Here is a 57671-nt window from a genome sequence, read left to right as displayed (position 1 = left end):
TTTTATGGTACTACAGCCTATCAAGTTAGGGTGTCAAATTATCAAGGTTGGATATTAAGTGTATTAGGTCGTTAATAACTTTTTAGCTTGCTAGTGAGGGGGGCACTCGTTTTTTAGGAAATCCTGTAACGGTGTCTGCCTCGTCCCCTGAATGTCCCAATTCTCTTTAAAAACATGTTATAACATGGGAAGAAAGATGAGTGATGGAGGTTATAAGCCTGATATTAAAGGATATGGATAACAATTCATAAGTATAAAGGATTATCAATGCTCTTAATAAATAGCATATATTTAACCGCAGTTAGGTATGTATCTAAGATGAGCTCTGCTGGGATCAAGTTAACAAAAAACAAGGATGAATTAACAATGCAATTGAACAGAACAAATTTAAACGGACCCACCCCTGCTTACATATTTGCGACTTGGGGGGCACTCATTATTGGTGTTTTTGGTTATCTCATCGGGCTTTGGAATGCTGTGCTTGAGCTTAATGAAAAAGGCTATTACTTCGCTGTTTTTCTATTAGCTATGTTTTCTGCTGTGACTCTACAGAAGACAATTCGTGATAAAGCTGAGGGGATCCCGGTTACTAATGTGTTTGTTGGCATGTGCTGGGTGGCATTTTCATCTTCTATCGCATTACTGGTTGTTGGATTAGTGAATGCAACGATGGCTTTGAGTGAGAAAGGTTTCTACGGTATGTCTTTTATTTTGGCTCTTTTTGCCATCATTACCGTGCAGAAAAATATAAGGGATTTAACTGATGAGCAAGGTGTCACAGACCCATCTGCTTTTCCAAAAACCTCCCAGGGTCTAGATGTTGCTATGGATGCCTCTGAACTTATTGATTAAGTCTTTGGTGTCGTTTATGAGTGCCAGTGAATGCGTTGTTTTAATATGCTTATTCGCTGCTCATTTTTCTTTTGCAGGTGTTGACCTTGTGAAAGTTGATGAGTCTGAAAGTAAAATGTATTTACTTGGATGGCGGACAAATGGATTTATGGAGGAGCTCGATATCTATTGATTAACAATGGCTAGCTATTATTGATTCTAATCGATATTAGAGTGAAATCGCATAAGTAAACCAATACAAATAATAAAGCCCCGTACTGTTTCGAGTACAGGGCTTTAACAAATTCAATATTAGCCTACTTGACCGCTGCTTCTGCACTATTCTCAGTGCTTGTTTCAGGGTAGAGTTTGTTCCACCATTGTGGTTCATCTTTTAGGTGTAAGTCGAACCATGCAAGGGTAGCATCCCACCAATCAAACCGAGCTTGGCGACCATTAATGTGATGATCTTGGCCGTTAAACTCTATTAGCTCCACAGGCTTACCTAACATTTTCAATGCACTATACATGTAATGACTTTCACCTACAGGGACATTGGTGTCGGCATTACCATGGAGTAATAGCATCGGCGTGTTGATTTTGTCTGCATTGTATAGCGGGCTGTGTTCAACATATAAGTCGCGATTATTCCATGGGAAGCTGCCTTTACTCGCTACGCCTGAATAGCCATATCCCCACCAACCGTGTCCCCAGTAAGCAGATAAATTACTGATCCCAGCATGTGCCATAGATGCAGCAAAGATATCGGTTTTAGTGGCTAAATACATGGTCATGAAACCACCGTAAGAGGCGCCCATGTTACCCACGCGTTTAGGATCGACAAACTTGTGTTCTTTTAAGAAGGCTTGTGTGCCTTCGATAATATCGTCAGCGCTGTAATCGCCCCATGCGTTTACATGACGGCCACTGAATGCTTGGCCGTAACCTGTAGCACCATTAGGTTGTAGTACATAAACCACATAACCTTTAGCTGCCCATAAGTTAAATGGCCAACGACCGGTAAAGTTACGGGTCACTGGTGCGGTTCCACCATAGTAATACACCAGTGCTGGGTATTGTTTATTTGCATCAAAATCGACAGGGAAGTAAACCCGGCCATCAATGTTATGACCGTGGGTGTTGGTAAAATCAAAGTCTTGAATATCACCAATACGAGTGTCTGCATAACTTGCCGCTTGGCTATCAAACAGTAATGCCTTTTTACCAGACTTTATAAGGTAAGCTTTTTGCGGCACAGTGGCTGACGTGCCGGCATAAGCGATAACGGGTTTTGATAAATCGCTGGCAACACTGAAGTGGTTAACCATGTCCATGCCGGTATTGATCTTTTTAAAGCTTTTACGGCTTAAATCGAACAGGTAGAGCTGACTGCGATCACCTTCGCCTACACGAAGAATTAAATCATCATTACTAAGTTTACCTGCACCGCCTATTGCGGGATCAAAATCTTTGCTTAACGGAATAACTTTGCCGTTGTCGTCGCGCCAGTACAATTGGCCATCGTAATTATTCACGACCACAGACGAGTCTTGAACGCCTAGGCCCTTCATAAAGTCTGGGCCCGCCATGATATACATGCCGTCATCAGTGTAGGTTGCTGAATCGAAAGTACGATATTCCCCAATCAGGGTTTCAGTTAATGTATTAACATCAAGTTCGACCAGCTGAGTGAGCCCATGTGCAGGTTCTTTATAATCGACTGGGAAGCGAGTCAGCAGTAACTTATCGTCATCAGGATGGCTATCAAGTAGGTTGCTGCTGAGTTTGCCATCAGTCAATTGACGGATAAAACCTGAAGCAATATCAAGTTGGTATATTTGGCTGTTGTTGCGCCAATAGCTCCATCTATCTTCTAATGCTTGAAAACGTTTATTGGTCGCTTTCTCATCGGCTTTGAAGGGGTTTTCCCAGTGGAATAAAAGGCTATCTCCATACCACTTAAGTGCTGAAACATTTTCCATTTGAGTCGCTGCAACATCAATGCTGATATTAGATACGGTAAGCAACTGAATCTGCTTATCTGCGACAAATGCGAGCTGCTTACTGTTATCGGACCAAGTGGCACTTGAAGGTGCACTATCTTGCCAACGATATATCACTTCTTTATCAGAGACATTTAGTAACTCAGTAACAGCAACAGGCTTGTTATCGTTATTCGCTGGGTAATGACGTTTGGTTTGCAGTAAATATCTACCATTTGGTGATAAGCTGAGGCTAGTGATCACTTCTGAGTCAAAAAGTTGTGCGGGAGAGACTCTATGGGTTTTTGTCGTCGTAAAGCTGGGGTTATCAATGTCAGATTTACCTTGCCAATCTAAGCTAAACGGCACCTCTTCATCGATACCATCGGCAAGTACCATTAATTGGTAATCACCACTTTGCAATGCCAATTCAACTTTGGAATCGGCTTTGAGCAGCACGCGATTAAGATAGACTTGGGGTTGATTCACACCATTAATGGTCAATGTGCCTTGAGTGAATCGCTCTGCGCTAAGCTGCACTTTATAGGCAATCCAGCCTTTATCATTACTCTTCTTGACTGTTTCCCAGCTGTAACTTTTACCTAAGATATCTAATTCATCATGAAGTGACAAAGACTGAGCCAAGTTAGCCCTTAGTGTATCGCTGTGACTACTTGTTGATAAGGCTTGCGCTGTGACTGAAGTAACGGGGCCGAATTGTTGAATATTGGTTTTGTCTATTTCGGCACTGACGCTTAATCCCGAAAATGCCAATGTGATACTGGCACAAACCAGAGACATAACTTTCATGGGGTATCCTTGTTGTTATTTATTCTTTATTCTTTGATTGAATTTAAACCCAATTTGAGCGCTACAGTGTGTCAAATCTTGTAAAGGAATGCACCTGATTTTGTTAATGCTCATATACCCAAACAACTTCAAGGTGCAGGATTCAGCATGTCGAGAAGTGACAGAGTTCAAGGCATGAAATAGTAGGACTAGTTATTCTCGGCTCTGGTATCCTGCTTCGCCCTACCTTCTGCATCCATGCAGTCGTAATTCAATATTTCATAACACAGAAAAATGTTGCTTCTCGCCGTGCCCTACGGGAGTTCCCGTAGAATTGCTGCACTGCTTTAGTGATTTCAACAAGGGAATAACCATTATCCTCAATCACTGCCTTGTTCAGCTATCCTACGGGGGCTCTGAAACGAGCACCTTGAGGTAGCTTGGGTATAAACTTGTTCTATAAAGAATTGAGTTATATATCTTGAGGAAAAAGAACGGTTGATAATGGTTTTAAAAGAGTAGGGGCTTTATGCACGCTGACATCAATAGGTAGTTATGGGTTAGGGTTTATCTCGTCTATCCCCTATCACTTTTGCTGGATTACCGGCTACAATCGCAAAATCTGCCACATCTTTAGTGACGATACTGCCCATACCTATAACGGCGTGGTCGCCTATGCTCACGCCATCGACGATTCCTGCTTGCGCTCCTATCCAAACATCTTTGCCTATAGTGACGCCTTTAGAATTTGAGGCTTGCTGATAGATAGGTGTGTCGGGAGCCATCCCATGATTAAAGGCATAGATAGTGACGTTATTCGCGATGCGGGTCTGCGCCCCTATCTTAATGCCATTTCGACCACCATCGAGTGAGCAACCATGGTTAATTGCGACCTCATCACCTAGGCTGATAGGGCCGTGAAGGAAGCTGTCTGCCGCTATCATGCAGTGGGAGCCTATGGTGATATCTCGCCCAGGTTCGGCGAATAGTTTCACTTCAGGCGCTATAAAACAGTTATCTCCAAACGTGACTGTTTCTAGCGCTATAAACTCTGCTTGCACCTGCTTTTGCCAAGGCTCAGCCCAGCTAAGCAGCTTAGGCTTGAGGCTGAAATAGAGCCATGGCATATAGGAGAGGCGCTTTTTGTGTTGTGTTTGATAATCGGGAGCTGTCACAGAATCTTCCTTTACCCTTGAGCACCTGCACGTAGCTCTGTTACAACGATGGCGTCATCTTGCATATGCCAGAGTATGTCTAAGTCATAAAGGGCAACCTGGTACTCTTTAGGATCTGCTTTGGACTTCTTATAGGCTGGGCGAGGATCTTGTGCCAGAACGCCAATGATCAGCTCTTCAAATCTAGGGTATTGCTCAAGTTTTTCATAGGCCTTCACCTGTTGATGAGCCTGCTCAGTAAACTTCACTTCAGCCAAAACTGGCGCTTCATGTGCGATGCCGCCTTGAGCTGTTTCAATGGCATCGGAGAAGGGGATATAGGGCTTTATATCGATAACCGGAGTACCATCGAGTAGATCCATGCCAGAGATCTCCAGTGAGACAATGCCGTTTTTATGGTGGATCTTATGGAGTTTTACGACGGATTGTCCGATACCATTAGGCCTGAAAGTGGAACGGGTAGCGAAGACGCCCAGTTTTTCATTACCGCCAAGACGGGGAGGTCTAACGGTGGTTTTCCAACCCTGTGACAGATTCTCATGGAAGCTAAACAGTAGCCAAAGATGTGAGTATTGCTCCAGTCCTCTCACTGCGTCTATATGGTTGAAAGGAGGCTGTAACTCTACAAACCCTCGTGCAGCACCGACGAGTCCCGGTTGTCTTGGGATCCCAAACTTTTGCTTATAGGGGGTACGGCACAGGGCAACAGCCTGAATTTGACTGGTAAATGTCATCTAGTTTTACTTCTTCAATCTGATTATTGAGCTTGGGTGTCGGCTATTTTAATGGCTTGTCCGATGCAGATTGCACTGCTGACACATTGCTGTGTCTGCTCTGGAGAGACAAAACAGGTTTTGATAAGAAGCCCATTTGCGCCTTTATCCGCAGCTTTACGTCTGGCCATTGTGCGTGCTTCAACTATGCTAGCAGGGGCATCATTTTCGCCTATCTGGCAAGACTCTCCCTCGACTAAACCTATCGGCTCAAATTGACCTTTAGGGAGACCATTCTCATACACAGCGACATCGGATGCCTTGAAGTAATCATCAATCGCTTCATCATTAAGGTTACTGTTAAAGGTGTATTCGCCTGCACATCCGCTTAGGAGTATAACCAGAGCGGGAAATAAAATTTTTTTCATGATTGAGGCCTGTGTTTGTACATATTTAGGTACAGAGTATTATACCGATTGGTATTAGACATTGATAATCAGTTACTAAGGGATATTATTTGCACCGCAAAATACGGCATTTTGTGGTGCAACTCAATGAGTGGATTCTATCGCTTTAGGTACTTTTGATAAAGCTGTTGTTGCCGATTATTTAGATCCACCTCTCTTCCGTCTATATAGACCTTTTCAATCTTGGTCATCATAGGATCCAATATATCACCGCCCGATATCACTAAGTTTGCAGCGTAGCCCGGTGCTAAGGCTCCCATAGACTCGGCGCCGAGTATCTTGGCAGCATCGAGTGTGATGCTTTGTAGAGCATCCTCTTTACTTAAGCCATAGGCAACGGTTTGTCCTGCTGCAAGCGGTAGGTTTCGGCTGTTCCAGTCTGAAGTAAAGCCCAGAGCGAAGGGGATATTAGCCTGTTTGAGCAGCGCAGGGATCTTAAAGCTCATCTCTAGTGGCTCATCTTTTCTCATTGGAAGGCTTAAGGTTTTTGTATAGATAACCTTAGCTTCTATCTCATTGAGTAACTCACCGAGGCGCCATGCATCATACCCACCGACGATCACCAACTTAAAACCATACTGTTTGGCTAAAGAGACCGCTTCCTCAATCTGTTTTTGCCTGTTGGCATGGACAAATAGCTGAGCATCGCCTCTGTATAGTGGTAGCATCGACTGCCAGCGAATATCTTGTTTTGACAGCTTTTTAGCCTTGCTGGCAAGGGAGTAACGATAGCCCTCCTCAAAGATGGTAGCCAGTTGCTTAAGGTCTTTGCGATGCTGTTTAAGTTGTTTTTCACGCTTCTTTTCATCTTGAGGAAGCGCTCCCTGTTTAGGCCAGTAGAGATGAAATCCCATTGTCGATGGCACGAGGGCATCTTCTATTGTCCAGCTGTCCATAGACACCAGTGCCGATTGGCCTGCTAATCGCTCTCCTTGAGGAACCACCTGAGCATGGGTAATGCCATTGACCCTAACGGTTGGTATTATCTCTGAGTCTGGATTAAAGGCCGTGATAGCCTCCAGTTGAGGGTTGCTTAAGCCGATGTCGTAACTGTCATTACTGGGACGCATCATCTCCACTTCAACTAAGCCCATGCTAGTGTCTAATGCGATTAGGCCGGGATAGATATGTTTGTTGCTGGCGTCGAATATCTGTGCTTCTGGTGCGCTGATTTCGGGGCCTATCGCTTTAATGACCCCATCTTGGATAAGTAGGTTAGTATTGTGCTTAACGCCATCAATGACCGTATGTACAGTGGCGTTTTTAAATATAATACTGCTACTTTGCGCCGTGGCGGGCACCATATCGTGTGCAAAAGCAGTGCTGGAGAGAGCTGAGCAAACTAGAACCGACAGAGTTAGAGTGCTAGATGAAACTTGGTTAAGAACAGTTATCTTTTTCATTATATAGCTCCTCCCTGACGCCATACATCATAATGGGTATCACAGTGCCACTCAGGCTCATCAATCTCATCAATCACTTCACCGGGAGGAAGTGACTTATCACTGTTTTGCTCCGCGAGTATTTTTTGAATTAATGCGGCTCTCTCAACACTGACTTTCTGCTGCATCTCTCTATCGGTTTTACGGTCAAAATAGCGTTTACCTTCAATCCAGGCCGCCTGGACTTGAGCATAAACAGAGAGGGGAGAGTGATCCCATAACACTATGTCAGCCTGCTTTCCTTCAGTGATTGAACCTAAGTATTCATCGACTCCCAGTTGGATGGCGGGATTTATTGTGATCATGTTCCAAGCGTCTTCTGGCGACATGTCGCAATACATGATGGACTTTGCCGCTTCTTGATTTAGGCGTCTTTGCATCTCAAAGTCATCTGAGTTGATGCTAGTTAATACCCCTTTATTTTGCATCAAACAGGTGTTTTGCGGGATGGCATCATAGACCTCGAACTTGTAAGCCCACCAGTCTGAAAAGGTTGAAGCTGATGCACCGTGAGCGGCCATCTCATCGGCGACTTTATAGCCTTCAAGAATATGAGTGAAAGTGCCAACCTTAAATTGGTATGCTTCAGCGAGGCGTAAAAACATCAAGATCTCAGATTGAACGTATGAGTGAATATGTACATCTCGCTCTTGTGCTAATACTTCGGCTATCGCCTCTAAGCGGTAATTAGGTTGCGGGGCGACTCGGCGACGCTTTTCACTTCCTCTAAGGTCTTGGTAGTTGTCCAGTGCACTTTGGTAAGCCTGAGCTTCATTAAAGGCCTCATTAAAGAGAGATTTAACGCCCATTCTGCTTTGCGGGAAACGCCTAGTAAATTTATCGCCCCAATTACTCTGTTTGACGTTTTCACCGAGAGCAAACTTGATGCTGGGTTTAGCTTGTTGATACTTAAGCGATGATGCGCTTTCTCCCCATTTCATCTGAATAACTTGAGCTTGTCCGCCAATTGGGTTGGCGCTGCCATGAAGGATCTGGGCGGTTGTGACACCACCAGAAAGGGCGCGGTAGATACCAATATCGTCCGGATTAATGATGTCACCCACTCTGACCTCTGAGGTGATCGCGTCGGTGCCCTCATTGATGCCGCCATTGATTGCGATATGAGAGTGCTCATCGACGATACCCGCTGTAAGGTGTTTACCTGTGGCATCAATAAAGGTGTAGCCCGAAGGCGTTGAAAGATTTTGTCCAATACGCTTAATCTCTCCTCGTGAGACGATAAGATCGCTATTGCTTAGGACTCCCTGTTTATCCGATGTCCATATGGTGGCATTACTGATATGCAGATTTTCTGCTTGGGCAGCTATCTCTTTGCCATAAGCGACATTAGGGGAGGTAAGTGTCGAGATATAGTTTGGGGCTTGCTCAGTTGTTGCTTGGTCTGCTGATGAGAGGTTATCGGTGGTGATACCCGCCAGTGAGGTGACTGCGCCCTGTTTATCTAGCATGCGACCGTGCACTCCCTGTTTATCAAACCATAAGGTAAAGCGATTAATTCCATCAAAACCAGCAGGCGTCATATCGGCACTGAAGGTTAATCTGCGATCTTGATAGTCTAGGTTTGAAAGCGGCAGTTGCTGTTCACCACTTGAGAGAGCGCCGCTTAAGTTCTCTTGACTCGTATTGTCGAGTTCAAGGTCTAAGGTTAATGCGCCAATTTGCAGTTGAATGTTTTGATTTAACAGCGAGGTGTTGCGGTTAATCAGCTGGGTCTCTTCGCCCTGTAACCAGACACTGTGGATCTCCCCATCTTGGAATATGTTACCTTTAGCGATGACAAGATCGGCCATAAAACCTGGTTTAAGCCGGCCACTTATCTCATCTATTCCTGCTATTGCAGCGGCATCAGTGGTGAGTGCTGCTAAGGCTGCTTCTTCAGTGAGACCATAATTTATCGCTTGCCTTAATCTAGGCCAAAACCTCTCAGGTTTGATGCCGTGTTGAGTCAGGGCAAATGGGATCTCTGCATCTGATACGACTTTGAGATTCCCAGGAGCTCGTTCCCAGTGACGCATTGTGGCTAAACTGACCTCTCTTTCATTGTCACTATCACCGACTTTCGGTGCTTCGGGAAAATTTAATGGCAGAATTAATTCAAATGGGAAGGTTTTTAATTCATCTATGCGAGCATATTCTTTGCCATTTCCAAGTAAACTGGCATCTAATTTATGTTCTTTGATTAATTTTGCAGCCCTGAGTTGGTTATTCAAGTTGCGAGTATCAAATAGAAGTGGGTCGTTTTCAATTGTTCCTAAACCAGCTAATGCAGCATTAAATTCAACTAAAGTGTTTTGAGTTTTAGCGAAAGATTTATGTTTATTCTCTTTATACCATTTTGCATCGGAGAGAGTTTGTCGGATAAGGGCGATGCTTCCCATTAATGAGGAGGGGTAATCTTGAGGTGAACTGCCTTTATCGAATGCTACAAAATGGTTTGCTCTAGCATGATATATAATATCGTTAGCGCGTTTATCAGCCAATGACAAAGTGACTCCACGGCCCCTAAATATCCCATCTAGGTTACTTGACTGAACACTGGTAAAGCCATTATTTACCCAATCAAGGGCTTTCTCATTGTTGGGATAAACAAAGTTAAACCACTCTTTTTCTGAATGAATAGCACCATTTTCAGCATTTCCTCCAATACGTTTTATTTCATAAATTGGGGGAGATGTCTCAATTTTAGGATATTTAAAATCGATGGCGTAGTTGGTAAATGGATCGATAAAGCCTGGATAAATAGTGTAACCACTCAAATCGATAACAAAGGCATGTTGAGGAACTTTATTATCTTTTATAATCTCAATGATTTTATTATTCTTGATTACCAGAGTGGCATTTTCAAGCACCTCTCCAGGCTCAATCATTAAATTAGCATGAGTTAAAGCTGTTAGTTTTGGAGTATTATCAGTAAGTTGGTCATTTGCACTGCTGTTTTTTATGTAAGAAAAAGTCAATGCAGTAATTATTGTTATGCTTGTTATTTTGTTATGCATTTATAGGGAGACAATATACTGTTCAGGTCGTAAATAGAGGTTATCTTAAAGTTAATGTGAACATCAAATGGAAAATGTTTCATTTGATTACTATTTAGATATCTTTCAGCTACAAAAAAACCGGCCTTAGCCGGTTTTTAATTAGCATATAAAGCTAATACTAGTTAGATTAGGAAGTCGTCCATGCTGCGACCTTTATCTAACTCGTTTTTAAATACTGTTGGCATACGTCCCTGGCCAGTCCATGTGATGGTTTCACCATTCACATCAACAATAGTATATTTAGGCGGACGTGGAGCACGCTTTTTAGGTGCAGCCTTTACTGCTGTAGCACCTAGATCATCAACAGATAAGCCAACTGCTTCCATCTGCTTACGGATCTCATCAATTTTAGCATTACGCTCAGCCATCGCTGCTGTTTCAGCTTCAGCTTGAGAAATTCTTTCAGAGATAATCTTTTCAAGCTTACCAGCTAATTCATTTAAATCATCGATAGATAATTCTTTTACTGCCGCTTTAAAACGACGGCCGTGAGTTAGTATTTCAAGAAAATCGCTCATAATAATATTGGTCCAATTAATTTGAGTTGAGGTAAAAATATATATTCGATAGCTAATAATAGGAATTTATACAACAAGTATCAAATAAAATTTTATATTAATTTGTGAATATACTCATATATGCCATAAATATGTATTTTTCTTTATTAAGATGAAAAAAAATGTGATTTAGGCTGCTTGTATCTAAAATAATACAAACGGGCGTTTGAAACTGTGTTGACGTTAACGTTAACAGCACGTAAAGTGAGCCTATCTAGATATAGGTGGTTGCCTATATTCAACTCCGCTAAAATAAGACGTAAGAAGGAAGCCCTATGAAAGTATTGGTGCCTGTTAAGCGCGTCGTCGATGCAAACGTAAAAGTCAGGGTAAATGCTGACAATACTGGCGTTGATACCGCAAACTTGAAGATGGCGATTAACCCTTTTTGTGAGATCGCAGTAGAGGAAGCTGTTCGTTTAAAAGAGGCTGGAACTGCATCTGAGATAGTTGTGGTGACTGTGGGGCCAAAAGCTGCACAAGAGCAACTAAGAACGGCTATGGCATTAGGCGCTGATCGTGGTATTCATATTGAAACCGATGAAGAGCTGGTACCACTCTCTATCGCTAAGCTGCTGCTTAGTGTTCAGGAAAAAGAGCAAGCAGAGCTCATTCTACTTGGGAAGCAATCCATTGACGGTGATAACAACCAAACTGGACAGATGCTAGCGGCACTGGCAAAGATGCCACAGGCAACTTTTGCATCGGAAGTTAAGCTGGAGGGAGAGTCGTTGTCTGTGACTCGTGAGATTGATGGCGGTTTGCAAACTGTCACTATGCCACTTCCTGCTGTTGTAACCGTTGACTTACGTCTGAATGAGCCACGCTATGCCAAGCTACCTAACATCATGAAGGCTAAACGTAAGCCACTTGAGACTGTCTCTATTGATGACTTGGGCGTTAGCTTAAAGTCACATCAAAAAACCTTGAAAGTATCACCTCCTTCAGAGCGCCAAGCGGGTGTTATGGTCTCCTCTGTTGCTGAGCTGGTTGAAAAGTTGAAAAATGAAGCGAAGGTGATCTAATGGCAATTTTAGTATTAGCAGAACATGATAATGCCAGTTTAAAGCTGGATACAGCCAAAGTGGTTGCCTGTGCTAGCGCGATTGGTGGCGACATTGATATCTTAGTCGCAGGTCACGAATGTGGTGCTGTGGTTGAAGCGGCGCAGAAGCTTTCTGGCGTCAGACAGGTACTGGTTGCAGATAATGGCGCATATACCCACAGCTTGGCTGAGAACATCGCTGAGTTGATTGTGGACATCGCCTCAGATTATGAGCATATCCTTGCTGCAGCATCTAGCCATGGTAAAGATGCCTTCCCTCGTGTTTCAGCCTTGCTGGATGTGGCTCAGCTCTCTGAAGTTGTTGAGGTTGTAAGCTCTGATACTTTCGTGCGTCCTGTTTATGCTGGTAGCGCATTGGCTACGGTTCAGAGCTTGGATGATAAGAAGGTGATGACAGTCCGTACTAGTGCTTTTGATGCTGTAGGGACTGAAGGAGCCGCAGGCGCGGTTGCAATCGATAAAGTATTTGACTCACTTTCACAGTTTGTTTCTCAAACATTAACTGAGTCTGAGCGTCCTGAACTTGGCGCAGCTTCAGTTGTTGTATCTGGTGGACGTGGAATGGGAAGTGGTGAGAACTTCGCTATCTTAGAGCAGCTTGCCGACAAACTTGGCGGCGCTCTTGGTGCTTCTCGCGCTGCTGTGGATGCCGGCTTTGTACCAAACGACCTTCAAGTTGGTCAAACGGGTAAGATAGTTGCGCCAGATCTCTATATTGCCGTGGGTATCTCCGGGGCAATTCAACATCTGGCCGGAATGAAAGACTCTAAGGTCATTGTGGCGATTAACAAAGATCCAGAGGCTCCTATTTTCCAAATTGCTGACTATGGGCTTGAAGCCGATCTATTTGAGGTCGTTCCTCAGTTAATCGAGTCAGTTTAAATCTTCATCAGTTGTAGCTTTGGTGTGATTTAAAAGTAAAATCGGTTTTAATTTGCATTATATTAATGTGATGTTGGTCACGATAAGCGGCTTTGGGGTAGAATCCCTAAAGCCGCTTATGTTTTTATGAGCTTCACGTTTTTTGAAGACACTTCAAATGACGTCCTGAGAAGTAGAGGTGCATTAAATATTAGTAGTGATAATCAGGGTGATTCCGCTTATCTATCATGAAAGGATTTAATGCCGAAGTAGTAATACATATCACGGTTTACTGCTGGGGCTGCAATCGAATAGGTGCAGCACTGCCATAGTATTTCTTATCCGGAAGATAAGAAGATTTTATACCTTTTAATCAATGGTATTACTATGGAGCGCTACTGATAGGACAGGTGCATCCGATCGGTATATATTCAAGCGTAGACTTGAGTGTATATCTCATATCCCACCAGTTCAGTCGCCCTCCATTCGTACTTAAACGAAGATAATAATTAATGACAACTTTAAGTTACGCCGATTCGGCGCTTTCATTGCTACCTCCTGTGGTTGCGATTCTGCTGGCAATTGTGACTCGTCGCGTCTTGCTCTCTTTGGGTGTAGGGATATTGCTCGGAGCTGTGCTGATTTCAGACTTTTCTGTTAGCGGCTCTGGCCAATATTTGGCTCAACAGGTAACAGGTCTGTTTTGGGATGATGGCAGCCTCAATAGCTGGAACCTCTATCTGTTAGGCTTTCTGATCCTATTGGGCATGATCACCGCACTTATCACAGTCAGTGGTGCGGCTAAGGCATTTGCCGATTGGGCAAGAACCAAAATTCGTAATAAACGCGATGCAAAGCTTCTCACCATGTTCTTAGGTTGTGTTGTCTTTATCGATGATTACTTCAATAGCTTGGTCGTAGGCAGTGTCGCAAGACCTCTAACCGACAGATATTATATCTCACGCAGTAAGCTGGCTTATTTGCTGGACTCAACTGCGGCGCCCATCTGTGTGATCTCTCCTGTTTCAAGCTGGGGAGCATACATTATCGCGTTGATTGGTGGCATTTTGACTGCCCATGGCTTTGCCGATTCTGGTCACCTTAGTGTGTTTGTACAGATGATCCCGATGAACTTCTATGCTGTCTTTGCTCTGTTGCTGCTTCTTTGTGTGGCCTTTATGGGGCTAGATGTTGGCCCAATGCGTCAGCATGAGTTGAATGCGCAAAAAGGCAATCTCTATGATGAGTCAAAAGGTTTACCTCCTGGGGCCAATTCAGATCTGCCTGAAGCTGACAATGGCAAAATTTTAGGCTTATTCCTGCCTATCACAGTGCTGGTGGTGGCGACGTTCTACTTTATGGTCAGCAGCGGCAGTGATGCGCTGAGTGCTAAAGGTCTTGAGTTTAGTATCTTAGGTGCATTTGAAAATACTGAGGTTGCTTCCTCACTCTTCTTTGGTGCCATTATCGGTCTTGCTTCAACACTTATATTAGTGGTTAGCCAAGGTCTAGACCGTTCATACATGTTTAAAGGTTTAGTGACCGGTGCTCGCTCTATGCTGCCGGCTATCTATATCTTGTTGTTCGCTTGGACAATTGCGGGTGTGATTGGCCAGATGGAAACGGGCAAGTATATGGCAAGCCTCGCGACTGGTAATATTCCATTTGCGCTGCTTCCTGCTGTGCTGTTTATATTGGCAGGCTTTACTGCATTCTCTACGGGAACCAGTTGGGGAACCTTCGGGATCATGCTACCAATCGCGGCCGATATGGCGATGGGCACTCACACTAACATGATGTTACCTATGTTGGCATCTGTACTTGCTGGTGCGGTATTTGGCGATCACTGTTCACCGATATCGGATACGACAATTTTGTCCTCTACAGGGGCAAACTGTCACCATATGGATCATGTGATGACTCAGTTGCCTTATGCCCTAATCGTGGCGGTGATCAGCTTGGTTGGTTACACGGTATTGGGATTCACTGAGTCTATATTGGCTGGGTTTATCACCTGTAGTGTGCTGTTTGTACTTACTGTGATAGGACTTAAAATTAAAGTGAATCGCAGAGTTGTTCCAAGCTAAAATAAGTATTAAGACAAAAGCCGCTCAATGAGCGGCTTTTTCATTTCAAGCTGATATCAATTATTCAGTAAACTGGTAAACTAGCGGGCACTATCAAATTAAGGAATATCGGTTTGGCGCAACTTTATTTTTACTATTCGGCCATGAATGCGGGTAAGTCGACCTCTCTACTGCAATCATCCTATAACTACCGTGAACGCGGCATGAATACCTTAGTGATGACAGCATCTATCGATGACAGGTATGGCGTTGGGAAAGTCGCGTCGAGAATAGGTATTGAAACCGATGCACAGGTATTTGGTAGCGATGATAATCTTGCGGCCATGATTGGTAGCGCGCACCAAGAAAAACAGTTGCACTGTATTTTGATTGATGAATCTCAGTTTTTGAGTAAAGAGCAGGTTAAGCAGCTTACCCACGTGGTGGATAATTTGGATATTCCAGTGCTCTGTTACGGCCTAAAAACAGACTTTCAAGGTGAGTTATTTAGCGGTAGTCAGTACTTGTTAGCGTGGGCTGATAAATTGGTTGAGCTTAAAACCATCTGTCACTGTGGTCGTAAAGCAAATATGGTACTCAGATTGGATGGAAGTGGTAAGCCTATGCGTGACGGTGAGCAGGTTGCCATCGGTGGTAATGAGAGTTATGAGTCCGTGTGCCGTAAACATTTTCGCGAGTTCTTGTGGGATTAAGGTGTGGGATTAAGCTCTTAGGCTCGTTTTAGTTTAAGCGTAAACAATTTAAAGTTACACATAATAGAGCATTGAGATGTTGTTATCTCAGTGCTTTTTTATGTGGTTAATTCAGTTGAGATATAAGATCTCTTACCGAGTTTCGTGTGCTATCTATCGCCTCAATGACGTTTTGGGCACTCTCCTCTGATTGTGCAAGCTCTTGCCAGTTTTCCTGCCAACGCTGTTTGAGTGCATTGGCCGAAAGGTTCACTTCTGGTTCGGCTATCATGCTTAAATCGGCAATTAAATTCACCTTTATCCAGCCCTTTCTGGGGTTGCCTTCAAATTTGTCTTGATCATAGTGGGCTGCATAAACAATGCCTTCAAGTTCAGATAGCTGTAACAACAACTCGAAGCTTGCTGAGCGCATATTACTATTATATTCAGTGATCTCCATACGCCAGACATTATAACTAAACCCAATTAAGGCAAATATCATACTGAAGAGGGCAGTTATCTGAAAAACGGTGATGGGTTGATCACCCTTGATACTGAATCTCATTGGCGCTCCTCTGGTTTATTTACCAATCTCTGTTTTGGAGTCGTTAACTATTAATTATCCTAGACCGTGTTAATTGAATAATAAACTCAACTTTTTCGGTCTATTTTTATTATTAAGGGATTTTTTCTTAAAAATGAAGAGTAGGGAAGATAAGAATGAGATTATTGAAAAGTGTATTACTGTTTATTTTGTTCGCTGGAAGTCTACAAGCGGCTGAAGTATTAAATGTTGCGCCAAATTTCAATTTAGCCGATCCACAGGGCAAGATGCACACCTTGGCAGAGTACAAGGGCAAGCCGATGATAATACACTTCTGGGCGACCTGGTGTCCCTATTGTAAGAAGCTGCAGCCAGGACTTGAATCATTAAGAAATGAGTACGCTAACACAGATCTGCAGATATTAGGCATTAGCTTTAATGAAGATGAGGGAGCGATGCCCGCAGAGACCCTTAAAAAGCGAGGTATACATTTTCCAACGCTCATTAATGGCGAGAGTGCTGCTAAAAGCTACGGCGTCCCTGGGACCCCAACCACAGTATTTATCAACCGAGGCGGAGAGATAGTTTGGGTCACCAATATTTCAGATCCTAATGACCCCAACCTTAATGCCGCCACTGAGTTTATCCTCAAAAATTAGCAGTTGTCGGTAAGGGCTAGGTAGAGGTTATCTGATATTGAATTGCTATTTTCAATGTGGCATTTGAAGGTGCCGGCTTTTATTTCTGATACTTTATTTTTAAATTTCATGGGGATAATAGAGAACTTACTGCCTGAATCAAAAATAAACTCATCCTCAGATAAACCCATTACTGCGCGGTAATTCTCTTCAATGATAGGGAAACCGCCGCTTGCTAGTGGGTAGCCCTTAAGCACATATAAGCGAGTGCCTGAGACATTGACAAAATAGTGACCAATATTGATATCCCAATTTGGATGTCCGTTGCAATCACCACTGCAGTCATCATTATCTGCAATGCCAATAATTTGAGTTTGAGAGTGTACCAGTTTATTGACCGACGCGATTGCCCCTGCAACACCTTGTAAGCTAGATGCTTGAGCTTCACTTGAGAGGGAAAGGAGTTTTGGCGTTGCAATCACACTTAACACTCCTAGAATGATGATGACAATGACTAACTCGATTAAGGTAAAACCTTGCTGCTTTTTATTTGATTTCACAATCTACATATATTGGTCACAAATGATGCGCGCACGGTACCTTTGGTAAGCTGATGAAACAAGCCGACTTGAGTAAAGTGAGAGCTGTGCAGTGGTTCTTTCTTACTTATGTTGCTCAGGTTGTGCGCTTGTTTTAATTGGGTATCTTTCTTGTTTTATCTTTGGAGTGTCGATTGGCGTAAGTAAAAACGCCCATCAGCATTAGCTAATGGGCGTTTGATATTTTGTCAGCCTGTAATACCGATTGGTATAAAATATGACTGGTTAAAAGCGCATCTCTGGCACATTGTCAGGAACAATCAGTTTACCAGCGGTCTTTGCAACGATCTCTTCAACTGTAACGCCTGGAGCACGTTCTAGCAGATGAAACGCGCCATCTTTTATCTCCATAAAGGCTAGGTCTGTCAGTACACGCTTAATGCAACCAAAGCCGGTTAATGGCAGTTCACACTTTGGCAGTAGCTTAGAGTTACCGCGCTTGTCTGCATGCATCATGGTGACGATAATATTATCTGCGCCAGCCACGAGATCCATTGCGCCGCCCATGCCTTTAATCAGTTTGCCTGGGATCATCCAAGAGGCGATAGAGCCTTGTTCATCGACTTCAAATGCCCCCAGAACGGTCAGATCCACATGGCCGCCACGGATCATGGCGAAGCTTTCCGCCGATGAGAAAAATGACGCACCGTCAACGGCGGTAACAGTTTGCTTGCCGGCATTGATTAGGTCTGCATCTATGGTCTCCTCGGTTGGGAACTCTCCCATGCCGAGTAGGCCATTTTCTGATTGCAGCATCACGTCCATGCCGTCGGGAATATAGTTTGCGACTAAGGTTGGAATACCTATGCCGAGGTTAACGTAGTAACCATCTTTAAGCTCCTGGGCCACACGCTGCGCGAGTTGTTCTCTTGATAGTGCCATGGTGTTGCCCTCCTTATGCTGATGCTTTTACTGTGCGCTGTTCGATACGTTTTTCAAACGTCCCTTGGATCACGCGGTTTACGTAGATACCAGGTGTATGAATATGATCTGGATCTAGCTCGCCAGGCTCAACAATATGCTCAGCTTCCACCACAGTGATCTTGCCAGCAGTTGCCATCATAGGGTTAAAGTTGGCGGCGGTTTTGCGGAACACTAAATTGCCCATAGTATCGGCTTTCCAAGCGCGAACTAAGGCAAAATCAGCGGTTAATGATGGCTCAAGGACATAGTGACGACCACCAATCTCGCGAGTCTCCTTACCGTCAGCAACGGGGGTGCCGTAGCCGGTAGCGGTAAAGAAAGCGGGAATACCTGCGCCACCAGCTCGAATTTTCTCAGCAAGTGTCCCCTGAGGTGTAAGTATGACGTTTAGCTCGCCTGAGAGCATCTGCTGCTCAAAGGTGGCGTTTTCACCGACATAGGAGGCGATCATGGTATCTATTTGATGGGTTTTAAGCAGCAAGCCTAAACCAAAATCATCGACGCCTGCATTATTTGAGATGGCAGTCAGTCCTGTGGCTCCGGTTTTTACCATTTGAGCAATTAAACCTTCAGGAATACCACAAAGGCCGAAACCTCCCACCATCACTGTCATATCATTACTTAGACCTGCGAGGGCTTCTTCATAACTTGCTACGACTTTATTGAGTCCTGCCATTATTCTTATCTCCATCCACAATAATCATTTATGTGATCATTTCTGTATTCGTTTGGTATTAAGCGCTAGCTAATTTTTACCCGCTGATGGCTCTTGCTACTTTCGAGCCCGTGCTTTTACCTAATGCTTGGCTTATTGTATTGCCCGCTTTTGCCAGCAATGGAAGATCTATGCCTGTTTCGATATCTAATCCATGGAGCATATAGACAAGATCTTCAGTTGCTAAATTGCCCGATGCTCCTTTGGCGTAGGGGCAGCCGCCAAGGCCTGCAACCGATGAATCGATCACGCTTACCCCTGTTTCTAAGCAGGCTAAGATATTTGCGAGTGCTTGGCCGTAGGTATCATGAAAATGCAGTGCCAGCTTATCAACCGGGACTTTCTGGCTGACTGCTTCAACCATTCTACGGGCATTGGCTGGTGTGCCAACACCTATAGTGTCACCAAGGGATATTTCATAACAGCCCATCTTGTAAAGGATCTCAGACACTCGTGCCACTTCACTGATGGCAATATCACCTTCGTAAGGGCAACCTAGCACGCAAGAGACATATCCTCGTACTGGGATATTCGCGGCAATAGCCCGCTCCATTACAGGGGCGAAGCGCTCAATAGACTCCTCTATTGAGCAGTTGATATTGCGCTGACTAAAGCTCTGGGATGCAGCGCCAAAGATGGCAACTTCATCAGCGCCAGCGTCAAGTGCAAGTTCCAGCCCCTTTAAGTTAGGTGTGAGCGCGCTGTAGGTGACGCCATCTTGGCGACTAATATTGCGCAGAACATCGCCAGAGTCGGCCATCTGCGGCACCCATTTGGGGGATACAAAGCTGGCAGCTTCTATTCGCTTAACACCTGCTCGGCCTAAAGCTTCAACTAAGGCAATTTTATCTTGGGTGGTGACTGGCAGCTCGTTTTGTAGACCATCACGGGCGCCCACCTCAAAAATGCTAACCTTGTTAGGGATCATCTTTATCCCTCTTCTTTATTAGCAGGCTCAACATCGACGAGCAGAGCACCGTCTGATACTAATTCACCTATGTCGAAGTAGAACGCACTGACTACGCCGTCAAATGGGGACTCAATCGTATATTCCATCTTCATGGCTTCCATCACCATTAAGCCTTGTCCTGCGGTCACTGTGTCGCCAGCATTCACTAGATGGGTGACCACTGTGCCATTCATCGGCGCTTTAAGCTTATCGGCAAGGCACTCCTGCTCCTCAGTTAGCTCAGTTTGGATCGCACGGAAATGGTAACTACTAGAGTTAATGAAAAGGGTAAAGTCATCATCGACCTGACTCACTGGCACCTTGAATTTGTGTGCTTGGTTTTTATCTGTCAGTGGATCACGGTTTTTATCTGCTTGGCTCAGTGAGATCTCTGCATGGAGCAGTTCACCGTGCAGTTCACCATTGAGCACATAGAGGTTGTCCCCTTGCTGCATCTGGAAGATAGATTTGCCGCCAACAGAGGTTTCAATAAGCTCGAGATGTTGCAGCTCATGATTATCATCGAGCAGAGAGACCTGATGCTGACTGGCGCTGTTGAGTCTAAAGCCGCTGACTGTCCCCCAAGGTGAGTATGGGTCATTGCTGTTAATGGCACAGGCTTTTGCTGCCACTTTTCGGGCACAGACTTGATACAGAGCGGCTAGCGCCAATGCTGTTTGTTCATCCTTGCTGGCACTGCCACTTAGGCCACGTCCGATAAGGCCATCACCGTAACGGTCGATAAAGTCTGTGCTGAAGTTAGCATCACGAAATGCTTGATGCTCGGCGATATTAGCAAGAAACTCTATATTATGTTTTAGGCCACTTATCTGATAAGACTCTAATGAGTGCACCAGACGTTGCAGTGCTCTTGGGCGGGATTCATCCCAAACAATCAGCTTGGAGATCATGGGATCGTAAAAGTTACTGATCACATCATTTTCACGGATCCCAGAGTCGATACGTACAAATTTGCTTTGCTCTGGTTCGCGCAGGAAGTTGAGTTTACCACTGGCAGGAAGAAACTCATTTTGCGGGTCTTCTGCATAAATACGCACCTCAAAAGAGTGGCCATGTATTCTGACTTCATCTTGGGCTAATGGCAGTGGATGACCACTGGCAACCATCAGCTGCCACTTGACGAGATCTTGGCCTGTCACTAGCTCTGTCACAGGGTGCTCAACCTGCAGACGGGTGTTCATCTCCATAAAGTAGAAGCTGTTGTCAGTATCAAGCAAAAATTCAACTGTGCCTGCACCTTGATAGTCGATGGCTTTTGCCGCTGCTACGGCCGCTTCACCCATCTTGACTCTTAACTCATCACTTAATCCTGGCGCCGGTGCTTCCTCAACAACTTTTTGGTGGCGTCGCTGGATAGAGCAGTCTCTGTCTGAAAGGTAGATACAGTTGCCATGATTATCGGCAAAGACCTGCACTTCGACGTGGCGAGGCTGGCGAAGGTAACGCTCCATCAGTAGTTTGTCGTTGCCAAAGGAGGAGATAGCTTCACGACGAGCCGAGTGGATGGCGTCAAGTACTTCAGCTTCGTTTTCAACGATACGCATCCCTTTACCGCCGCCGCCAAAGGCTGCTTTGATAAGGAGTGGGAAGCCCATCTTGTTCGCTTCGCTAACTAATAACGTATCCTCTTGCTTATCACCGTGATAACCGGGAACTAGTGGTACCTTGGCGGCGCCCATGATCTCTTTGGCTGCACTCTTGCTGCCCATAGAGTCGATAGCCGCAGCGCTTGGTCCAACAAAAGCGATATTAGATTGCTCACATAAACGCGCAAAATCGGCATTCTCTGATAGGAAGCCGTAGCCTGGGTGGATAGCTTGTGCACCAGACTTTTTGGCTATTTCGACGATAAGCTCGCCTTTGAGATAGGAGTCTGCCGGTGCACTGCCGCCAAGATAGAAAGACTCATCGGCCATTGCTACATGACGTGCATCAATATCCGCATCAGAGTAGAGGGCGACGGTACGGATCCCCATGGTTTTGGCGGTTTTTATGATGCGACAGGCTATTTCGCCTCGGTTAGCTATTAACAGCTTCTTAATCAGCAAGGTTTTGCCTGTGTTATTATTTTTTGACGTATGGGCAACCATGTTATTGAGCTCCTTGGGCCGTGTCAGAGTCTAGTTTCCAGTTAGGGCTACGTTTTTCGAAGAAGGCATTGAGTCCCTCTTGGCCTTCATCTGACACGCGAATACGAGCAATGCGCTCGCTGGTATAATCTAATGTGTTTTGATCTATCACGCCGTTTTCAAGGGTTGAGAGTAAGGTTTTTACCCAAGCCATGCCTTGAGGGCTATTGGCAAGCAGTGCGTCGATAATAGGTTTGGCGTGTGCATCAAGGTCATCATCTATCTCATGAACCACATTGAGAGACTGCGCGGTTTGCACGTTAAAGCGCTCCGCGGTGAGCATATAGCGACGAGCGGCTCGTTGTCCCATAGCGCGAGTGACGTAGGGGCTAATGACAGCGGGAATTAATCCCAATTTGACTTCGCTTAAGCAGAAGCTAGCACGGGCATTGGCGATGGCAATATCGCAGCAGCAGATAAGCCCTAAAGCGCCGCCAAAGGCTGCGCCTTGAACCAATGCGATAGTTGGTTTAGGAAACTTATCTAGCATCGACATCAGTTTTGCCAGTTCGTTTGCATCGGCCAAGTTCTGCTCAAAATCCATCTTTGCCTGATTACGCATCCAGTTGAGATCGGCGCCTGCACTAAAGTTCTTGCCGTTTGCTTTAAGGATTAGCACTTGGCAGTTGCTGTTGTTAGCAAAATGCTCAAGAGATTGGATCATCTCGTTGATCATCACCTCATCAAAAGCATTATGTTTGTCTGCTCGGTCGAGGATCAGTTCTCCCACCCCATTTTCCAGGGTGCAGTTTACGAAATTTAACCTGTTTGAAAATTCACTTGTCATGGCTTGGTTATCCATTGTCTATTAGCCCGATTATCTTGCCCAGTTCCTAACTTAACGCTTACCTAGAGGTTAAATTACATACGGAACACACCAAACTTTGTGTCCTCTATCGGTGCGTTAAGGGCCGCCGATAAGGCTAAGCCAACCACATCTCGGGTTTGAGCTGGGTCAATAATGCCATCATCCCAGAGGCGGGCACTGGCATGATAAGGGTGACCCTCTTTATCATACTGCTCGACTATCGGTGCGCGGAACTTTTGCTCATCAGTATCGGACCATTCGACCCCTTTACGGGCAAGACCATCACGGCGAACGGTGGCTAATACCCCTGCGGCTTGTTCGCCACCCATCACTGAGATACGGGCATTTGGCCACATCCACATCATGGTTGGCTCGAATGCTCGACCGCACATTCCATAGTTACCTGCGCCATAACTGCCACCGATAATCACGGTAAATTTAGGCACGTTCGCACAGGAAACAGCAGTGACCATCTTGGCTCCATGTTTTGCGATCCCTTCATGCTCATATTTCTTCCCCACCATAAAGCCGGTGATGTTTTGCAAGAAGAGGAGGGGGATTTTTCGCTGACAACAGAGCTCGATAAAGTGCGCCCCTTTCTGAGCGGACTCAGAGAAGAGAATACCGTTATTGGCAACAATACCCACAGGGTAGCCATGAATGCGGGCAAAGCCACAGACTAAGGTTGGGCCGTAGCCTGCTTTAAACTCATCAAAATCTGAGTCATCAACCACACGCGCTATCACCTCTTTAACATCGTATGGTTTTTTAAGATCTGTCCCTACGATGCCGTAAAGCTCGTTAATATCGAATTTTGGCGGTTTAACAGGGCTAAGCTCAGACTCTATGGTTTTTTGATTGTTCAGACGCGTAACCGCTTTGCGTGCCAGCTCTAGTGCATGCTCATCGCTTTGGGCCATATGATCGGCCACGCCAGATATCTTAGTGTGTACTTCTGCGCCGCCAAGCTCCTCTGCGGTGACCTCCTCTCCGGTGGCCGCTTTTACCAGCGGTGGACCTGCGAGGAAGATAGTGCCTTGCTCTTTAACGATAATCGACTCATCAGCCATGGCTGGCACATAAGCGCCGCCTGCGGTACAAAGACCCATCACTACCGCAATCTGCGGGATCCCTTTGGCTGACATCTGTGCTTGGTTATAGAAGATGCGCCCGAAATGATCTCTGTCTGGAAACACTTCATCTTGGCGTGGCAGGTTAGCGCCGCCTGAGTCAACAAGGTAGATACAGGGAAGGTGACAACGACTGGCAATATCCTGAGCTCGAAGATGTTTTTTTACTGTGACTGGATAGTAAGTACCGCCTTTGACGGTGGCATCATTGGCGATGATCATACATTCGACGCCGCTGACACGACCAACTCCAGCAATAATCCCCGCTGCTGGGACAACATCTTCGTAGAGTTCATAGGCTGCAAACTGTGACAGCTCGAGGAATGGGGAGCCGGGATCGAGTAACTTTTCTACACGTTGTCTCGGAAGTAGCTTTCCTCGTGATAGATGACGCTCGCGGGCAACATCACCGCCACCCTGTTCAATGACATTGAGTTTTTGTTGTAGATCATGGACTAAGTTAGCCATGTCATCATGTTTGGTCTTGAATTCATCACTGCGCGGGTTAATACGACTACTGAGTTGAGTCACGGTTTCAATCCTTTTGATGCTACTAAATAGATATTCATGTTCTTAGATTAGGCAGTTGAACTTAGAGAGTAGTGAACTAACTGCCTAATTTAGGATTATTTAGATTCGTTAAACAGCTCACGACCTATCAACATACGGCGGATCTCTGAGGTGCCTGCGCCAATTTCATAGAGCTTGGCATCACGTAGGAGTCGGCCTGTTGCATATTCGTTGACGTAACCGTTGCCGCCTAGAAGCTGAATCGCATCCAGTGCCATTTTAGTTGCTAGCTCAGCTGAATATAGGATGGCTCCTGCAGCATCTTTACGTGTGGTTTCGCCGCGATCGCAAGATTTTGCCACGTTGTAGATATAGGATTTAGCGGCATTCATGCCTGTGTACATATCGGCAAGTTTGCCCTGAACCAGTTGGAACTGGCCGATGGACTTACCAAACTGCTCACGCTCATGGATGTAAGGAACGACGATATCCATACAAGCGGTCATGATCCCTAGTGGGCCACCTGAGAGAACGACGCGCTCGTAATCTAGGCCACTCATTAACACTTTAACGCCGTTATTGAGTCCACCAAGAATATTCTCTTCAGGGACTTCACAATCTTCAAATACGAGTTCACAAGTATTGGATCCACGCATGCCCAGTTTGTCGAGCTTCTGCGCCGTGCTGAAACCTTTTGAATCACGGTCAACGATAAAAGCGGTAATGCCGTGGGCACCCTTATCCAGATCGGTTTTGGCGTAGATAACATAGGTGTTGGCATCTGGACCGTTGGTGATCCACATCTTATTACCATTAAGGATATAGCGGTCACCCTCTTTACGGGCATGGAGCTTCATGGAGACCACATCTGAACCTGCGTTAGGTTCACTCATGGCCAGTGCGCCAATATGCTCTCCACTAACAAGCTTTGGTAGATATTTTGCTTTTTGCTCGGCATTACCGTTGCGGTTTATTTGGTTAACACACAAGTTTGAGTGAGCACCGTAACTGAGCCCGATAGAGGCCGATGCACGGGAGATCTCTTCCATGGCAACGACGTGGGCTAGGTAGCCCATATCGGCTCCGCCATACTCTTCAGAAACGGTAACACCTAGTAGACCCATATCGCCAAGTACTGGCCATAGCTCGTTGGGGAAAGCGTTATCTCGGTCGGTTTTTTCAGCTATCGGGGCAATTTCATTGGCGGCGAAGCTTTGTACTGCATCGCGGAGCATATCGACATCTTCGCCCAGGCCAAAGTTGAGAGATGAGTAGAGTTGAGTCATTGCTTGTGTCCTATCAAATTGATTCAGAGATCGATTTTTATAATTATTTTTTATGGATGTTTTGCTTAATCGTTTATTTACTCGCTACTGTTCTCCAGCGCTGCTCGACACTGCTGCTCTGCGGAGTTGAGCTCCATGAGAACCACCTTGATGTCATCCATCTGCTGTTGCAGAGAAGTTTTCTTCTCCTCAACCAGTTCAAGCATAGTATGCAGCTGTGAAACACTGTTTTTATCGGCATCGTAAAGCTCAAATAAGCGACGGGTTTCTGCGAGCGAGAACCCAAGGCGTTTGCCACGCAGGATAAGCTTGAGACGTACTCTGTCTTTTAAGTTATAGATGCGAGTTTGACCACGACGCTTAGGCTTTAGCAGGCCCTGATCTTCATAGAAACGAATACTCCGAGTGGTAATATCAAACTCTTTGGAGAGGTCGCTAATTGAGTAAGTTGTTTGTGTGATCTGTTTATCACTCATTAAAAAAAACACCATAAAATTTAACTTTCCATGAACGATATATGAAGTTTACGTAAAGGTAAAGCTGAGGGCTTGGTTGAGAACCGATTTTATTCCGTTCTCTATGAGGTTTTTGGCAAGTAAGTTTTCCAGTTAATGCTCTTTGCTTAAGTTCTATCTAGCTCTAATCCCAAGGTCTAATGGGAATGCACACTCTGTGAGCATAATGTGAGTAGCTGACAAGATTATGTTCTGGGGAGAGGGTAATGAAAAGCGGGAATTATCAACTGCATCAACAGATGCACCAAGCTTCGGTGTCACAGCCTGAGCAGTTTTGGGCCGATGCTGCACAGGCACTAACTTGGGATAAGCCTTGGGATAGAGTGCTCGATGAGAGCAATATGCCGCTTTATACTTGGTTTGCAGGTGGTGAGCTCAACACTTGCTACAACGCAGTGGACAGGCATGTTGAGGCGGGACGTGGGGAGCAAGTGGCGATTCAATATGTTAGCCCTGTCACTGAGACTGAGTATGGCATTACCTACAATGAACTTCAGGCTCAGGTGAGTAGACTTGCGGGTTACATGGACTCTATCGGGGTGAAAAAGGGCGATAGAGTGATCATCTATATGCCTATGGTGCCTGAAACCGCCTATGCCATGCTGGCCTGTGCGCGTATTGGCGCTATTCATTCTGTGGTGTTTGGCGGTTTCGCTGGCAATGAACTGGCCAGTCGAATCGATGATGCCAAACCTAAGCTTATCTTATCTGCCTCTTGCGGTATCGAGCCATCAGGTGTTGTAGCCTATAAGCCGCTGCTAGATGATGCTATTGCTCTGTCGAGTCACAAAGTGGAGCAGTGCATCATTCTTAATCGCAGTCAGCTTCAGGCTGAGTTGACCCCAAACCGTGATGTGGACTGGCAGAGCGCAGTGGCTGATGCGCCAGATATAGGCTGCTTGAGTGTTGCCGCAACCGATCCTCTCTATATCCTTTATACCTCAGGAACAACTGGTCAACCAAAAGGGGTGGTGCGTGATAATGGTGGCCACGGTGTCGCGCTGGCTTGGTCGATGCAGCATATTTATGGCATTAATGCAGGTGATGCTTTTTGGGCGGCGTCCGATGTTGGCTGGGTTGTTGGTCACTCCTATATTGTGTATGGGCCTTTACTTGTGGGGGCAACGACCTTGATGTTTGAGGGCAAGCCGGTTGGCACGCCAGATCCGGGGATTTTCTGGCGCACTATTGCAAAGTATCAAGTGAAGAGCTTTTTTACTGCGCCCACGGCGATACGAGCGATAAAGCGTGATGACCCCGATGGCGACTTTTTGAAGGATGTCGATCTCACTTGCCTTAAAACTCTTTTCCTAGCTGGAGAGCGCTGCGATCCTGACACTCTGCATTGGGCGGAGGAGCGACTTAACAAGCCCGTTATCGATCACTGGTGGCAAACAGAAACGGGCTGGCCCGTAGCGGCAAACTTGATGGGAACAGCCCCTGTAGAGGTAAAAGCGGGATCTCCAGCTTTGCCTGTACCTGGTTATCAGGTGGAAGTGGTCGATGAGATGGGCGATAGGGTAGCGGCTAACACCTCGGGCAACGTGGTGATTAAGCTGCCATTGCCGCCAGGAACTTTGACGACCCTATGGCGAAATGAGCAGAGGTACCTAGAGAGTTATCTTTCGATGTACCCAGGTTATTATCTCTCCGGTGATGCTGGCTATATGGATGACGACGGTTATCTCTATATCATGAGCCGGATTGATGACATCATCAATGTGGCCGGGCACCGCCTATCAACTGGGCGTTTTGAGGAGGTATTGTGTCAGCATGATGCGGTGGCAGAAGTAGCCGTGATTGGTGTGGAGGATAAACTCAAAGGTCAGGTTCCTCTAGGTTTAGTGGTGCTGAAAAAAGGGGTCACGTTAAGCGATGAAGCCCTTTATAAGGAGTTGATAAGTTTAGTGCGTGAGCATATTGGGCCGGTTGCCTCATTTAGGTTAGTGAGTGCGGTGCAAAAACTACCTAAAACCCGCTCCGGTAAGATTCTGCGGGGGACCATGCGCAAAATTGCCGATAACCAAGAGTATAAAGTCCCTGCGACGATAGAAGATCCTCAAACCTTAGAGCTGGTTCGTAACGCGTTAACCCGTATGGGTTATGCCGATGCCCTGCTAGTCAAATAACAGCTGGATTATCCGGGGCATAACAGTCAGCCCCGGAGATCTCTTATTGTTAACTTTACAGGTTAACAAGTGCTATTTTGTAAACTAATCTGGCAAATCCTAGTAATTAACTTACCAAAGTATGTATAATCCCGCACAAATAATACCTCTCGTCTATGCTCCAATGTAGGGCTCTCTATGATAAAGAGAAGGCTAATATAACCTAACTCGCTAAGAGTTAGCTTGGTTAACTCGCCAATAATAGACAGGGTATGTCATCTTCTGTTACCTGCGGAAAAGATATCAATGGAAAACCACACCAAATTATATGATGTTGGCGTCATCGGCCTAGGCGTCATGGGCAAAAACCTCGCTTTAAATATTGCCGATAATCGATACAGTGTCGCTGCTTTTGATTTAGATAGCGTAAAGGTTGAGGGCGTGCTCGCACAGGAGAAAGCCGACCGAGCAAATAGCAAACAAACCGAGCAGTCACTGCGGGTGCATGGCTGTAATAATCTTTCTGAAATGTTATCTAGCCTCGAGAAACCTCGAGTGATTGTGCTTTCTGTTCCTGCTGGAGCGCCTGTGGATGGCGTATGCAGCAGCTTAATCGAAGCTGGCATTGAGCTTGACGATATCGTTATCGACACTGGCAACAGCCTATGGACAGATACCTTAGATCGCGAAGGTCGTTATGCAGATAACTTCACCTTTTTCAGCTCTGCAGTGTCAGGCGGTGAGATGGGCGCGCGTTTCGGGCCATCTTTGATGCCAAGCGGCAATAAAAAGGCGTGGGATAGAATCAAACCTATCTGGGAAGCGATAGCGGCCAAAGTTGATGCCAAAACTGGGCTGCCGATTGAGCGTCAAGAGCCAGGTAACCCTGTCACTGAAGGTGAGCCTTGTACCACCTATATTGGCCCAGCAGGTGCTGGTCATTACGTTAAAATGGTTCATAACGGTATCGAATATGCCGATATGCAACTTATCTGCGAAGCTTACCAACTCTTGAGCGATGGTTTTGGTATGTCCGCCGATGAGATAGCAAACTTATTTGAGCGCTGGAATCAAGGTAGTCTAAACAGCTACTTAATGGAGATAAGCGCCGAGGTACTCAAGCAAGCCGATCCGCTTTCAGGCAAGCCATTAGTTGAGATGATTTTGGATAAAGCTGGTCAAAAAGGCACTGGACTTTGGACTGCGGTGAGCAGTTTACAGATAGGCTGCCCTGCCCCAACCATTGCTGAAGCGGTTTATGCCCGCGCCGTGAGCACTCAAAAATCTCAACGAGTCCAACTGAGTCAACTACTCAGCGGGCCGCAAGCGGTTAAGCCAAGTGATGAGGAGCGTGAAGCATTTATTGAGCAACTAGAAAGTGCACTCTATTGCGCCAAAGTTGCCAGCTATGCTCAAGGTTTCCAGTTGATGGCGATGAACGCTAAAGAGCGCAACTGGACACTCGAGTTCGCCGAAATTGCTAAGATTTGGCGCGCAGGTTGTATTATCCGCGCCACTTTCCTGCAATCGATCACGCAAGCTTATCAGTCTGCTGAGCGCTCAGGCGTTGAGCTTGAAAACTTGTTGATGGCAGAGACCTTCAGCCAAGCATTATCAACAAAGCAGCTTGATTGGCGCAAAGCAGTATCTACTGCGGTACTCAAAGGAATTCCTGCTCCCTGTATCAGCTCCGCTTTGGCCTACTATGACAGCTACCGCTGTGAGACTCTGCCGGCAAACTTGCTACAAGGTCAGCGTGATTATTTTGGTGCTCACACCTTTGAACGTACCGATAAGCCAGCAGGTGAGAAGTATCACCTAAACTGGAGCAGTGTAAAACGAGAGCTAGATAAAGTTTGATGTGTGTAGATTGGTATATAAACGCCGAGCATTAATGTTCGGCTTTTTTTTATACCTATTTTTCACCAAATAGGTGCTCTTCACCACTATCAAGCCAGAGGGAGTATTTGGTCATGGCTTTTGAGAAAAGTGGGCTGTCCAGATGGGTCTTTAACCAGTGTTGCAGCTTAGGGTAGGGAGCGGCTAGGTACTTGTGGCGATCGGCTCGGGCAAACTGACGCACAAAAGGAAGTAGCGCGTAGTCTGCCAAGCTGAGCGTATCGCCCATGATGAATTGATGCTGGTTTAGCTTTAGCTCCAGTTGCTTGATAAATACTTCGCATTGAGCTCTATCATATGCTTCTGAGTCTTTGTGATACCGCTTGGCACTTTTGTACTGCTCTAACAATGGCTTAAATACTTTGTCATTGTAGTCAATGAGATCGAGCATTTGAGGCAGAGCCTGGGGTGTTTGAGGGTGGAGCAGATTATAAGGGTCATCTTTGTTAAGTGCCCAGAGCATAATATCTAGGCTCTCATCAATCACTTCAGTAGTATTGCTATCTTCAACAATCAGCACAGGAACCGTTCCCTTAGGTGAGATCTCTAGCATGGCCTGAGGTTTGTTTTTCATCACTATGGCCCGCAGCAATACCGGCTGATTTGCCAGTAACAGCCCCATTCTTGCGCGTATGGCGTAGGGGCAGTGTTGAAGTGAGTAGAGTATGGGAAGCGGCATAGATGCTCTCGTAGGTTATTTGTTTTTAGTAGAGATAAAGCCTTATAAGATCGAGTATGTTAGCTTTATCTCTATTCTACTTATCGATTACCACTTTTGCTGATCACAATCCTTGTTGGTATTGGGCGTTGGTTGAGAGTGTCACCATAGTATTTAGCTGTGAAACCGCATCTTCATCACCCTTAAGTAGGTTCTCGAAATGCTCAATTAACTGGATCTTGTCTAGCTTAGCTTTAGAGCCAGAACCGATATCGGTCAGATCGATAAAGAACTCATCAAAGAGATCTGAGAAATCCTTAATGGCATCAAGGTTGAGGAACTGCTCATCATTATAGATGCTTGGGTAACCGCCTTTTTGTTTATCAACGGCAAAGGAGATCCCTTTGACGTTCGTAATCGTGGTGGCTTTTTCACATTTAAGCATACAGCCATCCTCAATGCTTGGCTTATTACAACCAACGGTTTGCTGGAAGAAGCACTGTCTGCTGGTCATCATCAATATGGGGTGATAGATGCTGTAGAGCAGTTTAAATCCGGCTGGACGTTTGATATTGCGGATCTGCATCCGGTTTATCTCGTTGGAGATAAACGCACCGGAACAGTTTAACTCCTCCTGCATCGTTAGTAGAGCATAGGAGTTAGTGGTATTGAGAAAAGGCCCTGCTATCCAGTCAATGCCCATCTCAAAGGCTTTGTAGGCGACACCTGTGTTGTTGCTGACGATACGTTTAGGCTTGACCTGCTCAAGGATCCGCACCGCTTCGATGTAATCCTTGCCGATAAGTACAGCTGGAAACCATGGGATGAATCTTGGGTTGCGTTGTAGCAGTTCGATATATTTATTACAGCCCTTTTTAAAGCTCTCAGGCAGTTTAAAGTAGATATCAGCCTTAGTAACATCACACAGGTGAGCATCTTTTTCATCACAGATAAGCAGAGACAGCTTAGGTGAAGCTTCTATTTTCTCTGCTTGAATAAGTTTAGGTGGCTCGACAGGGGCAATGACTTCAACTGAGTCATTGAGTAAAAATGCCAATCTATTTTTAAGGGCGGTTAGCTCCTTAAAGGGAATACTTAAATTCTCTGCTAGCTGATCAAAATCATAGGCTTGGATAATATAGTTTGAATCGTTAAAGCTTCTAAAGCGCTTCTCTAGCACATCGGCATAAAGTGGCTTGTCTGACTTTCGCAGCTTAGTGTCAGAGTTTAGGGTAAATTCATTAAACTCTGTGTCCTCTGTCAGCTGATTTGATTTCGCTGTCACACCGGCCTTGATGGTTAACGGCGTGCCTTCTGTCCCAGAAAAGTTCAGGGTTAATGAGATCTTGTCGATATTGAGATGTTGTATCTTCTGCTCAAGGGAGGCGCCTAACTCATTCTTGTCGGCTCTTAGCCCCCGTCTAACCTCTTGGATCTGTACCACTGATATCGCATTTTTCTGCTCGATGGCGTGGTTAACACTGTTATCGCGAGGGTTGTCTATAAACATCCCTTTGGTCAGGTTTCCTTTGAGGAAGGAGTTGGTAAAGTCGCGATTGAATACCTTATAAAGGTTTGAGTCATCATCGAGAAGCTTACCTGTTTCGACAAACTGATTTATCTGTTTACGCCAGCTATCAACAACGGTATAGACATAATGAGCGCCTTTAATGCGTCCCTCAATCTTAAGAGAATCAACTTGAGCTTCAACTAACTCTGGCAGGTCGAAATAGGCTGAGTTGTCTTTTAAATTCAGCGGGTATTTATTGCCTGCAGCTGTCTCTTCGTACTCATCGCGACAAGCCTGACTGCAGCGGCCACGGTTACCTGAATTTCCAACACTGACTGAACTGGAGTAACACTGGCCGGAGAAAGCGATACAGAGCGAGCCATGGACAAATACTTCGGTGAGCATATCGTGCTGGTGGGCAAGTGCTGTTAATGATGCTATCTCGGGTAAATTGAGTTCACGTGATAGATTAACTCGAGAGGCACCTATCTTATTTAGAAATAGGATTTGACCTTCATTATGGGTGGTTAGTTGAGTCGATGCGTGGATATCCAGTGTCGGGAAATGTTTTTTGACGAGGTTAAATAGGCCTAAGTCTTGAACGATTATGCCATCTAAGCTGGTATTAACTAACTGATTGAGCAGCTTAAAGAGTGCCGGCAGCTCCTGCTCTAATATCACCACATTAATCGTAAGAAACACTTCACAGTCAAACTGATGGGCAAGTCTGAGGATGCCGCAGAGATCATCAAATGAGAGGTTTGCAGCGCGGTTACGGGCATTAAAGGTATCTAACCCACAATAGACTGCGTTTGCACCGGCAACAATGGCGGCCTTAATTGCTTCAACATCGCCGCCGGGCGCTAACAACTCAATTTTTCTACTCATCTCAGACTAACTCACTCTTTCGTTCGGTAACATTTTTTGAGGGGGGATCTTACCTGCATCTATGATTCATTGCCATTTATTAGGCATAGGTCAAATAAAAGCCCAAAGTCTAAGAGTACACTTGCGCGTCGAATTTTTGCGCTTAGGCGCTCTATACCGATTGTATTTGTATTGAACCTTAATCGAGGAAAGAGATGAAACGTCGTATCAGTGGGTTTACCTTAATTGAGTTAGTGGTCGTGATTATCATCTTAGGGCTCTTGGCAGTTGTGGCGCTGCCAAAGTTTATCGACCTACAGGGGGATGCTAGAAGAGCGGCAATGGATGGACAGTTTGCAGCATTTGAAAACGCGGTAAAGCTATATCACAGTGGTTGGTTAGCCGAGGGAAATACTGGCGCAATAGACAAGTTGGCAAGCTTTGGTGAGGGCAATGTTGCATCTAGCCCAGCAGGTTACCCTTACTCAACATCGGGGATAAATGATGGCACAAATGGCAAAACATTCGAAGCTTGTGAAGAGTTGTGGCATGGTATTACTAACACAGATTTTACCATTGCCCATGTTACCGATGATGAGTTGATGACCGCAGATGTGGATATTGCTTACACCTATGGTACAGACAGGTGCATCTATCGCGATCTCTATTTTATTCAGCGCGGTGAGACGACTCAAGTGATGGACTATACCTTCACAACAGGTGAGGTGGTGGTTAAGCCTGCTTTCTATAATGCCGATGGTACAGTTCAGTAACCTCTAGTGGCACTTGACCTCATGGGGTTGCAAATCTAGTCTAAATAGATGAATTAGGTTTGTTTGAGGATCTCATATGGCTACGGATAACTTAGTTTCACAACATTACACCCATGGTGAGCTCCTCAGCGCAATTCAAGCTGCGTTGAGTAAGCAGGGTAATAGCATTGATAAGCTCACTTTAGCGGATATTGCTCCCGTCGATGAGTTCCACATTGGTGGTCGATTGGCCACCGAACATCTTCTGTCTCAAGTTAACTTCTCTGCAGAGCAAGATATTCTTGATGTGGGCTGTGGTTTAGGTGGCGCGGCTCGTTTTATCGCTAATCACTTTAACAACCGAGTCTGCGGGATCGATCTGACCGCCGAGTATATTGAAACCGGAAATGTACTGTCTCAATGGGTTGGGCTCGATGAACGTGTCAGCTTATATCAAGGCAGCGCTCTCTCTATGCCCTTTGAAGATAGTCAATTTCATGGTGCCACCCAATTTCATGTTGGCATGAATATTAAGGATAAACAGACCCTATTTCGTGAAATCTATCGAGTGCTTAAGCCTGGAAGTACGTTTGCTCTGTATGACATCATGAGAATGGAGAGCGGCGCTTTAGCTTATCCTGTCCCTTGGGCGACAGAGGCCAGTTACAGCCATTTAAGTACTTTAGATGAATATCAAGCTGCATTGATTCAGGCTGGATTTATTGTGGGAGATATTAATGAAAGGCGTGAATTTGGACTCGAATTTTTCAGCAAGATGAAGGAGCGTAATCAGGCCCAAGGAGGCCCACCTCCACTGGGGTTACACACTTTAATGGGGGCTCATACAGCAGTGAAGGTAGACAATATGCTCAAGAATATTCGTGGCGGATATATTGCTCCTGTTGAATTAATGGCTTATAAAAGCACAGATTAAAGAGGAAATTGTGTGTTGTAGCGAATAAATTAAGAATAATAAGAGGGTGAGATGAAAGAGATTGTCAGAATTAATCATGTGGGGTTGAGAGTAAAGAGCTTAGCCATTTCACGAGCATTTTATGAAAAACTAGGTTTTGAGTTTATTGAGGGGCCGATTGGACCTGAACCCGTTGCAGTGATGGAACACCCTTGTGGGATCAATATTAACTTTATTCTTAATGGCTCTGAAGATGAGGTGCTTAATGTGTTGATGGATGTGCCAAACAAGCATACTGGCTTCACCCATATTGCACTTGAGATAAATGATATTAAAGCCGTGCAGGAAAAACTAGCTGAACTGGAGTTCCCAGTTACCGAAGGGCCTATCACTGTTCCAAGTGGCGCCATGTTTCTCTTTATCAGAGATCCAGATGACAATGTGATTGAGTTCCACTTACCAGCTAAACTCGCTAACTAGTATTTTCTGTTTAGCGCTTTGAATTAAACCAGTCAATGAGGGTGCGATAACCCAGCACCAGTAGGTGCAGGGAGAGCAAACCGGTAAAAGCAGTGCAAAAAAACAGTAGGGCGATTGAGTTTATCTGTTTGGGAGCATCGGAGTAAAAGTACCACCACAGTGGCCAGCTGATAAGTGATAGTAAGGTTAACTGCCACATGCAGCTTTTACATCTGCCTATCTTTTGTTGAAACAGTGAGCTATTACAGTTTTTACAGGTCATAATCTCTCTGTAGATCTAAATGGAGCATCAAGTCTATGGTGCTCCAATCTCAAGCTTATCTTTTTAGCTTAAACCAATACCAAGCCAGCGTTAAACAAATACTAAGCCAATACTAAAAAGTGCGCTGAATATCATGGTCAGCTTAGCTGTTCTTCCCAGTAGCGGGTTGAGTTCAGCTCCAGAGGTCTGACTAAAGTCTGTGTTAAGTTTACGGGCGATGATAAGCGACAGTCCCGCTAGTAAAACCGGCAACCCTGGAAGGAACCCAAGAAAGAACCCCGCGATGATAAGTGCAAAAGGCAGGTAGACAAAAGCTTGATAAAGCACTCTTGCTTGGCCTAAACCGAGACGAACAGCCAATGTCTGTTTGCCTGCTTTAGTGTCTGTGACCATGTCCCGGGTATTATTGACCAACATGATGGCAGCATTAAGAGAGCCGATCGCCGCTCCTAAAATCCAAGCTTGAACGCTGGTCTCTCCCGCTTGTAGATAATAACTTCCTACCACTGCCACTAAGCCAAAGAAAACAAACGCAGCAAGCTCACCCAGTCCGTGAGAGGCTAATGGATAGGGACCACCGCTATAACATAGAGCGCCTAAGATAGCGGCAGCAGCCAGTACGGCAATAGGCCAGCCACCATGCCAAATAAGGTAGGAGCCAACCAAAAGTGCAAGTAGTAGGCATAGAGACATAGCATTACGCACTTTTGTGGGGGAGAGGAGTCCGCTTTGGGTCACACGAACTGGGCCTAATCGCTCCTCAGTATCGACGCCACTCTTAAAGTCAAAGTAGTCGTTGGCCAAGTTAACGGCTATCTGCAGCAATACAGCACATAGCATAGAGACACAGGCGATGAGGGGGCTAAATTGGGTTAACTGCAGCGCTAATATGTTGCCCACTAAGAGCGGACCAATTGCCGCTGGCAAGGTGCGAGGCCTTATGGCCAGTATCCAAGGGTTCATTTAATTAATCGATTTAATAGGTTGAGATGAGCCTAGCTGTAATTAGTTACTAGGCAATATAATACCAATCAGTATAAGAAGTTGATCTACTCAGAGTGTTTTTTGGCAACCTAATTCAAGGCGAATGGATGACATAATGGTTGTTCCCTTATGAGCTCATTCAACGCAGAAGTAGGCAGCCAAAAACACTCCTTACAGGCGAGTTTTAGCGGTGCTGATGCTGTGTTAACGAGCTTAACCGTAGAATAACTATGCTTTTCACTCGTTGCCTTGCCTCAGGACCACTAAATTCTCGCTGAGCGATCAAATCTTTATACTGATTGGTATAAGCCACACATTATACCTTTTCAATAGACCTAAGTCATGTTGGCTATATTGTTGAAATTGTGCGCGGTTTTGTTATCTCGCTCAAAGAAAATTTTATTGGCCTATGGTCTTATACCCAAACAACTTCAAGGTGCAGGATTCAGTATTTTGAGGTCGCTTGGGTATATGATGGTTAGTCGATTTGCTGGGCTGAGTCTGTTCTCAACAGAGCTCTGGGTTAGGTATTGAACTATTCAATGAGGAAAGGTATCGATGCGTTTTGATGATCAGGTTGCCGTTATTACAGGGGCTGGAACAGGTTTAGGGAGAGCTTATGCACTTGCCTTAGCCGAGAGAGGCGCTAAAGTTGCGCTCATTGATACCTCTGTTTCGATAAGTGAAAAACGAGGCAGAATCGATTCTCCCAACCTTATCTTCTGCCATAAGGCTATTGAAGAGTTAGGGGCAACGGCTTGCATGTTCCAGCTTGATGTGAGGGACAATCAAGGGGTGAAACGTGTTATTGATGAAATTGTCGAGCTGTGGGGCCATATCGATATTTTGGTCAATAATGCTGGCGTACATCGCTCCTGCACCTTTGATAGCCTAACCGTTGAGATGTGGCAGGAGCAGTTAGATGTCGATCTCAACGGTAGTTTCTACATGACCAAAGCGGTGTGGAGCCAAATGAAACACCAAGGTTACGGCAGAGTAATGATGAGCTGTGGTGCCAGCGCACTCTACGGTGACATGTATGAAACCTCATACAGTGCAAGTAAGATGGCTTTGATAGGCCTAGTTAATAGCCTGCATATGGAGGGCGCGGAACATGATATTAAGGTCAATAGCCTAACGCCCCATGCGTTGACCTCAATGACAAAGGATAGGTTAGCATCATCGGTTAAGCCCCTGTTTTCCACCTCATCGATAACTGCTGCAATGCTGTTTCTCTGTAGCCCAGGGGCTCCCTCTGGCCAACATCTATTAACTGCTGCGGGCAGTGTTAGTCATGGGCAGTTTACTGAGTTTAAGCCTATGTATCTTGATTCTGACTCCTGTAAGCCTGAGGTGTTGATCTCTGGTTGGGAGCAGCTTCATCACGCTCAGCCTGTTAATCTGCATAATAGCGGTGAAGCTCAGGTATTAGCTTGGGCAAGGCGAGGGGCGTCTGAACACCATATTAGTATTGAATAGTTATACCTTTTACTCATAGGATTTGAACCAAAACCTCACCCGTAAAATCCTAGCTTAAACCAGGTTATCTGAGTTAAGCTAGTGGGTCGATGAATTGGGGATTTAGAGGTCGAATGAGTCAAGTATTGGATGATCTGCTCGCGTTACTCTCATTGGAGCAGATAGAGGTTGGTTTATTTCGTGGTCAAAGCCAAGACTTGGGCTTTGGTCATGTTTTTGGCGGGCAAGTGATGGGCCAAGCCTTAAGTGCAGCGAAACAGACGGTGGCGCCCACACGTCAGGTCCACTCCTTTCACTCCTACTTTTTACGTGCTGGCGATGAGAAGCAGCCTATCGTCTATGATGTTGAGATCATGCGAGACGGTGGCAGTTTCAGCGCAAGACGAGTCAAGGCCATTCAAAAAGGCCGCCCTATCTTCTATATGACCTGTTCATTTCAGGAGCATGAAGAGGGGTTTGAGCATCAAGCATTGATGCCAGATGTGCCCGGTCCTGATGGGTTGCTGAACCAGCAAGAGTTGGCGATGACCTTAAGGGATAAAGTGCCGACTAAGATGTTGGACAAGTTTATGGCGGACTCGCCGATAGAGATGCGCTTAGTCGATCCACAAAATCCATTTAACCCTAAAGCTAGGGAAGCGAAACGACATATCTGGATCCGCGCTAATGGCTGTGTACCTAGTGAGCATTCGGTAAATGAGTACCTGCTGGCCTATGCATCAGATTTTAACTTCCTAGTGACGGCTGCTCAGCCCCATGGGGTTTCATTTTTAACTCCAGGAATGCGAATGGCGACCATAGATCATGCGATGTGGTTTCATCGCCCATTGGATCTTAATGATTGGTTACTCTATAGCAATGAGAGTCCTAATGCTGGTGGCGGCAGAGGGTTTGTTAAGGGGCAGTTCTTTAACCGACAAGGCCAGTTAGTTGCCTCGGCGACTCAAGAAGGCTTGATCAGAATGAAGAGTGATAACTAGGTTAGAAGTGAAGCATTGAAGTAAGTGAAAAGGATTGTGAAATGATTAAATTGATGAAAAGCGCGGTACTGATCTGTTGCCTATTTTTAACTGCGTGTGTCACGGTGCAGGAGGAGCAGCCTGTGATCGTTAACGGCGCCGCCGGTTATCTTGAGAGAATTAATCTGCCTCAAGGTAGCTCTATTACCATTGCGATTATCGACCTTGACACGCCCGGTGCCATCATGGCGCAAAAGAGCTTTGATATTGCTAGAGCGCCCGTTCCCTTTAAGTTTATTCTTCCAGCTGACACGGTCAAAGGTGATGTGAACTATGGTGTGGTGGCGATGATCCAATATCAGGGGCAGGTGATTTTTCAAACCTATGACCGCTTCCCCGTGATCAATAACGATAAGTTCACCACCGAGGTCTTGATGAAAGCGGTACCCGCAAGATAAAGTAATAAAAGGGAGCGTTAGCTCCTTTTTTGTTTTAAGGAGTTGGTGTGAGTCAAGCTAGAGAAAATGAACAAGACTTATTTAGCCATGAGTTAACGCTCCTTGATTGGATAGTGAAAGATCCCATTAGAATGCGCGCACTCACTTTAGTTAGAGACTTAAACCTGCCCCAAGGGATGATCGCTGCTGGATTTGTTAGAAACTTGGTGTGGGATAGGCTGCACGGTTATGAGCAGGGGCGAGCGCTAACCGATATTGATGTTATCTACTTCGAGCCTGATGATATCTCTGAAGAGACAGATAAAGCCTATGAGATGAAGCTTAAGGCACTTGCTCCTGAGCTGCCTTGGTCAGTTAAGAATCAAGCGAGAATGCACATCCGTAATGGTGATCCCTCTTATCGCTCCTCTCTGGATGCCATGAGTTACTGGCCTGAGCAGGAGACGGCAGTCGGCGTCTATCTGCAAGATGAGTTAATACTGGTTTCAGCCTTTGGTTTCGACTCCCTATTCTTACTTAAGTTGACCCCTAACCCCAAGCGTGATTTTGAGTTGTTTGAGGCTCGAGTAGCACAGAAGGCATGGTTAACTTACTACCCTAAATTGGAGATCTGTTGACCACAAAAGGCTTTCCTTAATGAACTCTCCTAATGAGCCACTGACTAAACTCTTCTTCATAACCTTCTTTTAATAAACCTTTATCAGCAAGCCTCTTTCAATAAGCTCCCTGTACTTCATGTTACTAAAAAGTTAACTCAGCTTTTTTGGCTATTGATGATGACGATTTGGCAAAATATTGAAAATTATGATGTCGCTCACTAAAAACAAAGTGATATCTAACATGCATCTTTTGAAAATGTGAGCTCGATCAAGTATGGGTATCTATAAATAGGTAGTGAGTGCATTTGTTGATTTGGATCAATAAATTACCGCCAGCTATCTGGCAGGATGCACGCAATTGTAAGGAATTTGATAATAATAACGACATTTCGTGTTGTATTGATGGAGTAGTATGATGAAAAAAAATATCGTTTCTGGTTTAGTTGCTGCCGCCCTACTTTCTGCTGGTTTTGCCTCTTCTGTTGCCGCTCATCAAGCGGGTGACATTATCGTTCGTGCTGGTGCGGTTGTGGTTGCACCTAATGAGTCGAGCGATGATGTTGCTGGATTTGGCGAATTTGAGGTGAGTAACAACACTCAGCTAGGTCTGAATTTTGGTTATATGCTAACTGATAACATAGGTATCGAACTGTTGGCTGCGACACCGTTTAGTCACGATGTTTCTCTAAATATTGGTGGCGTGTCAACTAAGATAGCTGAAACTAAGCAACTGCCACCAACCTTAGTTGTACAATACTATTTCGGTTCTGCTGACTCTAAGCTACGTCCCTATATTGGTGCTGGTGTTAACTTCACCAACTTCTTCGACAACGAGTTTACCAATGACCTTGACGGTGCGTTAACGGATTTAAGCCTGTCTAACTCATGGGGCCTTGCTGCTCAAGTGGGTATCGATTACCAAGTCAATAAGAACTGGCTTGTCAACGCATCGGTTTGGTATGCACAGATTGATACTGACGTGAAATTTAACTTAGGTGATGCACCGGTAACGATTCAAACTGATATCGACCCATGGGTTTACATGGTGAGTGTTGGTTACACTTTCTAAATCAAGTGTCACTGATATTACTGGTATAGATTTTACTAAAAAAGGAGCTTATCGCTCCTTTTTTACTTTGCTTTTTTCGAAACTCGAAACTCGAAACTATTTTTTCCCTTGTGCTTTGGCAGCCTTACGCTCAGCTTTAGTCCGCCAGTGGCGAGTGTTATAGACAAACTCAGGTAGTAACTTGGTGAGCCAAGCGACCAAACGCCAACGCTTAGTCACGTAAACCTTACGCTTTCCCGCTTTCATCGCCTTAATTATCTGGCTTGCGACCTCATTTGGTGGCGATAACCATAACCTGTTTTGTTGCATGGCAGCTTTATCGAGCAAGCCTAGCTGAAGATCTGTGATTGTGATGGGTAGCTTCAATCTTTGGGCATGCATGCTCAAACCTTCGAGGTAGTTAGTCGCGAATGCTTTAGAAGCATGGTAAGCGACACTCGGTCCACCACGTAAGCCAGCTATGGAGTTAATGGCGGCAAGTTGGCCATAACCTTGGGTTTTAAATAAACGAAAGCTAGTGTTGCAGATAGCGGCAAAACCCTGAACATTCACTGTGATGATATCTTGTTCCGGCAACCAGGGAAGCTCGGAGCTGTAGCTGTTAAGTCCAGTATTGACTAAAACCAGATGAGCGCCACCGACAGCCTGCCACGCATTCTCTATGGTGGAGATTATAGAGGCTGGCTCAGAGATGTTGAGTGGAAAAACCTGCACTGGACTAGGTAGGTTTTCGGTAAAGTCCTTAAGTGAGTCAGGATCTTGCGCAAGCAGGGCTAGTTCAACACCTTGTTCTGAGAGTTGTTTTATGATTTCACGACTCAGAAGTGAGCTTGCGCCCACGATAATGGCTGTGGCTTGTGTCATTAGGCTATTCGACTTGTAAAGGGTAGCTTATGATAGGGAGATATCTTAATAAGGACAAGCTGCAAGGGCTGGAAGTGTGGAGTAAGCTTAGGCTTTCGTCTTGAACGAAAAACTGAAGTAACATTTTTGTTGAATTTTAACTATGGACATATAGACATCCAGAAGTCTTGATGTATGATGGGGAGTGTAGCGTATGAAAAAGTGGCTTAAGTCGGTTTCATCTATTGCGCCAGGAGTGCGATTGATGATGTTAGGGATTATCTCTGCTGGAGTGCTATCTGGGTGTGCAACACCTAATGCCGGTGTTGAGATCCAGGGAGAGATTTGGTTTAAAGAGCGAATAGCGCTCCCCCAAGAAGCTGTGCTAACGGTGCAGATTAAAGATGTATCTCTGATGGATGCTCCTGCCGTTGTGATTGCTGAAATAGAGCGAGACAATGTCACGACACCCGCGCCATTTCAGTTTGTGATCAATCGCGACCAGTTTGAACAAGGTCATACCTATGCTGTCGGTGCTAATATCAGCCTAAATGGCAAATTGATGTTCATCAACACGCAAGCTTATCAGATAGATTTAGGGTCGAGTGAGCCCATGTCAGTACTAGTTCAGAAAGTCGGCCATTAGTGGATACTCATAGGCGCTGAACTTGTAATTGGGTTGAGGGGCTGATTCGACAGAGTTTAACGAATTTAAGAGGCGCAGTATGCCAGTTAAAATTCCCGACGATCTGCCGGCGGCAGAGATCTTAGAGTCTGAAAATATTTTTGTGATGTCTGAAACTCGGGCAGCCAATCAAGATATTCGTCCTATGAAGGTGCTTATCTTGAACTTGATGCCGAATAAGATTGAGACAGAAACTCAGTTATTGAGATTATTGGGAAACACGCCGCTTCAGGTGGATGTTGATCTGCTTAGGATCCATGACAAGGAGTCGAAGCACACCTCCATTGATCATATGAATAACTTCTATCGTGATTTTGAAGCGGTGAGGCAGAAAAATTATGATGGCTTGATCATTACTGGCGCACCTTTAGGTCAGATTGAGTTTGAAGAGGTGAGCTACTGGGATCATATTCGAGAGATCATCGATTGGTCACAGCAACATGTCACCTCTGTCTTGTTTCTGTGTTGGGCCGCTCATGCTGCGCTGTTTCACCTTTACGGTTTAAACCGTAACTTACTTGAGCAGAAACGCTCGGGGGTTTTTGTTCATCGCCGCACCACTCAGCATTTTCCTCTGCTTAGGGGGTTTGATGATGAGTTTTTAGCGCCACACTCTCGCTTTGCCGAGATGAGTCTTGAGCAGCTTAAAGCGCATCCTGAACTCCAAGTGCTCACAGAGTCCGATACCGCAGGGGCATACATGGTGCTGAGCCGTAATAACCGTAATCTGTTTGTGATGGGCCACCCTGAATATCAAAAATCAACACTAAAAGATGAGTATCACAGAGATCTGGAGCAGGGACTCAACCCTGATGTGCCACAAAACTACTTTAGAGATGATAACCCTGAGAAGGAGCCTGTAGCACGCTGGCATGGCCACGGCAGCTTATTGGTCAGTAACTGGCTCAACTATTACGTTTACCAGTTAACCCCCTATAACCTGGATGACATGAGTGGCATCACTCCCTGGGAGAATAAACGTTAAGTTGAGTGTTCAATTTAAATCATCTTTTTTCACTTTGTAAGTGATTCAGTGAGTTTATTTGTGTTTTTTATCAGCCTTCTTTGGAAGGCTGATTACAGGTTACTTAAGGATGATAAACTATCAAGAAAAGGTAACTTGCTAAGGTATCTGTTAATTAGTGGGCATTTGATAGCCGTTTTTGTATTCATAGCACCAATAGTTATTGGCCGATAATAACCATTAACTCATTAAGTATAGGCTGCGCGTAGTCGCATCCTGCTTTAACTATATGGCCAACGTTGAAGAAGCTCGAGTAGTTCCTTTCATTTAGTTTAATATCAAAAAACAATCGAGCTTATCCACTTTTAATTGTTTAAGCTCTGCTCCTTGCCCAAGGTCGAGTGCAGTGATGAGAGTTAATCCACTGCTAGCTTAACTCGGTTTAGCGTCACTTTACTTTACTTTACTTTACTTAACTTAACTTATACTAAATTTCTAGCACCGATTCAGGTGCTTTTTCATCTCGCCTATTATCCTCTTAACGCTAAGGCTGTAAATCTTGAGTGACATCTGCACACTAATACTTTGGTAGATCTTTAAGATACATACTTGCTTTACGTTCGCGTAAACGTCACAGTGCTATTATTTGAATAGAGATTAATATTTCAAGCTAAATAATCTAGTCAAGACTAAGGTTACTGGCTTGGGGTAAGACAACCAAGATGGAGTGGAAAATGAGTACTGAGCAATTGAGTCAAGAGATCGTGATTGTAGCCGCCAAGCGAACCCCTATGGGAGGCTTTCAAGGCGCATTGTCGACGGTTCCATCTCCAAAACTGGCGGCCACAGCCATTAAAGGTTTGATAACACAAACAGGTGTTTCTGTTGATGCTGTCGATGAAGTGTTGATGGGCTGTGTGCTACCAGCGGGCCTTGGTCAAGCGCCAGCTCGTCAAGCGACATTGGGAGCGGGACTGCCGCTGTCAGTTGGTGCCACGACTGTCAATAAGGTGTGTGGTTCAGGCATGAAGACTGTGATGCTAGCACACGACCTTATTAAAGCGGGCAGCGCTGGTATCGTTGTTGCTGGTGGTATGGAGAGCATGAGTCAAGCACCTTACTTGCTAGATAAAGCCCGTGGCGGTATGCGTATGGGTCATGGCAAGGTGATGGATCATATGTTCCTCGATGGCCTAGAAGATGCCTATACCGGCGGCGCAATGGGCACATTTGCTCAAAAGACGGCGGATGATTTTAAACTTACCCGTGAGCAGATGGATGCCTTTTCACTAAGCTCACTTGAGAAAGCCAATAAAGCGATTGAAACTGGCGCCTTTAACGATGAGATAACCCCTGTGACAGTAGAAAGTCGCCGTGGTGACACTATCGTTGAGATTGATGAGCAGCCAGGCAATGCCCGTCCAGATAAAATTCCAACCCTACGTCCAGCTTTCACTAAAGATGGCACCATTACTGCGGCCAACTCAAGCTCAATCTCTGACGGCGCAGCCGCTCTGATGCTGATGACGGCTCAGCAAGCAAATGTGCTTGGTTTACCAGTTCTTGCGACTATCAAGGGCCACACTACCCACGCACAGGAGCCATCCATGTTCACCACCGCGCCAGTGGGCGCGATGAATAAGCTGTTTGAGAAGGTGAACTGGAGTGTTGATGATGTGGATCTGTTTGAGATCAATGAAGCCTTTGCCATGGTGACCATGCTTGCCATCTCAGAGCTTTCAATCGATGCCGATAAAGTGAATGTCAATGGTGGTGCTTGTGCGCTGGGTCATCCGATTGGTTGCTCTGGTGCTCGTGTATTAGTCACGCTTATCCATGCACTCCATGCTCGTGGTTTAAAACGCGGCGTTGCATCACTGTGTATTGGTGGCGGCGAAGCGACAGCGATGGCGATAGAGATTTAAAGAGATCAACAAGATAACTGAGCTAAGCATAATATAACAAAAATCGTACCTTACTCAGTACCAACTAGCTCAAATGGGAAGCAATATGACAACTCAGGTGAAACACTATATCGATGGCCAGTTTATTGAAGGTCAGGGACAGCAGAAGATATCTGTAACGAATCCGGCAAATAATCAGAGCATTGCAGTGGTTAATGCGGCGACAGTTTCTGAAGTTGAAACCGCCATTGCCAGTGCAAAGCAGGCGTTTAAAAGCTGGAAAGAGGTACCAGTATCGGAGCGTGCCCGTGTGATGTTTAACTACCAACATCTACTGAAAGCTCATCACGATGAGTTGGCTACGATTCTGGCCCAAGAGACGGGCAAGACATTTGACGATGCTAAAGGTGATGTGTGGCGCGGCATTGAAGTGGCTGAGCATGCTTGTAATATTGCGACTCTAATGATGGGTGAGACAGTTGAAAACGTGGCTCGCAGCATCGACACCTACAGTTATACTCAACCCCTTGGTGTGTGCGCGGGTATCACCCCCTTTAATTTCCCCGCGATGATCCCACTGTGGATGTTCCCGTTGGCTATCGCCTGTGGTAACACCTTTGTGCTTAAGCCTTCTGAGCAAGACCCTATGACGCCACAGCGTCTTGTGGAGCTGTTTGAAGAGGCGGGAGCACCTAAAGGTGTGTTGCAGCTTATTCATGGTGACAAGGTTGCGGTAGATGTGCTGCTAAATCATCAAGATATCAAGGCTATCTCTTTTGTTGGCTCTGTGGGTGTCGGCCAATATATCTATAAAACAGGTACTGATAATTTAAAACGGGTGCAGGCATTTGCTGGTGCAAAGAACCACTGCGTTATTATGCCTGATGCGAACAAACAGCAAGTGATTAACAATTTAGTCGGCGCTTCAGTTGGTGCGGCTGGTCAACGCTGTATGGCGCTCTCAGTGGCCATTTTTGTTGGTGCGGCTAAAGAGTGGATCCCTGAGCTAAAAGAGGCTATTGCTAAGGTTAAGCCTGGGCTTTGGGATGATAAAGAGGCGGCCTATGGCCCTGTTATCAGCCCTGCGGCTAAGGCGCGAGTCTTGTCATTGATTGAGCAAGGTAAGGCGGAAGGGGCTGAGTGCTTACTCGACGGCTCTGACTTTACTGTTGAAGGCTATGAAGCGGGTAACTGGGTTGGGCCAACTATGTTTACTAAGGTCACCACTGAGATGAGCATCTACAAAGAGGAGATCTTCGGGCCTGTGCTGTGCAGCATGGAGTCAGAAACTCTTGAAGAGGCGATAGAGGTGGTTAATAACAGCCCTTATGGTAACGGTACCTCAATCTTCACCGCCAGTGGCGCTGCAGCACGTAAATACCAACATGAGATCGAAGTCGGTCAAGTGGGGATCAATGTGCCTATTCCTGTGCCATTGCCATTTTTCTCCTTTACCGGTTGGAAAGGCAGCTTCTATGGCGATCAACATGCCTACGGCAAGCAAGCGGTGCGCTTCTATACGGAAACTAAAACCATCACCTCTCGTTGGTTTGAGTCTCAGATATCTACAGCTGAGCACGCTGCGCCAAATATGACCATTGATCTTAAGTAAAGAGATTTGAAGTAAAAGTAGCGAAGTAAACAGGTCTGAAGTAAACAGCTGTGAGGTAACAGCGGTAAATAAGCAGACACTACATACCCTATTAAACAAACGACACAATAAAAATGAAGGGCACCTATCGTTACTTAAGGTGCCCAATAAAGTGTCAAAGGAGATCTCAGATGGATTTTAATCTGAATGACGACCAACGTCAGTTTGCTGATTTAGCTCAGCAGTTTTCAAGTGAAGAGCTAGCCCCGTTTGCGGCTAAATGGGATGAAGAGCATCACTTTCCTAAAGATGTGATCCAGCGTGCTGGTGAGCTAGGTTTCTGCTCACTTTACTCACCAGAAAGTGAAGGTGGAATGGGCCTGAGTCGTCTCGATTCATCCATTATTTTTGAGCAGCTCTCCATGGGCTGTACAGCAACCACAGCCATGTTAACTATCCACAATATGGCGACCTGGATGGTCACCAGTTTTGGCTCTGAAACTTTAAGAGGTCAATGGTCTGAATCTTTGACGACTGGCGAAAAGCTCGCTTCTTACTGTTTAACAGAAGCGGGCGCTGGTAGTGATGCCGCTTCGCTAAAAACTAAAGCCGTAAGAGAGGGGGATGAGTATGTCATCTCTGGTGCCAAGATGTTTATCTCTGGAGCGGGCGCTACTGAGCTACTCGTGGTGATGTGCCGCACAGGTGAAGCAGGACCGAAAGGGATCTCAGCCATTGCTGTGCCAGCCGATGCCGATGGGATCACCTATGGTAAAGCGGAAGATAAGATGGGCTGGAATGCACAGCCAACACGGGAAATCACCTTTACTGAGGTACGCGTTCCTGTCGCTAATCTGCTGGGCGAAGAGGGGCAAGGTTTTACATTTGCCATGAAGGGACTCGATGGCGGTCGCATCAATATTGCTACTTGTTCAATCGGTACGGCTCAAGCGGCTCTCGAGCGTGCGACTCAATATATGACTGAGCGTAAACAGTTTGGTAAGCCTATTGCGGCATTTCAGGCGCTGCAGTTTAAGCTAGCGGATATGGCGACAGAGCTTGTGGCAGCAAGACAGTTGGTACGTTTAGCTGCATTTAAACTCGATCAGCAAGATCCTGAGGCCACAGCATACTGCGCGATGGCGAAACGATTCGCGACCGATATCGGTTTTCAGGTCTGTGATGCGGCGCTACAGCTTCATGGAGGGTACGGTTACATTCGTGAGTATCCTCTTGAGCGTCATGTACGTGACGTGCGCGTACACCAGATTTTAGAGGGAACCAATGAGATCATGCGTCTTATTATCGCCCGCCGTTTATTGAATGAAGAGGCTGGTGCAATCCTATAATAGATCTGCTACGCATCTCTATTTATACCACTACGTGGATTTTTCAAGATTTTGATTATTAAAAATAACCTTGAGAAAGTAGATGAAGCGAGTGCACTAAAAAATATTAAGTTTTACAAGGAATGAATTGATGACTGGAATAGTTGAGCGTATTGAGGGTCACACTGCAATACTGACCATGAGTAATCCACCAGCAAATACCTGGACAGATGAGAGTTTGCAAGCCTTGAAACATAAAGTGCTTGAACTTAACAGTAATAAAGATATCTATGCGCTGGTGATCACAGGTGAAGGGGAGAAGTTTTTCTCTGCTGGCGCAGATCTTAAGCTGTTTGCCGATGGCGACAAAGGCGTTGCAGCTTCAATGGCCAAATATTTTGGTGAAGCGTTCGAGGCATTAAGTCAATTTCGCGGTGTATCGATAGCGGCCATTAATGGTTATGCCATGGGGGGAGGTCTTGAAGTGGCGCTGGCTTGTGATATTCGTATCGCCGAAGCCCAAGCTGTGATGGCGTTGCCTGAAGCATCTGTCGGCCTGCTTCCATGTGCTGGAGGCACACAGAACCTCACTGCATTGGTGGGAGAGGGCTGGGCTAAGCGGATGATCTTATGTGGTGAGCGCGTTAAAGCTGACAAAGCTGAGTCTCTGGGCTTAGTGGAAGAGGTGGTGGAAACTGGCAAGTCTCTGGATGCCGCCATTGCACTGGCTGAAAAAGTAGCCAATCAAAGCCCAAGCAGTGTCACCGTTTGTAAGCAGCTCATTCAAGCTGGCCGCACCATGCCAAGAACCTTAGCCTTGCCTTTAGAGCGTGAGCTGTTCGTGGGGCTGTTTGACACTGAAGATCAAGCCGAAGGGGTGAACGCTTTTTTAGATAAGCGTAGTGCGAACTGGAAAAACGGATAAATAGCAGATTGTTAACAGGATGGATGCTCAATGACGACTCAAACTGATAAGCCAGTAGCGAACAATAATAGCGTTGTTTTTCAGACGCTAGGTACCGTCTCAGGTAAGCAGATCGGCGTGGTAACCCTCAATGTAGAAAAGGCAATTAACTCACTAAATCTTGAGATGGTTTATGCCATGACTGCGCAGCTTAAAGCGTGGCGAGAAGATGATGATATTGCCCTTGTGATGCTCGATGGTGCAGGTGATAAAGGTTTTTGTGCTGGTGGTGATGTTAGGGCTATCTATCACGCTTCTATGATGTCCCCTGGTGAGTTAACTCAAGATGCCGTGGAGTTTTTTGAAAATGAGTATCAGCTAGACTACTTACTGCATAGCTTCCCTAAGCCGGTGATGGTGTGGGGAGATGGCATTGTCATGGGCGGTGGTTTAGGTTTGATGGCGGGAGCCAGTCACCGAGTCTTAACTGAGCGCTCACGTATTGCAATGCCCGAGGTGACAATCGGCTTATATCCTGATGTTGGTGGCAGCTATTTCTTAAATCGTATGCCAGGTAGCACAGGCCTGTTTCTTGGTTTGACCGCCTACAACATGAATGCCGGTGATGCTAAATTTGTGAATATAGGTAATCACTATCTCAACAGTGATGATAAAGAGCCTATGTTAGATCATTTGGCGACGCTTTCATGGAGTGGTGATAATGATGCGAACCATCAACTCTTGAGTCAGGAGCTTAATCTGCTCGAGCAGCGCGTGGCTATATCCATGCCCGGTTCGCAACTCGCCGCAAAACAATCTGAGATAGCTGAGTTGATGTCAGGTAGTTTGAGCGAAATTATTGAGCGCGTGAGTCACTCTGACTTTAGCGATACCTGGTTGGCTCGCCCCATCAAAACTTTACTATCAGGTAGTCCTATTAGCTGGCACTTAATCTATCGACAAGCGCTGCTGGGAACTGACTTGAGTTTGAGCGATGTATTTAAGTTTGAGCTGGGATTGAGCGTTAATTGCTGCGCCATTGGAGATTTCTCTGAAGGGGTGAGGGCGCTACTTATCGATAAAGATAGAATGCCAAATTGGCGCTATCAAAGCGTCGCTGATGTCCCGCAAGATTTGATAGAGAAGATGACCTGTTCGCCATGGCAGACGGATAACCATCCTTTAAAAGAGATGTAAACGAATTAATTATCAGCCAGCTCAGTTATCGATGTTAATTTTTACATCCCTATATTGAGCCAAATGCAGTTAAGCATACAGAATAAGGAACATGAGATGACTAGTGTCGCATTTATTGGGTTAGGGCATATGGGAGCCCCCATGGCTGCCAATTTGGTAAAAGCTGGATTAACGGTACGTGTATTTGATCTCGTCCCTCAAGCGATGAAATCGCTAACAGGCTTAGGGGCTATCTCATCAAACAGTGCTTGCGGCGCAGCAGCGGGAGCCGATGTGGTGATCACTATGCTACCTGCAGGCAAGCATGTTCGCTCGTTATATCTTGGTGACGATACCAGTAAAGGTTTGATTGATGTGGTTGCTAAGGGCTGCTTACTGATAGACTGCTCAACCATAGATGCGATGAGTGCACAGTTAGTGGCCAAGTCGGCAGCTGAGAAGGGGCTAGATTTTGTCGACGCGCCAGTATCTGGTGGCACGGCGGGAGCCGCAGCGGGTACGTTGACCTTTATCTGTGGTGGTACCGATAAAGCGTTTGAGCAGGCGAAAACGGTGCTTGGTAATATGGGCGCTAATATTTTACATGCTGGTGGCGCTGGTGCAGGTCAAGTTGCTAAAATATGCAATAATATGCTGCTGTCAGTCTTGATGGTCGGGACAAGCGAGTCACTGCAGATGGGTATCGATCATGGACTCGATCCTAAGGTCTTGTCTGAGATCATGAAGGTCAGCAGCGGCGGCAACTGGACATTGGATAAATACAACCCCTGTCCAGATGTGATGCCAAATGTGCCCTCATCTAATGACTACCAAGGCGGCTTTATGGTGGATTTGATGGTGAAGGATTTAGGCCTTTCCCAAGAGGCTGCACTGCAGTCAAATTCAAGCACGCCTATGGGAGCGCTAGCACGCAGTTTATACGTGAATCATGCCAGACAAGGTAATGGTACACGAGATTTTTCCAGTATTTTTGAGCAGTTTACTAATTCTCAACAGATTAAAGATAAAGGGTAACTCGATGGATTTAAAAGATAAGGTTGTTGTCATCACAGGTGGTGCAGGCGGACTGGGTTTAGCGATGGCGCTGGATTTGGCTGAAGCGGGTGCTAAGTTGGCGCTTATCGATGTGGATCAAGAGAAGCTTGAACGTGCTTGCGCCGATATCGGTGATAGAACAGAGGTTCAAGGTTACGCTTTTGACATTACCGATGAAGAGGATGTCATGGCAGGCTTTGGTTTCATTATGGAAGATTTCGGCAAAGTTAATGTGCTGATTAACAACGCAGGTATCTTGTATGATGGTATGTTAGTGAAAGCCAAAGAGGGGAAAGTGACAAGTCGCATGTCATTTGAACAGTTCCAGGCTGTGATTAACGTCAACTTAACTGGCTCCTTCCTTTGTGGTCGTGAAGCGGCAGCTGCCATGATTGAATCTGAGCAGGAAGGAGTGATCATCAATATTTCCAGTCTTGCTAAAGCGGGTAATGTTGGGCAGACAAACTACTCAGCTTCAAAAGCGGGTGTGGCTGCTATGTCTGTAGGTTGGGCCAAAGAGTTAGCACGGTACAATATCCGCAGCGCAGCTGTAGCACCGGGTGTTATCGAGACTGAGATGACAGCGGCGATGAAGCCAGAAGCACTCGAGCGCATGGAGAAGATGGTTCCGGTTGGTCGACTAGGTCAGCCGAGTGAGATCTCATCGACGGTCAAGTTCATCATCGAAAATGACTATGTTAATGGTCGTATATTTGAGATCGATGGCGGGATCCGTATCTAGGGAACTATCTCTTAGAGGATAAGAAAAACGGGCAGAGGCCCGTTTTTTATTATCTAGCTCTTTGCCTTGAATTGGTTTGTTAAAAACTGCTGAGTCGATCACTTATCTATTACTGATTGGTATTTATCTTCACTTAGGTGATAATGATCACATAAAATGTGGTGTGCCTTGAAGTAGCTAGATGTCTTAAATTTATCAGTTAAATTGAGTTGATGTTGTGATAGCCCGTTTTCTGCTTTTGCCTTTCATTTATCTCCTCTCTTAGGTGGCAAAAGTGGCTAATATTAACCTTGAATGGAATTTGTCTCTGTTGTGATGGGAAAGATGGCTTGGCTAGAAAAAATCACTAAGTTTTTACTACTATCGGTTGGTGTTTCTGGGGTTGTGGTTATCTATGGCGGCTTTTTTTTCCTTCTGTTTAATGGCCACAACACATCGGTTATCCCTTGGTACGGCTTACTGTCTCCTTGGATATGCATCTTTTTTGGATTGCCTCTGCATAGACAGGTGTCTGTGATCTATTGGTTTAAACGTCAGTTTTTTAGAAAGAAATAATATCCTATTTGCATGGGTTGCCAGTGGGAGAGTTGAAAGCAAGAGAAAGTGAGTAGGAGAGAGTTATGAAGTTCCCTAAGTTAATGTTTGTCCTTCTCTGCGGGCTTTCCTCTTTGCTGATTGTAGGTTGTGAACAACCCGCTCCTAAACATGAGATTGATAAGAAAAGTGGCCGTGAGGTGGCGGTCTATGCCAGTTGGCGCTCACCCATCACTGCTGAAGATGTCTCAACACCCTCCGATGAATTTGGTGAACTGCAGAGTGTTAACGGTGGGATCTACTTTATTCAGTCCCAAGCTCATCTCGGTGGTAAAGTCGGGATCAAACGCTTAGATGGTGAGCATGCCGTTTTCGATGTGGTCAGTGCTGATTTTGATGTTAGATCTAAGGTGAATGAGTATGGTGGCTCACCTTTTCTCGGTATTGGTCAGACTCTGTTTGTCTCTAAGGCTGATGATCAACTGCTATACAGAATTGCCCCTAATCAAGCCCCGGTTCCGCTTACGGCTCCCGGTACACGTCACGCGGATTGTGTCGCTTACCCTAAAGGGTCCCGCATTATCTGTGTCAGAGAGGATCATCGTGGCAGTGGCGAGCCAAAAACAAGTCTGGTTGCACTCAATCTAAACTTTGCCGGTGAAGGCGAGGAGATGATATCAGGCGCTGACTTTTACTCATCACCTCGAGTCTCTCCTGATCATACTCAGCTTGCGTGGATTGCCTGGCAACATCCTAATATGCCATGGGATAACACTGAGCTTTGGGTGGGCAATTTAGATCCTAAGGGAGGCATCCATCAACCTAAACGCTTGGTGACAGAGATGGAGGGGGCGATCACTCAGCCTCTGTATAGTCCTGATGGGCAACTCTATTTTGTAGCTGATTTTAATAATTGGTGGAACCTATATCGAGTTGGGAAAAACGGTAAAGTTGAGCATGTACTGGATCTCGATGCCGAGTTTGCCGTGCCAGATTGGAAGCTTGGTAATCATAATTATGCCTTTGAGTCGGCCAATACGATTATCGCCAGTTATCAGCGCAACGGTGAAGTGTCTCTGATCCGGATCTACTTAGATACCGGGGTTAAGGAGTCAATTGCGGTAGACTTTGGTGAGATATCTCAGTTGGTATCGGGGGAGGATGGGATCTATTTTGTCGGTGATAAGATAACGCCGGAGAAAGGGATATATAAGGTAACTGGCCGTGGGATTGAGCTTATCTATGCCCCCAACTTACCCGCATTTAACCCTAATTTTATCTCAAGAGCCGAGAGTATCAGTTTTGACTCTGGCAATGGCGAGCTTGTTTATGGTTACTTTTATGGGCCTAAAAATCCTGCTTTTACTGCCCCGAACGATACTCGTCCTCCGCTATTAGTCATGCTCCATAGTGGCCCAACTTCCAAGGCAAGCTTGGCATTTCGTCGTGATATTCAGTATTGGACCAGCCGCGGTTTTGCGGTGATGGATCTTAACTATCGTGGCAGCTCGGGTTTTGGCCGCGAGTATCGCCGCAGCATCTATGGCCGTTGGGGACAAGCTGATGTGGAAGATGCGGTTAGGGCGGCAGGTTATTTAGTGAATAAAGGCTGGGTGGATGGTACTAAGCTTGCCATAAGGGGCAACAGCGCCGGAGGACTAACTGTGTTATCCGCTTTGGCATTTTATAATACCTTTAAAGCTGGGGTGAGCTACTCTGGCATCAGTGATATAGAGGTACTAAAGCAAGATTTGCATAAATTTGAATCTCATTATGTTACGCAACTGATTGGCAAAGATAGTGACTCAAAAAGTCGCTCGCCAATGAATAACTTGTCCGGTTTAACTGAGCCTCTTTTGTTAATTCAAGGGGGGAAAAACCCAATTGTATCGGATAAGCAGTCGAAACTTATTTATACCGCACTTAAAAACAGTGGCGTTCCTACCGCTTACCTATTTTTCGATGGAGAGGATTATACCCTCAGAGATCCTAAAAATAGAGCGGCTGCGATGGAAGCTGAACTCTCTTTTTATGGCAGTGTGTTTGGGTTTACTCCTGCAGGCGATATCCCTGAGCTAACATTGATGAATGCAGAGTACCTGAAAAAGAATTAACTAGCGTTGTTAGTTAACTTAATCCTTTTAAAATGGCGCAGTCAGGTTGTTGGCCTCCATGGCAGCTTTTGACTAAATGAGCGAGTTGCGTCTCTAATGTTTGAAGCTTGATGATTCTGTCGCTTACCTGTTTCAAATGCGCCTTAGCTAAAGATTTAACATCTTCAGCATCTCTTAAGTTGTTTTGCTTTAACTGTAATAGGGAGCGGCAATCTTCAAGTGAGAATCCCAATTCCCGGCAATGGTTGATAAATTTTAATGAATCAAGCTGAGGCTGTGCATACTCTCGGTAACCATTTTCACCACGCAGCGCGGTTACAAGCTCGATATTATGGTAATAGCGGATACTCTTAACCGATAAACCTGTTAGTTTTGCTACTTCACCAATTTTCATTGCCATCTCTCCATCAATATTTAGCTTAAAAGTGTATTGACCCTCCCATAGGGGGAGACATTAAGCTTGCTTTACAAAGTATACCAACTCAACAAATTTTAAAAATTTGGAGTCAACGATATGAACAGCATAACCTTATATGTTCCCACGATGAATTGTGCTAGTTGTGTGGCCAAAATAGAGCGAGCTTTTAGCGCATTAGAGCAAAGAAAAAGTGCTATCAATGCCAGAGTAAATTTAGCCGATAAACAGGTGATCGTAGAGGGAGAGATCGATGTTGAATTGGCGATAGAGACGATTGCTAGTGTCGGTTATGCCAGTGAGCAGATCCATGATGTAAAGCGAGCTGCGCAGGTGAAAGCGAAAGAGGAGGCGTGTGAGTATCGTACTCGCATTATCCAATCTTTACTGGGCTTAGGTCTGGGGATCCCTATGATGATTTGGGGATTGTTAGGCGGGGAGATGATGGTCAATAGCCCTGCTCAGCAGCTTGGTTGGGGTGTGATGGGAGCTATCACTTTACTGCTCTTAGTCACGACTGGTGGACATTTCTATAAAGGGATGTGGCGTTCACTTAAGGTCGGTAGTGCCAATATGGATACCTTGATTGTGCTGGGAACCAGCTCAGCTTGGCTTTATTCCATGGTGGTTGTGCTCCTACCCGATGCATTTCCTCCCTCGGCTCGCCATGTTTACTTTGAGGCGAGTGCGATGATTTTGGGCTTAATTAATTTGGGTCATGCCTTAGAGCTAAGAGCAAAGGGAAAGACCAGTGAAGCGGTGCAGAGGCTGGTTGGTTTACAGTCGACCACAGCAACAAAAATAACTGACACAGGTGATATCGAAGTTGAGATTGCAGATATTAAACTGGGTGATAGGTTAAGGCTAAAACCTGGAGGACGTGTAGCCCTAGATGGTGAAGTGATTGAGGGAAGTTCAACGATCAATGAGTCCATGTTGACCGGAGAGCCGCTGCCTGTGAATAAGGTGACTGGCGATCTACTTAGCGCTGGCACAGTTAATGGCAATGGTACGATTATTTATCAAGTGACAGCAGGTCTACGTGATACACGACTTGCCAAAATCATTGAGCTTGTTCAGCAAGCTCAAACATCTAAACTGCCAATCGGGCGTTTAACCGATAAAATTTCAGCCTACTTTGTACCTGCCGTGGTGCTTATCGCGATGATTGCATCAAGTATCTGGTATCTGTCTGGTCCTGCGCCTCAGCTCTCTCACGCCTTAATTGTGCTCACCAGTGTGCTTATTATCGCTTGCCCTTGCGCATTAGGACTCGCCACACCTATGTCGATTATGGTGTCTGTTGGCCGGGCAGCTCAGATGGGAGTCTTGATTAAAAATGGTGAGGCGCTGCAACTAGCCAGTAAAGTGACCTGTGTTGTTTTGGATAAAACTGGCACCATCACACAGGGTAAACCAAGTGTGACAGATATGATGATTGCTCCAAAGAGTGAAGCCGCTTCTGAGGTTGATGATAAGGGACTAGCCTTGCTGCAACTCTTTACCCGAGTGGCCAGTTTAGAGCGTTACTCTGAGCACCCATTAGCCAGCGCGGTACTTGAAGAGGCTAAGGTAAGAGATTTGGTACTGTTTGAGCCAGATTCCTTTACCAATGTTCAGGGAAAAGGGATCTTGGGTGTGGTAGACAGGCGTTCATTGGCGGTGGGAAACCGCAGCTTGATGGAGAGAGAAGGAGTCTCGGACTTAGATAAGTTTGATGCTGAGATTAGTCAGTTTTCAGCGCAAGCCAAGACTCCAGTCTATATTGCCGAAAATGGTCAGTTAAGCATGATAGTTGCAACCACAGATCCCATTAAAGCCGATGCGAAGGCGGCGATGACAGCATTACTTAAATCGGGGAAGCGAGTCGTGCTATTAAGTGGCGATAATATTCATACAGCCAAAGCGGTCGCGACTCAGGTTGGGATTAAAGAGGTGATTGCCGATGTG

52 protein-coding genes and 1 riboswitch (2 of these 53 running past the window's edge) are annotated in these 57671 nt (G+C 45.6%); of the genes, 29 read left to right on the top strand and 23 right to left on the bottom strand.

All coding sequences use genetic code 11. The features are described from left to right. Positions 1-75 carry the end of a trypsin-like serine protease gene (locus K0625_RS02070; protein WP_220108133.1) on the top strand. 714 nt of this gene lie to the left of the window's left edge, so 75 of the gene's 789 nt are visible here — the last part of the coding sequence; its start codon lies off the left edge, out of view; its stop codon occupies positions 73-75. A gap of 192 nt (positions 76-267) precedes the next feature. After that, positions 268-852, top strand: a complete 585-nt coding sequence (gene yiaA, locus K0625_RS02065; protein WP_269902789.1) for an inner membrane protein YiaA — start codon at positions 268-270, stop codon at positions 850-852. Positions 853-1148: 296 nt separating this feature from the next. On the opposite strand, the gene K0625_RS02060 is transcribed toward yiaA, so the two are convergent. The 7 genes from K0625_RS02060 to K0625_RS02030 all read right to left on the bottom strand — a co-directional run bounded on the left by K0625_RS02060 (position 1149) and on the right by K0625_RS02030 (position 10976). Further along, the gene (locus tag K0625_RS02060; protein WP_220108132.1) at positions 1149-3623 is read right to left on the bottom strand and encodes an alpha/beta hydrolase family protein; all 2475 of its coding nucleotides are present in this window, start codon (positions 3621-3623) and stop codon (positions 1149-1151) included. A 539-nt stretch (positions 3624-4162) separates the two neighbouring features. Continuing rightward, a complete protein-coding gene (locus K0625_RS02055) occupies positions 4163-4729 on the bottom strand; it encodes an acyltransferase (RefSeq protein ID WP_232846888.1) in 567 nt (188 codons plus the stop codon). A 59-nt stretch (positions 4730-4788) separates the two neighbouring features. After that, positions 4789-5511, bottom strand: coding sequence for a tRNA (N6-threonylcarbamoyladenosine(37)-N6)-methyltransferase TrmO (gene tsaA, locus K0625_RS02050; RefSeq protein ID WP_220108130.1), 723 nt, complete (start codon positions 5509-5511; stop codon positions 4789-4791). Positions 5512-5534: 23 nt separating this feature from the next. Beyond that, positions 5535-5918 (bottom strand): Rcs stress response system protein RcsF, encoded by a 384-nt coding sequence (rcsF, locus tag K0625_RS02045; protein WP_220108129.1) that lies wholly within the window; start codon positions 5916-5918, stop codon positions 5535-5537. Between the two features lie 137 nt (positions 5919-6055). Beyond that, positions 6056-7360: an amidohydrolase family protein gene (locus K0625_RS02040; protein WP_220108128.1), complete on the bottom strand. Its 1305-nt coding sequence runs from the start codon at positions 7358-7360 to the stop codon at positions 6056-6058. Continuing rightward, positions 7360-10416 (bottom strand): amidohydrolase family protein, encoded by a 3057-nt coding sequence (locus K0625_RS02035; protein ID WP_220108127.1) that lies wholly within the window; start codon positions 10414-10416, stop codon positions 7360-7362. Before K0625_RS02035 ends, K0625_RS02040 begins: the two co-directional genes overlap by 1 nt. A gap of 164 nt (positions 10417-10580) precedes the next feature. Continuing rightward, the gene (locus tag K0625_RS02030) at positions 10581-10976 is read right to left on the bottom strand and encodes an H-NS histone family protein (protein WP_220108126.1); all 396 of its coding nucleotides are present in this window, start codon (positions 10974-10976) and stop codon (positions 10581-10583) included. Between the two features lie 314 nt (positions 10977-11290). Here K0625_RS02030 and K0625_RS02025 point away from each other — a divergent pair, with 314 nt between their 5' ends. The 4 genes from K0625_RS02025 (at position 11291) to K0625_RS02010 (ending at position 15721) form a co-directional block, all read left to right on the top strand. Next, the gene (locus tag K0625_RS02025) at positions 11291-12040 is read left to right on the top strand and encodes an electron transfer flavoprotein subunit beta/FixA family protein (RefSeq protein WP_220108125.1); all 750 of its coding nucleotides are present in this window, start codon (positions 11291-11293) and stop codon (positions 12038-12040) included. Then, positions 12040-12963 carry an electron transfer flavoprotein subunit alpha/FixB family protein gene (locus K0625_RS02020; RefSeq protein ID WP_220108124.1) on the top strand — a complete coding sequence of 308 codons (924 nt, stop codon included), beginning with the start codon at positions 12040-12042 and terminating at the stop codon, positions 12961-12963. The genes K0625_RS02025 and K0625_RS02020 overlap by 1 nt, the downstream gene beginning before the upstream one ends. A 165-nt stretch (positions 12964-13128) precedes the next feature. Then, positions 13129-13348: riboswitch (Lysine riboswitch) on the top strand. A 106-nt stretch (positions 13349-13454) separates the two neighbouring features. After that, on the top strand, positions 13455-15029 hold the full coding sequence (locus tag K0625_RS02015) for a Na+/H+ antiporter NhaC family protein (protein ID WP_220108123.1): 1575 nt from the start codon (positions 13455-13457) through the stop codon (positions 15027-15029). Between the two features lie 113 nt (positions 15030-15142). Further along, on the top strand, positions 15143-15721 hold the full coding sequence (locus K0625_RS02010; protein WP_065188627.1) for a thymidine kinase: 579 nt from the start codon (positions 15143-15145) through the stop codon (positions 15719-15721). Between the two features lie 106 nt (positions 15722-15827). Here K0625_RS02010 and K0625_RS02005 read toward each other — a convergent pair whose 3' ends face one another. After that, positions 15828-16265 (bottom strand): hypothetical protein, encoded by a 438-nt coding sequence (locus tag K0625_RS02005; RefSeq protein WP_220108122.1) that lies wholly within the window; start codon positions 16263-16265, stop codon positions 15828-15830. Between the two features lie 155 nt (positions 16266-16420). Here K0625_RS02005 and K0625_RS02000 point away from each other — a divergent pair, with 155 nt between their 5' ends. Next, positions 16421-16903: a peroxiredoxin family protein gene (locus K0625_RS02000; RefSeq protein WP_065188625.1), complete on the top strand. Its 483-nt coding sequence runs from the start codon at positions 16421-16423 to the stop codon at positions 16901-16903. On the opposite strand, the gene K0625_RS01995 is transcribed toward K0625_RS02000, so the two are convergent. From K0625_RS01995 to K0625_RS01955, 9 genes are all read right to left on the bottom strand, one after another. Next, positions 16900-17442 (bottom strand): prepilin-type N-terminal cleavage/methylation domain-containing protein, encoded by a 543-nt coding sequence (locus K0625_RS01995; RefSeq protein ID WP_220108121.1) that lies wholly within the window; start codon positions 17440-17442, stop codon positions 16900-16902. The two genes, K0625_RS02000 and K0625_RS01995, sit on opposite strands and share 4 nt — an antisense overlap. Before the next feature lie 264 nt (positions 17443-17706). Next, positions 17707-18363 carry a CoA transferase subunit B gene (locus K0625_RS01990; protein ID WP_220108120.1) on the bottom strand — a complete coding sequence of 219 codons (657 nt, stop codon included), beginning with the start codon at positions 18361-18363 and terminating at the stop codon, positions 17707-17709. Positions 18364-18376: 13 nt separating this feature from the next. Further along, the gene (locus K0625_RS01985; protein WP_220108119.1) at positions 18377-19081 is read right to left on the bottom strand and encodes a CoA transferase subunit A; all 705 of its coding nucleotides are present in this window, start codon (positions 19079-19081) and stop codon (positions 18377-18379) included. Positions 19082-19157: 76 nt separating this feature from the next. Then, positions 19158-20048, bottom strand: coding sequence for a hydroxymethylglutaryl-CoA lyase (locus tag K0625_RS01980; protein ID WP_220108118.1), 891 nt, complete (start codon positions 20046-20048; stop codon positions 19158-19160). A gap of 2 nt (positions 20049-20050) precedes the next feature. Then, positions 20051-22180 carry an acetyl/propionyl/methylcrotonyl-CoA carboxylase subunit alpha gene (locus K0625_RS01975; RefSeq protein WP_220108117.1) on the bottom strand — a complete coding sequence of 710 codons (2130 nt, stop codon included), beginning with the start codon at positions 22178-22180 and terminating at the stop codon, positions 20051-20053. A 1-nt stretch (position 22181) separates the two neighbouring features. Then, entirely contained in the window at positions 22182-23021 is an 840-nt protein-coding gene (locus K0625_RS01970) for an enoyl-CoA hydratase-related protein (protein WP_181950462.1), read from the bottom strand. Positions 23022-23080: 59 nt separating this feature from the next. After that, the gene (locus K0625_RS01965; RefSeq protein ID WP_220108116.1) at positions 23081-24688 is read right to left on the bottom strand and encodes a carboxyl transferase domain-containing protein; all 1608 of its coding nucleotides are present in this window, start codon (positions 24686-24688) and stop codon (positions 23081-23083) included. A gap of 95 nt (positions 24689-24783) precedes the next feature. Further along, positions 24784-25953, bottom strand: a complete 1170-nt coding sequence (locus K0625_RS01960; RefSeq protein WP_220108115.1) for an isovaleryl-CoA dehydrogenase — start codon at positions 25951-25953, stop codon at positions 24784-24786. A 77-nt stretch (positions 25954-26030) separates the two neighbouring features. Then, positions 26031-26429, bottom strand: coding sequence for a MerR family transcriptional regulator (locus K0625_RS01955; protein ID WP_012325828.1), 399 nt, complete (start codon positions 26427-26429; stop codon positions 26031-26033). A gap of 245 nt (positions 26430-26674) precedes the next feature. Here K0625_RS01955 and K0625_RS01950 point away from each other — a divergent pair, with 245 nt between their 5' ends. Together K0625_RS01950 and gnd are read left to right on the top strand one after the other, a co-directional pair. Then, positions 26675-28597 carry a propionyl-CoA synthetase gene (locus K0625_RS01950; RefSeq protein ID WP_220108114.1) on the top strand — a complete coding sequence of 641 codons (1923 nt, stop codon included), beginning with the start codon at positions 26675-26677 and terminating at the stop codon, positions 28595-28597. Positions 28598-28882: 285 nt separating this feature from the next. Further along, positions 28883-30436, top strand: a complete 1554-nt coding sequence (gnd, locus tag K0625_RS01945; protein WP_220108113.1) for an NADP-dependent phosphogluconate dehydrogenase — start codon at positions 28883-28885, stop codon at positions 30434-30436. Positions 30437-30491: 55 nt separating this feature from the next. Here the strand turns inward: gnd and K0625_RS01940 are convergent, their stop codons facing one another. Further along, the gene (locus tag K0625_RS01940; protein WP_220108112.1) at positions 30492-31154 is read right to left on the bottom strand and encodes a glutathione S-transferase; all 663 of its coding nucleotides are present in this window, start codon (positions 31152-31154) and stop codon (positions 30492-30494) included. A gap of 103 nt (positions 31155-31257) precedes the next feature. Then, entirely contained in the window at positions 31258-33531 is a 2274-nt protein-coding gene (locus tag K0625_RS01935) for a peptidase U32 family protein (RefSeq protein ID WP_220108111.1), read from the bottom strand. Between the two features lie 194 nt (positions 33532-33725). Between K0625_RS01935 and K0625_RS01930 the strand changes: the two genes are divergently transcribed. From K0625_RS01930 to K0625_RS01920, 3 genes are all read left to right on the top strand, one after another. Further along, positions 33726-34283: a type II secretion system protein gene (locus K0625_RS01930; protein WP_220108110.1), complete on the top strand. Its 558-nt coding sequence runs from the start codon at positions 33726-33728 to the stop codon at positions 34281-34283. Positions 34284-34359: 76 nt separating this feature from the next. Beyond that, entirely contained in the window at positions 34360-35196 is an 837-nt protein-coding gene (locus K0625_RS01925) for a class I SAM-dependent methyltransferase (protein ID WP_220108109.1), read from the top strand. 51 nt (positions 35197-35247) lie between these two features. Next, complete coding sequence (locus K0625_RS01920; protein WP_012325820.1) at positions 35248-35655, top strand: VOC family protein; 408 nt, start codon at positions 35248-35250, stop codon at positions 35653-35655. A 10-nt stretch (positions 35656-35665) separates the two neighbouring features. Here the strand turns inward: K0625_RS01920 and K0625_RS01915 are convergent, their stop codons facing one another. Continuing rightward, a complete protein-coding gene (locus K0625_RS01915) occupies positions 35666-35917 on the bottom strand; it encodes a DUF3624 domain-containing protein (protein ID WP_220108108.1) in 252 nt (83 codons plus the stop codon). Between the two features lie 90 nt (positions 35918-36007). Then, a complete protein-coding gene (locus K0625_RS01910) occupies positions 36008-36880 on the bottom strand; it encodes a 1,4-dihydroxy-2-naphthoate polyprenyltransferase (RefSeq protein ID WP_220108107.1) in 873 nt (290 codons plus the stop codon). A gap of 579 nt (positions 36881-37459) precedes the next feature. Between K0625_RS01910 and K0625_RS01905 the strand changes: the two genes are divergently transcribed. From K0625_RS01905 to ompW, 5 genes are all read left to right on the top strand, one after another. Continuing rightward, a complete protein-coding gene (locus K0625_RS01905) occupies positions 37460-38380 on the top strand; it encodes an SDR family NAD(P)-dependent oxidoreductase (RefSeq protein WP_220108106.1) in 921 nt (306 codons plus the stop codon). A 113-nt stretch (positions 38381-38493) separates the two neighbouring features. Then, the gene (gene tesB / locus K0625_RS01900; RefSeq protein ID WP_220108105.1) at positions 38494-39360 is read left to right on the top strand and encodes an acyl-CoA thioesterase II; all 867 of its coding nucleotides are present in this window, start codon (positions 38494-38496) and stop codon (positions 39358-39360) included. 41 nt (positions 39361-39401) lie between these two features. Then, on the top strand, positions 39402-39797 hold the full coding sequence (locus K0625_RS01895; protein ID WP_220108104.1) for a YbaY family lipoprotein: 396 nt from the start codon (positions 39402-39404) through the stop codon (positions 39795-39797). 47 nt (positions 39798-39844) lie between these two features. Continuing rightward, positions 39845-40414: a nucleotidyltransferase family protein gene (locus K0625_RS01890; protein WP_220108103.1), complete on the top strand. Its 570-nt coding sequence runs from the start codon at positions 39845-39847 to the stop codon at positions 40412-40414. Between the two features lie 394 nt (positions 40415-40808). Next, the gene (gene ompW / locus K0625_RS01885; protein ID WP_220108102.1) at positions 40809-41465 is read left to right on the top strand and encodes an outer membrane protein OmpW; all 657 of its coding nucleotides are present in this window, start codon (positions 40809-40811) and stop codon (positions 41463-41465) included. Between the two features lie 96 nt (positions 41466-41561). Here the strand turns inward: ompW and K0625_RS01880 are convergent, their stop codons facing one another. Then, positions 41562-42329, bottom strand: coding sequence for an SDR family NAD(P)-dependent oxidoreductase (locus K0625_RS01880; protein ID WP_220108101.1), 768 nt, complete (start codon positions 42327-42329; stop codon positions 41562-41564). Between the two features lie 193 nt (positions 42330-42522). On the opposite strand from K0625_RS01880, the gene K0625_RS01875 reads away from it, so the two are divergent. The 11 genes from K0625_RS01875 (at position 42523) to K0625_RS01825 (ending at position 55306) form a co-directional block, all read left to right on the top strand. Beyond that, a complete protein-coding gene (locus K0625_RS01875) occupies positions 42523-42954 on the top strand; it encodes a YbaY family lipoprotein (protein ID WP_220108100.1) in 432 nt (143 codons plus the stop codon). A gap of 79 nt (positions 42955-43033) precedes the next feature. Continuing rightward, on the top strand, positions 43034-43978 hold the full coding sequence (gene metA / locus K0625_RS01870; RefSeq protein WP_220108099.1) for a homoserine O-acetyltransferase MetA: 945 nt from the start codon (positions 43034-43036) through the stop codon (positions 43976-43978). Positions 43979-44691: 713 nt separating this feature from the next. Then, positions 44692-45882: a thiolase family protein gene (locus K0625_RS01865; protein ID WP_220108098.1), complete on the top strand. Its 1191-nt coding sequence runs from the start codon at positions 44692-44694 to the stop codon at positions 45880-45882. A gap of 85 nt (positions 45883-45967) precedes the next feature. Next, entirely contained in the window at positions 45968-47473 is a 1506-nt protein-coding gene (locus K0625_RS01860; RefSeq protein WP_220108097.1) for a CoA-acylating methylmalonate-semialdehyde dehydrogenase, read from the top strand. Positions 47474-47643: 170 nt separating this feature from the next. Next, complete coding sequence (locus K0625_RS01855) at positions 47644-48801, top strand: acyl-CoA dehydrogenase family protein (RefSeq protein ID WP_065188599.1); 1158 nt, start codon at positions 47644-47646, stop codon at positions 48799-48801. Between the two features lie 130 nt (positions 48802-48931). Continuing rightward, on the top strand, positions 48932-49705 hold the full coding sequence (locus K0625_RS01850; protein WP_220108096.1) for an enoyl-CoA hydratase: 774 nt from the start codon (positions 48932-48934) through the stop codon (positions 49703-49705). 30 nt (positions 49706-49735) lie between these two features. Beyond that, positions 49736-50881, top strand: coding sequence for an enoyl-CoA hydratase/isomerase family protein (locus tag K0625_RS01845; protein WP_220108095.1), 1146 nt, complete (start codon positions 49736-49738; stop codon positions 50879-50881). 96 nt (positions 50882-50977) lie between these two features. After that, positions 50978-51895, top strand: a complete 918-nt coding sequence (gene mmsB / locus K0625_RS01840) for a 3-hydroxyisobutyrate dehydrogenase (RefSeq protein WP_220108094.1) — start codon at positions 50978-50980, stop codon at positions 51893-51895. 4 nt (positions 51896-51899) lie between these two features. Continuing rightward, positions 51900-52658 carry an SDR family oxidoreductase gene (locus K0625_RS01835; RefSeq protein ID WP_220108093.1) on the top strand — a complete coding sequence of 253 codons (759 nt, stop codon included), beginning with the start codon at positions 51900-51902 and terminating at the stop codon, positions 52656-52658. Positions 52659-52952: 294 nt separating this feature from the next. Beyond that, positions 52953-53213 (top strand): hypothetical protein, encoded by a 261-nt coding sequence (locus tag K0625_RS01830; protein ID WP_220108092.1) that lies wholly within the window; start codon positions 52953-52955, stop codon positions 53211-53213. A gap of 65 nt (positions 53214-53278) precedes the next feature. Continuing rightward, positions 53279-55306: a S9 family peptidase gene (locus K0625_RS01825; RefSeq protein ID WP_220108091.1), complete on the top strand. Its 2028-nt coding sequence runs from the start codon at positions 53279-53281 to the stop codon at positions 55304-55306. A gap of 13 nt (positions 55307-55319) precedes the next feature. Here K0625_RS01825 and K0625_RS01820 read toward each other — a convergent pair whose 3' ends face one another. Continuing rightward, entirely contained in the window at positions 55320-55700 is a 381-nt protein-coding gene (locus tag K0625_RS01820; protein ID WP_220108090.1) for a MerR family DNA-binding protein, read from the bottom strand. Between the two features lie 120 nt (positions 55701-55820). On the opposite strand from K0625_RS01820, the gene K0625_RS01815 reads away from it, so the two are divergent. Further along, positions 55821-57671 carry the 5' portion of a heavy metal translocating P-type ATPase gene (locus K0625_RS01815; RefSeq protein ID WP_220108089.1) on the top strand. 432 nt of this gene lie beyond the right edge of the window, so 1851 of the gene's 2283 nt are visible here — the first part of the coding sequence; its start codon is at positions 55821-55823; the stop codon falls past the right edge of the window.

It is taken from the genome of Shewanella nanhaiensis, assembly GCF_019457885.1.
In the GTDB taxonomy this organism is placed as follows: Bacteria; Pseudomonadota; Gammaproteobacteria; order Enterobacterales; family Shewanellaceae; genus Shewanella; species Shewanella nanhaiensis.
Note: the sequence above shows the minus strand (reverse complement) of the source record. Positions and strands in the feature narration are given on the sequence as shown.

Coding starts and splice junctions, on each gene's coding strand:
- K0625_RS01920 (WP_012325820.1), top strand. CDS start 35,248: ATGAAAGAGATTGTCAGAATTAATCATGTGGGGTTGAGAGTAAAGAGC.
- tesB (WP_220108105.1), top strand. CDS start 38,494: ATGAGTCAAGTATTGGATGATCTGCTCGCGTTACTCTCATTGGAGCAG.
- tsaA (WP_220108130.1), bottom strand. CDS start 5,511: ATGACATTTACCAGTCAAATTCAGGCTGTTGCCCTGTGCCGTACCCCC.
- K0625_RS01985 (WP_220108119.1), bottom strand. CDS start 19,081: ATGGCAGGACTCAATAAAGTCGTAGCAAGTTATGAAGAAGCCCTCGCA.
- metA (WP_220108099.1), top strand. CDS start 43,034: ATGCCAGTTAAAATTCCCGACGATCTGCCGGCGGCAGAGATCTTAGAG.
- K0625_RS01905 (WP_220108106.1), top strand. CDS start 37,460: ATGCGTTTTGATGATCAGGTTGCCGTTATTACAGGGGCTGGAACAGGT.
- K0625_RS02035 (WP_220108127.1), bottom strand. CDS start 10,416: ATGCATAACAAAATAACAAGCATAACAATAATTACTGCATTGACTTTT.
- K0625_RS02025 (WP_220108125.1), top strand. CDS start 11,291: ATGAAAGTATTGGTGCCTGTTAAGCGCGTCGTCGATGCAAACGTAAAA.
- K0625_RS02055 (WP_232846888.1), bottom strand. CDS start 4,729: ATGCCATGGCTCTATTTCAGCCTCAAGCCTAAGCTGCTTAGCTGGGCT.
- K0625_RS01855 (WP_065188599.1), top strand. CDS start 47,644: ATGGATTTTAATCTGAATGACGACCAACGTCAGTTTGCTGATTTAGCT.
- K0625_RS01950 (WP_220108114.1), top strand. CDS start 26,675: ATGAAAAGCGGGAATTATCAACTGCATCAACAGATGCACCAAGCTTCG.
- rcsF (WP_220108129.1), bottom strand. CDS start 5,918: ATGAAAAAAATTTTATTTCCCGCTCTGGTTATACTCCTAAGCGGATGT.
- K0625_RS01925 (WP_220108109.1), top strand. CDS start 34,360: ATGGCTACGGATAACTTAGTTTCACAACATTACACCCATGGTGAGCTC.
- K0625_RS01880 (WP_220108101.1), bottom strand. CDS start 42,329: ATGACACAAGCCACAGCCATTATCGTGGGCGCAAGCTCACTTCTGAGT.
- K0625_RS01940 (WP_220108112.1), bottom strand. CDS start 31,154: ATGCCGCTTCCCATACTCTACTCACTTCAACACTGCCCCTACGCCATA.
- K0625_RS01935 (WP_220108111.1), bottom strand. CDS start 33,531: ATGAGTAGAAAAATTGAGTTGTTAGCGCCCGGCGGCGATGTTGAAGCA.
- K0625_RS02060 (WP_220108132.1), bottom strand. CDS start 3,623: ATGAAAGTTATGTCTCTGGTTTGTGCCAGTATCACATTGGCATTTTCG.
- K0625_RS01910 (WP_220108107.1), bottom strand. CDS start 36,880: ATGAACCCTTGGATACTGGCCATAAGGCCTCGCACCTTGCCAGCGGCA.
- K0625_RS02005 (WP_220108122.1), bottom strand. CDS start 16,265: ATGAGATTCAGTATCAAGGGTGATCAACCCATCACCGTTTTTCAGATA.
- K0625_RS01825 (WP_220108091.1), top strand. CDS start 53,279: ATGAAGTTCCCTAAGTTAATGTTTGTCCTTCTCTGCGGGCTTTCCTCT.
- K0625_RS01845 (WP_220108095.1), top strand. CDS start 49,736: ATGACGACTCAAACTGATAAGCCAGTAGCGAACAATAATAGCGTTGTT.
- K0625_RS02020 (WP_220108124.1), top strand. CDS start 12,040: ATGGCAATTTTAGTATTAGCAGAACATGATAATGCCAGTTTAAAGCTG.
- K0625_RS01850 (WP_220108096.1), top strand. CDS start 48,932: ATGACTGGAATAGTTGAGCGTATTGAGGGTCACACTGCAATACTGACC.
- K0625_RS02030 (WP_220108126.1), bottom strand. CDS start 10,976: ATGAGCGATTTTCTTGAAATACTAACTCACGGCCGTCGTTTTAAAGCG.
- K0625_RS01875 (WP_220108100.1), top strand. CDS start 42,523: ATGAAAAAGTGGCTTAAGTCGGTTTCATCTATTGCGCCAGGAGTGCGA.
- K0625_RS01865 (WP_220108098.1), top strand. CDS start 44,692: ATGAGTACTGAGCAATTGAGTCAAGAGATCGTGATTGTAGCCGCCAAG.
- gnd (WP_220108113.1), top strand. CDS start 28,883: ATGGAAAACCACACCAAATTATATGATGTTGGCGTCATCGGCCTAGGC.
- K0625_RS02000 (WP_065188625.1), top strand. CDS start 16,421: ATGAGATTATTGAAAAGTGTATTACTGTTTATTTTGTTCGCTGGAAGT.
- K0625_RS01970 (WP_181950462.1), bottom strand. CDS start 23,021: ATGGATAACCAAGCCATGACAAGTGAATTTTCAAACAGGTTAAATTTC.
- K0625_RS01835 (WP_220108093.1), top strand. CDS start 51,900: ATGGATTTAAAAGATAAGGTTGTTGTCATCACAGGTGGTGCAGGCGGA.
- mmsB (WP_220108094.1), top strand. CDS start 50,978: ATGACTAGTGTCGCATTTATTGGGTTAGGGCATATGGGAGCCCCCATG.
- K0625_RS01980 (WP_220108118.1), bottom strand. CDS start 20,048: ATGATCCCTAACAAGGTTAGCATTTTTGAGGTGGGCGCCCGTGATGGT.
- K0625_RS02015 (WP_220108123.1), top strand. CDS start 13,455: ATGACAACTTTAAGTTACGCCGATTCGGCGCTTTCATTGCTACCTCCT.
- K0625_RS01820 (WP_220108090.1), bottom strand. CDS start 55,700: ATGAAAATTGGTGAAGTAGCAAAACTAACAGGTTTATCGGTTAAGAGT.
- K0625_RS02040 (WP_220108128.1), bottom strand. CDS start 7,360: ATGAAAAAGATAACTGTTCTTAACCAAGTTTCATCTAGCACTCTAACT.
- yiaA (WP_269902789.1), top strand. CDS start 268: ATGCTCTTAATAAATAGCATATATTTAACCGCAGTTAGGTATGTATCT.
- K0625_RS01915 (WP_220108108.1), bottom strand. CDS start 35,917: ATGACCTGTAAAAACTGTAATAGCTCACTGTTTCAACAAAAGATAGGC.
- K0625_RS01930 (WP_220108110.1), top strand. CDS start 33,726: ATGAAACGTCGTATCAGTGGGTTTACCTTAATTGAGTTAGTGGTCGTG.
- ompW (WP_220108102.1), top strand. CDS start 40,809: ATGATGAAAAAAAATATCGTTTCTGGTTTAGTTGCTGCCGCCCTACTT.
- K0625_RS01860 (WP_220108097.1), top strand. CDS start 45,968: ATGACAACTCAGGTGAAACACTATATCGATGGCCAGTTTATTGAAGGT.
- K0625_RS01975 (WP_220108117.1), bottom strand. CDS start 22,180: ATGGTTGCCCATACGTCAAAAAATAATAACACAGGCAAAACCTTGCTG.
- K0625_RS01830 (WP_220108092.1), top strand. CDS start 52,953: ATGGAATTTGTCTCTGTTGTGATGGGAAAGATGGCTTGGCTAGAAAAA.
- K0625_RS01955 (WP_012325828.1), bottom strand. CDS start 26,429: ATGAGTGATAAACAGATCACACAAACAACTTACTCAATTAGCGACCTC.
- K0625_RS01895 (WP_220108104.1), top strand. CDS start 39,402: ATGATTAAATTGATGAAAAGCGCGGTACTGATCTGTTGCCTATTTTTA.
- K0625_RS01960 (WP_220108115.1), bottom strand. CDS start 25,953: ATGACTCAACTCTACTCATCTCTCAACTTTGGCCTGGGCGAAGATGTC.
- K0625_RS01990 (WP_220108120.1), bottom strand. CDS start 18,363: ATGGCACTATCAAGAGAACAACTCGCGCAGCGTGTGGCCCAGGAGCTT.